This is a genomic window from Paenibacillus lutimineralis, assembly GCF_003991425.1.
GTDB classification, from domain to species: Bacteria; Bacillota; Bacilli; order Paenibacillales; family Paenibacillaceae; genus Fontibacillus; species Fontibacillus lutimineralis.
Window position 1 is genome coordinate 4,094,434 of record NZ_CP034346.1, and the last position, 57,671, is coordinate 4,152,104.

General features: G+C 46.3%; 40 protein-coding genes (2 of these 40 only partly in view). 13 read left to right on the top strand and 27 right to left on the bottom strand.

Annotation, left to right across the window (positions count from 1 at the left end; all coding sequences use genetic code 11):
• On the bottom strand, nucleotides 1-686 hold the 5' portion of the coding sequence (gene gpmA / locus EI981_RS18090) for a 2,3-diphosphoglycerate-dependent phosphoglycerate mutase (RefSeq protein ID WP_127000493.1). The gene continues 64 nt to the left of window position 1, outside the view; 686 of the gene's 750 nt are visible here — the first part of the coding sequence; its start codon is at nucleotides 684-686; its stop codon lies off the left edge, out of view.
• A gap of 62 nt (nucleotides 687-748) precedes the next feature.
• Nucleotides 749-1,345, bottom strand: a complete 597-nt coding sequence (locus EI981_RS18095) for an HD domain-containing protein (protein WP_127000495.1) — start codon at nucleotides 1,343-1,345, stop codon at nucleotides 749-751.
• Between the two features lie 101 nt (nucleotides 1,346-1,446).
• Here EI981_RS18095 and EI981_RS18100 point away from each other — a divergent pair, with 101 nt between their 5' ends.
• A complete protein-coding gene (locus EI981_RS18100) occupies nucleotides 1,447-2,127 on the top strand; it encodes a tetratricopeptide repeat protein (RefSeq protein WP_127000497.1) in 681 nt (226 codons plus the stop codon).
• Nucleotides 2,128-2,227: 100 nt separating this feature from the next.
• Here the strand turns inward: EI981_RS18100 and EI981_RS18105 are convergent, their stop codons facing one another.
• The 10 genes from EI981_RS18105 to EI981_RS18150 form a co-directional block, all read right to left on the bottom strand.
• On the bottom strand, nucleotides 2,228-5,383 hold the full coding sequence (locus EI981_RS18105) for an MMPL family transporter (RefSeq protein WP_127000499.1): 3,156 nt from the start codon (nucleotides 5,381-5,383) through the stop codon (nucleotides 2,228-2,230).
• Nucleotides 5,380-5,838 carry a MarR family winged helix-turn-helix transcriptional regulator gene (locus EI981_RS18110; protein ID WP_127000501.1) on the bottom strand — a complete coding sequence of 153 codons (459 nt, stop codon included), beginning with the start codon at nucleotides 5,836-5,838 and terminating at the stop codon, nucleotides 5,380-5,382. The genes EI981_RS18105 and EI981_RS18110 overlap by 4 nt, the downstream gene beginning before the upstream one ends.
• Nucleotides 5,839-6,068: 230 nt before the next feature.
• A complete protein-coding gene (locus EI981_RS18115) occupies nucleotides 6,069-6,506 on the bottom strand; it encodes a GNAT family N-acetyltransferase (protein ID WP_127000503.1) in 438 nt (145 codons plus the stop codon).
• Nucleotides 6,507-6,523: 17 nt separating this feature from the next.
• Nucleotides 6,524-7,198: a ribose-5-phosphate isomerase RpiA gene (rpiA, locus tag EI981_RS18120; RefSeq protein ID WP_127000505.1), complete on the bottom strand. Its 675-nt coding sequence runs from the start codon at nucleotides 7,196-7,198 to the stop codon at nucleotides 6,524-6,526.
• 457 nt (nucleotides 7,199-7,655) lie between these two features.
• Nucleotides 7,656-8,333: a DsbA family protein gene (locus tag EI981_RS18125; protein ID WP_127000507.1), complete on the bottom strand. Its 678-nt coding sequence runs from the start codon at nucleotides 8,331-8,333 to the stop codon at nucleotides 7,656-7,658.
• 121 nt (nucleotides 8,334-8,454) lie between these two features.
• The gene (locus tag EI981_RS18130; protein WP_127000509.1) at nucleotides 8,455-9,693 is read right to left on the bottom strand and encodes a bacillibactin exporter BcbE; all 1,239 of its coding nucleotides are present in this window, start codon (nucleotides 9,691-9,693) and stop codon (nucleotides 8,455-8,457) included.
• An 88-nt stretch (nucleotides 9,694-9,781) separates the two neighbouring features.
• Entirely contained in the window at nucleotides 9,782-12,124 is a 2,343-nt protein-coding gene (gene helD, locus EI981_RS18135; RefSeq protein ID WP_127000511.1) for an RNA polymerase recycling motor HelD, read from the bottom strand.
• 369 nt (nucleotides 12,125-12,493) lie between these two features.
• On the bottom strand, nucleotides 12,494-19,336 hold the full coding sequence (locus tag EI981_RS18140) for a stalk domain-containing protein (protein ID WP_127000513.1): 6,843 nt from the start codon (nucleotides 19,334-19,336) through the stop codon (nucleotides 12,494-12,496).
• Between the two features lie 104 nt (nucleotides 19,337-19,440).
• The gene (locus EI981_RS18145; RefSeq protein WP_127000517.1) at nucleotides 19,441-20,391 is read right to left on the bottom strand and encodes a hypothetical protein; all 951 of its coding nucleotides are present in this window, start codon (nucleotides 20,389-20,391) and stop codon (nucleotides 19,441-19,443) included.
• A gap of 243 nt (nucleotides 20,392-20,634) precedes the next feature.
• Nucleotides 20,635-21,666 (bottom strand): FUSC family protein, encoded by a 1,032-nt coding sequence (locus EI981_RS18150; protein ID WP_127000519.1) that lies wholly within the window; start codon nucleotides 21,664-21,666, stop codon nucleotides 20,635-20,637.
• Nucleotides 21,667-21,861: 195 nt separating this feature from the next.
• Here EI981_RS18150 and EI981_RS18155 point away from each other — a divergent pair, with 195 nt between their 5' ends.
• Nucleotides 21,862-22,371 carry a hypothetical protein gene (locus tag EI981_RS18155; protein WP_127000521.1) on the top strand — a complete coding sequence of 170 codons (510 nt, stop codon included), beginning with the start codon at nucleotides 21,862-21,864 and terminating at the stop codon, nucleotides 22,369-22,371.
• A 66-nt stretch (nucleotides 22,372-22,437) separates the two neighbouring features.
• Here the strand turns inward: EI981_RS18155 and EI981_RS18160 are convergent, their stop codons facing one another.
• A complete protein-coding gene (locus EI981_RS18160; protein ID WP_127000523.1) occupies nucleotides 22,438-23,505 on the bottom strand; it encodes an AI-2E family transporter in 1,068 nt (355 codons plus the stop codon).
• Nucleotides 23,506-24,051: 546 nt separating this feature from the next.
• Here EI981_RS18160 and EI981_RS18165 point away from each other — a divergent pair.
• Nucleotides 24,052-25,125 (top strand): bifunctional 3-deoxy-7-phosphoheptulonate synthase/chorismate mutase, encoded by a 1,074-nt coding sequence (locus EI981_RS18165; RefSeq protein ID WP_127000525.1) that lies wholly within the window; start codon nucleotides 24,052-24,054, stop codon nucleotides 25,123-25,125.
• A 349-nt stretch (nucleotides 25,126-25,474) separates the two neighbouring features.
• Here the strand turns inward: EI981_RS18165 and EI981_RS18170 are convergent, their stop codons facing one another.
• Entirely contained in the window at nucleotides 25,475-26,548 is a 1,074-nt protein-coding gene (locus EI981_RS18170; protein ID WP_127000527.1) for a lactonase family protein, read from the bottom strand.
• A 271-nt stretch (nucleotides 26,549-26,819) separates the two neighbouring features.
• Between EI981_RS18170 and EI981_RS18175 the strand changes: the two genes are divergently transcribed.
• Nucleotides 26,820-27,185, top strand: a complete 366-nt coding sequence (locus tag EI981_RS18175) for a LytTR family transcriptional regulator DNA-binding domain-containing protein (protein WP_127000529.1) — start codon at nucleotides 26,820-26,822, stop codon at nucleotides 27,183-27,185.
• 118 nt (nucleotides 27,186-27,303) lie between these two features.
• Here EI981_RS18175 and EI981_RS18180 read toward each other — a convergent pair whose 3' ends face one another.
• Nucleotides 27,304-28,305, bottom strand: a complete 1,002-nt coding sequence (locus tag EI981_RS18180; protein ID WP_127004815.1) for an aldose 1-epimerase — start codon at nucleotides 28,303-28,305, stop codon at nucleotides 27,304-27,306.
• 196 nt (nucleotides 28,306-28,501) lie between these two features.
• Here EI981_RS18180 and EI981_RS18185 point away from each other — a divergent pair, with 196 nt between their 5' ends.
• The 5 genes from EI981_RS18185 to EI981_RS18205 all read left to right on the top strand — a co-directional run bounded on the left by EI981_RS18185 (nucleotide 28,502) and on the right by EI981_RS18205 (nucleotide 38,991).
• A complete protein-coding gene (locus EI981_RS18185; protein WP_127000531.1) occupies nucleotides 28,502-29,419 on the top strand; it encodes a C40 family peptidase in 918 nt (305 codons plus the stop codon).
• Between the two features lie 187 nt (nucleotides 29,420-29,606).
• The gene (locus EI981_RS18190) at nucleotides 29,607-30,500 is read left to right on the top strand and encodes a molecular chaperone DnaJ (RefSeq protein WP_127000533.1); all 894 of its coding nucleotides are present in this window, start codon (nucleotides 29,607-29,609) and stop codon (nucleotides 30,498-30,500) included.
• Nucleotides 30,501-30,642: 142 nt separating this feature from the next.
• Nucleotides 30,643-31,695, top strand: a complete 1,053-nt coding sequence (locus tag EI981_RS18195; RefSeq protein WP_127000535.1) for a LacI family DNA-binding transcriptional regulator — start codon at nucleotides 30,643-30,645, stop codon at nucleotides 31,693-31,695.
• Between the two features lie 133 nt (nucleotides 31,696-31,828).
• A complete protein-coding gene (locus tag EI981_RS18200; protein WP_127000537.1) occupies nucleotides 31,829-34,282 on the top strand; it encodes a glycoside hydrolase family 94 protein in 2,454 nt (817 codons plus the stop codon).
• A gap of 314 nt (nucleotides 34,283-34,596) precedes the next feature.
• On the top strand, nucleotides 34,597-38,991 hold the full coding sequence (locus tag EI981_RS18205; RefSeq protein ID WP_127000539.1) for a family 10 glycosylhydrolase: 4,395 nt from the start codon (nucleotides 34,597-34,599) through the stop codon (nucleotides 38,989-38,991).
• Nucleotides 38,992-39,059: 68 nt separating this feature from the next.
• Here EI981_RS18205 and EI981_RS18210 read toward each other — a convergent pair whose 3' ends face one another.
• Entirely contained in the window at nucleotides 39,060-40,571 is a 1,512-nt protein-coding gene (locus EI981_RS18210; protein WP_127000541.1) for a DHA2 family efflux MFS transporter permease subunit, read from the bottom strand.
• A gap of 321 nt (nucleotides 40,572-40,892) precedes the next feature.
• Here EI981_RS18210 and EI981_RS18215 point away from each other — a divergent pair, with 321 nt between their 5' ends.
• On the top strand, nucleotides 40,893-42,143 hold the full coding sequence (locus EI981_RS18215; protein ID WP_127000543.1) for a methyl-accepting chemotaxis protein: 1,251 nt from the start codon (nucleotides 40,893-40,895) through the stop codon (nucleotides 42,141-42,143).
• 48 nt (nucleotides 42,144-42,191) lie between these two features.
• On the opposite strand, the gene EI981_RS18220 is transcribed toward EI981_RS18215, so the two are convergent.
• From EI981_RS18220 to EI981_RS18250, 7 genes are all read right to left on the bottom strand, one after another.
• Entirely contained in the window at nucleotides 42,192-44,375 is a 2,184-nt protein-coding gene (locus tag EI981_RS18220) for an alpha-galactosidase (RefSeq protein WP_127000545.1), read from the bottom strand.
• 182 nt (nucleotides 44,376-44,557) lie between these two features.
• On the bottom strand, nucleotides 44,558-45,220 hold the full coding sequence (locus EI981_RS18225) for a GGDEF domain-containing protein (RefSeq protein WP_127000547.1): 663 nt from the start codon (nucleotides 45,218-45,220) through the stop codon (nucleotides 44,558-44,560).
• Between the two features lie 432 nt (nucleotides 45,221-45,652).
• Complete coding sequence (locus tag EI981_RS18230; RefSeq protein WP_127000549.1) at nucleotides 45,653-46,294, bottom strand: hypothetical protein; 642 nt, start codon at nucleotides 46,292-46,294, stop codon at nucleotides 45,653-45,655.
• Nucleotides 46,295-46,471: 177 nt separating this feature from the next.
• Nucleotides 46,472-47,608 (bottom strand): response regulator, encoded by a 1,137-nt coding sequence (locus tag EI981_RS18235; protein WP_127000551.1) that lies wholly within the window; start codon nucleotides 47,606-47,608, stop codon nucleotides 46,472-46,474.
• Between the two features lie 184 nt (nucleotides 47,609-47,792).
• On the bottom strand, nucleotides 47,793-48,428 hold the full coding sequence (locus EI981_RS18240; RefSeq protein ID WP_127000553.1) for a class D sortase: 636 nt from the start codon (nucleotides 48,426-48,428) through the stop codon (nucleotides 47,793-47,795).
• 430 nt (nucleotides 48,429-48,858) lie between these two features.
• Nucleotides 48,859-49,887, bottom strand: a complete 1,029-nt coding sequence (locus tag EI981_RS18245; protein WP_227011489.1) for a DUF4349 domain-containing protein — start codon at nucleotides 49,885-49,887, stop codon at nucleotides 48,859-48,861.
• A 295-nt stretch (nucleotides 49,888-50,182) separates the two neighbouring features.
• Nucleotides 50,183-51,961 carry an ABC transporter ATP-binding protein gene (locus EI981_RS18250; protein ID WP_127000557.1) on the bottom strand — a complete coding sequence of 593 codons (1,779 nt, stop codon included), beginning with the start codon at nucleotides 51,959-51,961 and terminating at the stop codon, nucleotides 50,183-50,185.
• Between the two features lie 171 nt (nucleotides 51,962-52,132).
• Between EI981_RS18250 and EI981_RS18255 the strand changes: the two genes are divergently transcribed.
• From EI981_RS18255 to EI981_RS18265, 3 genes are all read left to right on the top strand, one after another.
• Entirely contained in the window at nucleotides 52,133-53,080 is a 948-nt protein-coding gene (locus EI981_RS18255) for an AraC family transcriptional regulator (RefSeq protein ID WP_127000559.1), read from the top strand.
• Nucleotides 53,061-53,306 carry a cysteine-rich CWC family protein gene (locus EI981_RS18260; protein ID WP_127000561.1) on the top strand — a complete coding sequence of 82 codons (246 nt, stop codon included), beginning with the start codon at nucleotides 53,061-53,063 and terminating at the stop codon, nucleotides 53,304-53,306. Before EI981_RS18255 ends, EI981_RS18260 begins: the two co-directional genes overlap by 20 nt.
• Nucleotides 53,307-53,479: 173 nt before the next feature.
• Nucleotides 53,480-54,931, top strand: a complete 1,452-nt coding sequence (locus tag EI981_RS18265) for an IS1182 family transposase (RefSeq protein WP_127000564.1) — start codon at nucleotides 53,480-53,482, stop codon at nucleotides 54,929-54,931.
• Nucleotides 54,932-55,149: 218 nt separating this feature from the next.
• On the opposite strand, the gene EI981_RS18270 is transcribed toward EI981_RS18265, so the two are convergent.
• The 4 genes from EI981_RS18270 to EI981_RS18285 all read right to left on the bottom strand — a co-directional run.
• Complete coding sequence (locus tag EI981_RS18270) at nucleotides 55,150-55,686, bottom strand: GNAT family N-acetyltransferase (protein ID WP_127000566.1); 537 nt, start codon at nucleotides 55,684-55,686, stop codon at nucleotides 55,150-55,152.
• A gap of 30 nt (nucleotides 55,687-55,716) precedes the next feature.
• Nucleotides 55,717-56,367, bottom strand: a complete 651-nt coding sequence (locus EI981_RS18275; protein ID WP_127000568.1) for an HAD family hydrolase — start codon at nucleotides 56,365-56,367, stop codon at nucleotides 55,717-55,719.
• Between the two features lie 104 nt (nucleotides 56,368-56,471).
• Nucleotides 56,472-57,263 (bottom strand): lipid II flippase Amj family protein, encoded by a 792-nt coding sequence (locus EI981_RS18280; RefSeq protein ID WP_127000570.1) that lies wholly within the window; start codon nucleotides 57,261-57,263, stop codon nucleotides 56,472-56,474.
• Nucleotides 57,253-57,671, bottom strand: the 3' portion of a protein-coding gene (locus EI981_RS18285; RefSeq protein WP_127000572.1) for a class I SAM-dependent methyltransferase. It continues 397 nt past the right edge of the window; 419 of the gene's 816 nt are visible here — the last part of the coding sequence; its start codon lies beyond the right edge, outside the window — the gene reads right to left on this strand; its stop codon occupies nucleotides 57,253-57,255. Before EI981_RS18285 ends, EI981_RS18280 begins: the two co-directional genes overlap by 11 nt.

The following is a 57,671-nucleotide window of genomic DNA, read 5'->3' on the forward strand; positions in this document are numbered from 1 at the left end:
CCCAGATAATATTTCTCTATCGGCTTGAATTGCTCATCCAGCGTGTACACGAGCGGTGTACCCGTCGGGATGTTCACATCCACAATCTGCTCGCTGCTAAGATGCTCCAAATATTTGATCAGAGCACGCAGACTGTTGCCGTGCGCTGCAATGATGACCTGCTTGCCCTGGATGATCTGCGGCTTGATCTCCCGTTCCCAATAGTCCTCAACTCGAACGACTGTCTCCTTGAGACTCTCTGTCAGCGGAAGCTCGTCATCGGTGAGCTCACTATATTTAGAGTCATGGCGAGGATAACGATCATCTTCCTTAGTTAGTGCAGGCGGCAGAACATCATAGCTTCTTCTCCAGAGCAGCACCTGTTCATCCCCGTATTTCTCCGCCGTATCCGATTTACTTAAGCCTTGTAGCGCCCCATAATGGCGTTCATTTAACTGCCATGTCTTATGCACCGGAATCCACAATAGCTCCATCTCATCTAAAATATGATAAAGCGTCTTAATCGCCCGTTTTAAGTAAGAAGTATAAGCGATATCGAATTTGAAATTAGCTGCTTTGAGCAATTTCCCTGCTTCTTCCGCTTCCTGCACTCCCTTCTCAGACAGCTCCACATCTGTCCATCCAGTAAACAGGTTGAACTTGTTCCACTCACTCTCTCCGTGTCTGACCAATACTAATTGATACATCGTTAACACTCCTTCCAAATATAATCTTTCAGCTAAACTGCCGATCCGTCCGCTTCTACCATCTATTCCTGTAAATAACCTTTCTGGACCGCATCCTGGATCAGCCCGGTTACCAACTCATATAGAGAAGGTGCAATATCTGCCACACCAGAAATACGATTCAACACCTGGGAGCTTCTAACGCCATGTTTCTTCCAGGATAAACCGCCTGTATAGTAATTATGCAACAATGGCTGAATACGATCAATTGCCGCTGCATACTTCGCCTCCAGGCTCTGACGCTCCTCAAACTCAAGCCATAAAGATATGAGCTCTTGCTTCTGATCTTCTGGCAGTAGGCCAAATACCCGCTCAGCTGCCTTCATCTCCCGCTCCTGTTTATCCTCATACCCGGCAGTATCATAAGCAAATGTGTCGCCTGCATCGATTTCAACGATATCGTGAACGAGCAGCATTTTCAGTACTTTTGACAAATTCGGGCGAGGTTCTGGCGTATGCTCTAGCAGGACCATGGCCATCATAGCCAAATGCCAGGTATGCTCCGCATCATTCTCTTGTCTCGATCCATCCATCAGTACCGTCTGCCGCAGGATATGCTTCAGCTTATCTATTTCCTTAATAAATTCAATCTGCTTCTGAAGTCTCTCACCTTGATTCATAGGTTTTCCCTCCTCTTCGCTCTAAATTTCTGCCTATCTACATTAATATCATGAATATGATATAATTGGTAATCATTATTAACGGATGGTGGGCCTACAAAATGAGTAAATTGTCTATATTACTGTTCCTATTATTATCTTGGGTTACCGGAAATCCTCTAATTGCCATCATAATCATCCTCGCTGTTGTCTACTTTCTGGATCGACGTTATGTCGGCGTCATGCCTAGCATTGCCAAGCCATTCCGGCGCTCCAGCAAAATTAGAAAACTGCGAACACAGCTCGCATCCAGTCCGTTTGATGTCTCTTCCAAACGTGAACTAGCCAGACTCCTGATCGAGTCGAAGAAATATGCCGAAGCTTATAAACTGCTTGAAGAGGCCAAGGAAGCCTCCGAGGATTCCGCAGAGTACTGGAGTGATCTTGGGGCCGCATCCATCGGATTACAGCAACTCCAGGACGGAGAGCAGCAAATGCTGCAAGCACTCCGTCTGAATGAACGCGTTAAATACGGACAGCCCTATTTGCAGCTGGCCACCGCCTTCAAAGATGAGGAGCCGCAAAAAGCGCTGGACTATGCCTCGAAGTTCGGTGAAATTCAATCTTCCTCCAGTGAAGCTTATTATTTACTTGGTTCCCTGTACCAGTCGCTGGGTCGTAAGGACGAAGCAAGGCAAGCACTTGGGGAATCCATCTCCATTTACCGTTCGCTCCCGAAATATAAGAAACGGCATGAACGTGGATGGGCGCTGCGAAGCGCTATTAAACGAAACTTCCTCTAATTCATTTAAGCCTCTAGCAAAAGGACGACCACTTCCCACTAAAACAGCGGGACTGGCCGTCCTTTTTATTAATGAACAACTCTAACGAAACTGGCTATCGCTAAGCATCAATGCTATGATCAGTTGATTTTCCACGTCCTCGCATAAAAGGCCACCAATTCGCCTTGCCGAATATTCTTACAAACACCGGTATCAGGAATGGCAGTACAACAACCGCATACAAGAACAGTCCTGTCAGAACGAGTGTTGAAATCTGCAGCATCGACAGCACCCCTGACGGATACATCGATGCCATCGTTCCACCTAGAATAACGGCTGCCGATAAGATCACTGTCCCCATCTTCCTCATTGAATGCACGATCGCCTCTCTGACATTCAGCTCACCATGCTCATTGAAGCGGTCCATTAGGAAGATGCTGTAGTCTACGCCGAGAGCCACCAGAATGACAAAGCCAAAGAATGGCGTCGCCCAGCTCACGCCAGAGTACCCGAGAATATGAACAAAGATGATCTCGGTTAAGCCGACCGATGCGAAGAAGGTTAATACTAATGAAGCGATAATATAGATCGGCATCACAACAGAGCGAAGTAACAAAAGCAGTACGATGAAGATGCCCGCAAGCATGAAAATGACAGTTCGGGCGTAGTCCGCATCGGAGATCGTCTTCAAGTCATTAAATGTGCTGGATACACCGCCAATCGCAATCTCCGCATTCGCAAGCTTCGTGCCTACAACAACCTTGTCTACTGCAGCCTGCACCTGGCCAACCTGGTCGATCGCATCACGCCCATATGGATTACTGGAGAAGACGACGTCCAGAGTCATCATTTTGCGGTCTGCCGATAGATAAGTATCAAAGAGTTGATCAATCGCTTGATTATTCATCGCTTCCTGCGGTACATAATAACCGCCCAGACCGTTATCGCTACCGCCAACCTCGTTCAGATATTGCTTAGCTGTATCTAGTCCGCCGGACACTTGACCCAATCCCTCGACACTCTGGTCCAGTCCGTCTGTAAGCTGAGTAATTTGACCAGAGAATTGCGAGAAGCCAGTTTGAATTTGCTCCTGACCCTGCTGGATTTGTGTTAGACCGTTTACGATTTCAGGCAGCTTCTTTACAATTTGCCCTTGACCATTACCTGCTTGATTAAGCCCCTGTTCTAGCTGCGATAGTCCAGAGATAAATTGATCCAATCCACCTGCCAGCTGATGACTTCCCTTGGCGGCTTCGGCATAACCCGAATTTGCCAGTTCCAATCCTGCTTTCACTTGTTCAAGCTGCCCTGTAGCCGTTCCAAGACCACTGGCGATCTGTTCCAGACCTTGGCCGGATGCTGTAACCGTTCCGCGTATCGTCAAGTAATCCTTATCTCCAGCCAGCTCTGGATATTTCTGCTCCAGACTGACGAAGGAGGCGTCCAGCTGTGAGAAGCCCTTCGCGATATCGCTCAATTGCTGCTGAATTTGCTGATATCCATCGCCTAGCGAACCAAGTCCTCCAGCGATCGATTGATAGGATTGTAGCAGCTTGTCGTTAGCCCCAGCCAGCTCTTCTACGCTCTGTTTGAGCTGCTTCAACCCCTGCTTCAAGCCGCCAGCCCCTTTGGAGCTGTCCGTGATCCCCTTCTGGATCTCCGACAAGCCGTTCGACAGAGCGGAGATGCCTTCCTTCAATTCCCCGGTTCCCTCGACAAGCTTGCCCGTGCTCTCCGCCGCTTCCGCCAGCTTAGGTTCATTCTCATTCAACGCCTGACTTGCTTCTGCCAGCCCGTTCTTGATTTGAGATAGGCCTTCATTGCCTTCTCCCAGTCCCTCACCAACGGTTTTTACTTGATTTGTAATTTCAAAATCCTTCTGGATCTCACCCGTCGGACGACTGAGGCTGCGTACACTAGCAACTCCGTCAACCTCCATCACTGCACGACTGATCTTCTCAGCCAGCACGATATCCTCCGAATGATCCATCGTCTGATCGCTCTTGATGACGATCGTCGTTGGCAATGATTCTCCGGGTTCGAAGCTGTCTGCAATTAGATTGTACGCCTTCACAGACTCATACTGTTCTCCGATCTCCTCCATACTGTTGAAAGAGACGTTGTTACTGTAGGAGATGACCAGAGGAACTGTAATGACAGCCACAAGCAATGCTGAGGCCCAAGGTTTCTTAACGGAGAAGGTACCGATGGCTCCCCAGAACCTATTATCCTTATGCTCAATGGCCCCCTTCATCGGCCAGAACAGCCATTTGCCAAGTACGGCCATAAAGAACGGTACAATCGTTACGAGTGCAAGCAGCATGACGGCGATGCCAACAGCAACTGCTACGGCTGAACGATAGAGCACAAATTGGGAGAGACCGATCGTTGTGAACCCGACCAATACAGCGAGACCGGAGAAGAATACGGTCTTTCCTGCTTTTCGATAGGTCTGGATAATCGCCTCTTGGATGTTATCTGTTAACTGAAGCTCTTCCTTAAAGCGGCTGATCAGAAGAATACAATAGTCTGTACCGATGCCGAACATCACCGCGACCATAAAGATCTGTGTGTATGTAGAGACAGGGAAGTTATAGTGATCGATGAGAAATGCTACAATCGATTGGGAGATCAAATAACTAATCCCGACCGTAAGTAGCGGTATAAATGGAGCCACGGCTGAACGGAAGACGATGAATAGAATCACTAGAATAAAGATCACTGTGAAATACTCTGATTTCTTTAGACCTTGCTCCGAGCTTAGAATGACATCTTGATTAATCTGCTGAGCGCCTGTCATGTAATGATCCACCTTAAGCGACGAGAGCACATTACGAATATCCTGCTCCATTTCCTCCAATGGACGCTTATCCATTTGCAAGCTTAAAGAAGCTAGAATCGTCTTGCCGTCTGCGGCAATCATTTTATCCTTGGCCTCTGGCGTATCAAACGGATCAATCATCGAACCAATTCCGAGCTGATCCATGGATGAACGAAGTCTGGATAAGGCTTGCTCAATCTCCTTCTTATCATCAGAAGTAATACCGCTATCCTGATGGAAGACAAGGGCTACACTGCTTGATTTCCCTTCCCCTTCCTCTTCAGCTGCAGTATTCAATATGCGGGTGGCGACTTCCGAAGAATACCCTTTAGGAACGGCTATTTCACCTTTCTCCCGCACGAGTTCCGTCATAGATGGGGCAGTAATAACGAACAGTACTGCTGCAGCAATCCATAATAACAGCAGCCCCCATTTTGCCTTCAGTATATACTTCATGTCCCCAGATTTCCCTCCTCAACTAGTTTCGCCAATTTCTCAAAAGGTCGGATAAAGCCTTCAATTTCCTCTTTCGTAAAATGAACCATATAAGAAGATAGCATATCCATGATCGATCCCTGCATCTTGGAAAATATAGTTCTCCCCCGCTCAGTCAAAGATAAATAGACGACGCGCCGGTCCTGAACGTCCCTAGTCCGCTCTACAATCCCCCTGTCTACCAGCCTGGTAATGATAGCAGTAATCGAGCTTTTGCCAACCGAGAAAGCCTCAGCAAGCTCCGTCGATGTTCCGTTCTCATGCGTTGCGATGTAAGCGATAATTTGATACTGGTCTAGTGTTGCATCATCCTGAATCACCTCGTCGATCTGCGCATTCAACCTTTTGAATAATATAAAATAAGCGGCCATGTAACGCTCAACCAATTGCCACGACTTGCGGTCTAACTCGTTCATCTTATCCTCCGTTATCAAGTGTTTTGTCCTAGTTGTTCTTAAATAGAACTGTTCAATAATCGAATAGTTCTATAATCGAACTATTCGATATAAGAACTATATCTCAAGGTATTGGAAAAATCAACTTCCGATATTTCCTTTTGTGAAAGCCTGCAGCTCCGCCTTAATACAAAAAAAGCACAGCCGACAGATCATTCTGTCGTCTATGCTTATTCTCGCAAGGATTTCTTTTATTCCTCTTCAGCATCAATTTCCACTTCATAAGTACAGCGGAATTGTTCCATACCCTCTTCGTTTGCGGGCAGGCCCGTAATCTGGAAGCCGATATTGCGGAAGAAATCTGCACCGTCCTCATCTGTAATCGTGATGATACGGCTAGGATTTTTCAACACAATCGTCTCTAAAATAATTCCGCGTCCATATCCCTTCAGGCGTTCCCGTGGATGAATGACTAGCTCTGTAATCACAAGCTGATTCTGCTCATCCATCGTAAAGCCGATGATCCCGATGAACTCCTCCTGGTCTTCAAACACGTACAACTCTTGTGATCCTGAAGCTCGATACTGATCCATCACCTTGTCCACCTCGGACGGATCATAATAGAACGTATCTTCCAGTAGCTCGCGAACTTCATGATCCCAATGGCTGTCTGTCATATTTATAAGCATCCTTCGGTCCTCCTCAACTACTTCTTCTCGATAACCTCGGTGCGTCCGTCCTCATATCCGACCACAACCGTATGGGCAATATCAACAAATAAACCATGCTCGACAACCCCAGTCATGGCCTTCAACTCATGGCTAAGTTTACCTGGATCAGAGATCACGCCAAACGAAGCATCGGCAATGTAATTGCCATTATCGGTTATATAGAGTTCTCCGTCACGAGTTCGCATCTCAATAGGCACATTGTAGATTCGTTGCAACTGCCCGAAGGCCCACTCATAGCAGAACGGGACAATTTCAATCGGCAGCTTGAAGTTGCCAAGATGCGGTACCATTTTACTATGATCGGCAATAACGATGAAGCGTTCACTGTTGATGGCAACCAGCTTCTCACGCAGCAAAGCGCCGCCACCGCCTTTAGTCAGTGCCATGTTAGCGTCCACCTCATCTGCCCCATCGATAGCCAGATCAAGGTGCTCTACTTCCGCAGCACGAATCAGCGGAATATTATATTTCTTCGCTAGTTCCTCTGAAGCGTTCGAAGTGGCAATCGCTTTTATTTTCAAACCTTGAGCTACGCGCTGTCCGATCTTCTCTATCGCATAATACGCCGTCGATCCAGTTCCCAGTCCGACGATCATTCCATCTTCTACCCATTCTGCTGCTCGATACCCTGCTGCTTGCTTCGCGTTCATTGCGTATCCCTCCTAAATGGTATGAATCTCTAATTCAATATTTCACTTACATTCTCAAGCTCGGTTTCTTACTGCTTTCTTATCCATGATATAATCAAGCCGAGCGGTAAATATCATATGTAGCCTTGTCCTGTCAGGCGAATCAGCTTATATCATATCAAAAAAACGACAAGAAAAACACTTCAGTATCCATAAAAGTGCGTGTTTAAAAAGTCAGACTTTCAGCACCGAGAAGGTTGGATGAAGCTAGGGTCTGAGGAGCGGAGCGTACGTAGTGGGTACGTGAGCACCGGAAGGCCGGCTGAATTCAAGATTCGATGTCGATTAAGCTACCCGTGCTACTTCGTGATCAAAGGCGGACTCTTTAAACAACCTCTAAAAAACTGCACAAAACAAAGAACGGGCAGCCTTCGCTTTGCCGTTCCGCAAGCCATAGGCCAACCGTTCTCATATGTCGCTATTGCCCGATTGCCGCCTGCATTCCTTCCCAGGAGACATCATCTACAGCCTGTCCATTCACAAATACGAATGGCGTTCCATCGACGCCTTGCTTCTCTCCGATGAGAAGGTCACGCTTAATGTTGGCGATATATTTCCGGTCATCCAAATCCTGCTCAAATTTCTTCATATCAACTCCAGGAATATTCTCCTTGATCAAATTCATAATAAACTTCTTGTTGGCCCAGGCCGTCTCTTTACTGCCCTGATTCTCCATCATGAGATCATAATAGGCCCAGAAATATTTCTGATCCTGTTGATATAGAGTCTCTCCAGCGAGTGCGGCCAAGGTCGAATCAGGAGCTAGGAACGGGAAATCGACGTAATAATATACCGCCTTGCCTGTGTCCAGATATTCGCTCTTAATCTTCGGGAAAATCTCTTGTGTCCATTGTTTGCAAGCTGGGCATTTGTAATCCGCGAATTCCACGATCTTCACAGCCGCTTCAGGATTCCCCATATAGGGCTGATTAGCCTCGTCAAAGCCATCAGGGACTTGTCCCGCCTCCACCTGCTCCAGATCCGGGAATTCGGCTTTTTGCGAGTTCTTCTCATTGACGCGAATGAACACGAGTACAGCAACTAGCAGCACTGCTACACCGATTAATGCCCACAATCCCCATTTCTTATTTCTCATATTCTTCCTCCCAGGACACAAAATAGTAATATTTTGTGCTGATTGTATGAGTTTTGGAGGTAAATAACTAGGAGAAATGTCACATTCCTTCAGTATCTCTTACATTTTTTTGAAAACAGGACTAATGCTGTGGACGCAATGCTTCAGACAGCCCCCCCTTGCCTTCCTTCGATTCTGGTTTGACCATCACTAAGAGCAGGATCATAGCCACCAGAGAGATACCAGCAATGACGAAAAACAAGGTCATATGACCTGACTTGACGAGCAAGGACACCACCGGAGGCCCCAACGACACCCCGATAAATCGCATACTGCTGTAGATGGAAGTAATCGTGCCACGCAGCTCCTTCTCAATCCCTTCGGTAATGAGCGCATCCGAGCTAGGCAGGACCATCCCAATCCCCGCCCCGCAAACGATGAGACAAGCGAGAACAAAATAGATATTGTTGAAAAAACCGACCCCGAATAACGCCCCTGTAGACAGAAGTAGTCCGATTACACCGCACCATTTCATCAGTACTTTGTTCTTGCCGATCTTCTTGCCTGTGAAGTAAGACGCGAGGCATAAGGATGCAAGCGGGATCGCCAGCACAAAGCCCTTAAGGACACCGTCCAGGCCATGCCTCTTCTCTAATTGCTCCGACAAATAAAAAAGCACGGCAAATAGCAGAAACATCGAAATCCCGCCAATGATAAATATGGCATACAACCATCGTCCCTGCGAAGCAAAGACGCCCTTAACCGACTTCCAAAACTGCTTCAATGGCTTCGGTTTGCTCTTGCGCTCAGGCTCCTTGACCAGGAAGATCACGAGGAGTAAGGAACATAAGCTTAGCACAGGAATGGCCAGAAAAGGCATATACCAAATCCAGGCGCCCAGCAGTGCGCCAAGAATCGGACTAAGCACCTTGCCAAATGTGTTGGAGGTCTCGATAATGCCCAGGCTTTTGCTGACCTCCTTGTCATCATCAAACATATCCCCAACCAGCGGCAGAACGGTCGGAAATGCCCCCGCTGCCCCGATCCCCTGCAGGAATCTGCCGGCAATAATAATCCAGTACAGCATCATTCCATTAGCAAACCAGGGGGCTGCGCCGCAGACCCCTCCGCCAATCCCTGCTATGATGAGACTCGGAATAATCACTGCCTTGCGCCCGACCTTATCCGACAAGTAACCTGCAATCGGAATCAATAAGATGGCAACTACGGCATATACCGTGATCAACATACTGACTTGAAGTGAAGAAATGTGCAGTTCTCGCGAAATCAGTGGCAATATCGGGATTAGCATGGAGTTGCCCAAAGTCATGATTAGCGGAATGGACGCCAACGCCGCCAGATCCCCCTTCTTCTTACCCATCATTCGGACACCCTTTCCATTCATATAAACAACAATCATGGTTAGTGTGGAGTATATTTCGCAAAATATTCCGAATGCATTTGTTACCTTATTTTCTTACAAAGGATTGTGAATCCGTCTCCGTAATAAATCGACTTGGCTCACCTGCCGAATAAACATGCAGCAAATGCATTGCCCTCGTACAAGCTGTGTAGAACAGCTTGCGCTCCGATTCGCGGGTATACTTATCATTCGAGCCATCAAAAATAAGCACGGCGTCGAATTCCACTCCCTTAGCCAGATAAGCCGGGATAATGTGAACCCCCTTCTCGAAAGATAGCGTCGTTTTCTTAATTAGTCTGGCCTCCAGATCCTTGGCGAGATGTTCGTGAACTTCTTTGCTCTCCTCTGCAGTCTTGCAAATGACAGCAATCGATTCATAGCCCTCATTCCGCAGTGCTGTAACATCCTGCTTGATCTGTGCGTACAAATCATCCTGACCTTGTACAACAATCACTTCCGGCTTCTCGCCAGCACGATTGAACGGAAGGATCGCCTCTCCCCCCGGCAGCATACCACGCGTAAACTCAACGATCTCCCGGGTCGAGCGGTAGCTCTGCTGCAATACGATCTGCTCGCTGTTATCCGATCCATATAAATCGATCAGCACAGACGACTGCTGTAGTACAGAGGAATGAGCATAAATCGCCTGATTGAGATCGCCGAGAGCTGTCATCCGTGCACGCGGGAACAATCTCTTCAGGAAAAATAATTGAAATGGTGAGTAATCCTGTGCCTCGTCAATAATGACATGACGGATCGCATGGTTGGAGTGGAAGCCTAGGATCATCTCTTTTAGATAGAGGAATGGCGTAATGTCCTCATAGAATAGCTCTCCGGCCTTGATCTTAGAAATGGTGCTCCCGCAAATGAGAGACCAGTCCTCTGGCAAAGCGTCCATATGGACCTCCCCTGCGATCTCCGACTGCTCGAATAATTGACAATACAGCTTCGTTACGTCGACAAAGCGCAGCGATTTGATCCATTTACGTAGCGGCTTCAGACGCTCGCTGACAACCATTCTCCCCAGAATGGTTCTCTCTTCTTCATATTCGCTGAATTGACTATTGCTTTTCTGTTGTTGACGACGCATCCGCTGGTAAGCGCGCTGATAATCCTCGGTATCAAGAAGCTGGATTTGATCTTCAACCCAAGGCTGGTTAACCTCCTCCTTAGCGAAGGCAGCAATCTCCTTAAGCATCCATTCCTTAAGCAGTTCACAACGATTGGCCAGGGTTATCGCCGGGTCATAAGCATAGAAGCGTTCCGAGATAGCTTCGGCCCCAACGACTTCCCGTCCCATAAAGCGCAGCGGTTTGAATTTCATGCCTTTCTGCTCAAGCAGCGCTTTGTATCTGCCGATCGCTTCGAAGAACAGTAGTGAGGACTTGTAGCGAATTCCGTTCATACGGGCCTGATAAGAATCATCCTCTTCGCCGGATAATACATATTCAATCTGGACGAATGGGTCCTCCAGCTGGAATTCCCGGCCAAGACGTCGCTCCAGATACTCCTGAAATGTCGTCTGCAGCATATTCTCTTCCCCGAGTTCCGGCAATACCGTGGATACATAGCTATTGAACATCGGGTTCGGAGAGAATAGGATCATCTGATCGGCACGAAGCGTGTCACGATGCTTGTATAGCAAATAAGCCACACGCTGCAGCGCAGCTGAAGTCTTACCGCTGCCTGCTGCACCTTGGACAATCAGCATACGTGAAGTATCATTACGGATAATGCGGTTCTGCTCCTTCTGGATCGTTGCCACAATGCTCTTCATCTGCGCATCTGAGCTTCGCCCAAGCACTTGCTGCAGCAATTCATCCCCAATCGTCACACCCGTATCGAACATCACCTTCAGGTCCCGCCCGCGGATGACGAACTGCCGTTTGAGTGTCATCTCTCCTTCAATCGTGCCGGAAGGCGTCTCGTATGAGGCTGGACCAGGGACGCTATCATAATATAAATTCGATATCGGTGCACGCCAGTCATAAATCAGAAATGTCTCATCATCTTCTTCAAGCAATGAAGCTATCCCTAGATAAATTGCTTCGCCATTTTCTCCTTGTTCTGCGAAGTCGATGCGGCCAAAATAAGGTGACTGCTGCAATCGTTTCAGTTTCACGAGTGAATTATAAGCGAGCTGATGGCGCTTCTCACGTTCAGACAACACTTCGGATTGTTGTCTTAAACTTGTTGAAGTCTCCCCTACATCATCCGCCTCGCTGAAGTTAACCGTAACCTCATCCCAGAAGTCCTTTCGCATAGATACGACATCACCACGAATCGCTCCAACTTCTGATTCCAGGCGAGAGATACGCGTTCCAATCAGATCCTCAACATATTCTACCCGGTTCTGCTCCGCCTGCCGCTCCTTGTCATGATTACTCAAAATAGTCGCCCCTTTGTGAAATAATACAAAGCTATAACTTACTCAAGACACACCCAAAAAAATCTATTGACAAACACAATTTAATGTGATAAGATTAAATTGCTTAAACTTTGGTCTCTTACTTTGAATTAGGACCGCTCTTTATTGTAACACTGATATGTCGCAAATTCAATCTTATGTTCTTTTTTAAATAGGAGTCCTGTCTATTTGCATTACCGTTTACCGGTTCAAGCAAATAACAGGACTCTTTTTAGTTTGGTTCGACTCTCTTCTTACTAATCCAAAACAAGAAGCCCTCTAACACACCACTTGACTACAGTGTATGTTAGGGGGCTTCATTCCTAGTTAGTGATGTTAGTTATACGAATACTACTTCATGATACTAATGGTTTTTGTAGTATTATCGAAGATTACATCTGCGCCAAAATACTCCGCAATGAAACGTAGTGGCAGCATTGTTCGTCCCTTAACTAGCACGGCTGCTGCATCCATTTCCGGCGCAAGTTCTCCGATCTTAATGGACAGAATCTGACCGTCCAAGGTAATCGTTACGGTTTTTGTGACGTTATCCCATCCTACATCAGCGCCTAAGCTATCAGCAACAAAACGTAGCGGCACCAAAGTTCTGCCCTTAACTACCATCGGTGCAACGTTCATACTCGATTGGATTCCGTTCAGCGTATAGTCTGTCATACCAAGGGCAAGTTTCAATTCAACAGGTTCAGATTTGATTGTGACGAAGAAATAGCCTAACCCTTTTGCTGTGAAGGTGAATTTACCAGACTCACGATCATAGTTGCCGCCTAAGCGTTCCTTGTTACCGTCTGCTAGAAGCATGATGCCGCAAAGCTTGCTAATATCGCTAGATTGCAGCTGCTCCTGTGACAGGTCGAAGGTTATTGGAATAAACCCTGGATAATCCGTTATTACCTGGTCATCGACAAAGATTTTCATCTCGTATCCCCATTCTAGGCTACCATCTCCCTCATCTACTGGCTTAATGGCAATCCTCATCGTCTTGCCTGTATTCAACTGCTTCAATAAATCAGAAGACAATTCGATTGAAACGGTGCCATTCGAAACGGTTAGCGGCCTATTTGCTTTAATAATGGAGCCAACCGTATCGCTATAAAGCTCAAGCTCATCAGTTCCAGGTGACATTGTAAGTTGAATAGAATTCCCTTGCTTCAACTGCTCTTTGATTGCGTCATCAATACGATCCACGATCAGTTTCTCGTTACCTCTGTCCCCTGAACTTCCGCCATTGCCATTATCACCATTATTGTTGTCATTACCGTTATTGTTATTATTGCCATTATTGTTTTCATTGCCATTATTCCCACCATTGTCATTGGCCACAATAACGATAGTTAACTCTCTTAAATCCATACCAATATGATTGGAGGCCATAACAGTGAATTTGTACGTCCCCGCTTGAGTTGGAGTACCAGAAATAACACCCGTAGTTTCTGCTAAATTCAATCCAAATGGTAGATAGCCATCGTTCACTGTCCAAGTAACTGGAGCATCGCCACTTGCTATAAGCGCCGCTTGATAACTCTGATTTACTTTGCCATTTTTCAAAGTCATGGTTGTAATCGTTGGCGCAGTACCGACTGGCTCATCCTCTGCAATCTCAATACCTAATAATTGTTCATCGGTATCATAATCATTCGTTGCCGCAACAGTGAATTCGTAATTTCCCGTCTCTTGAGGCGTGCCCGCGATAATGCCTGTTGCTTCATCTAGGTTCAAACCTACTGGCAAGTCTCCCTCACGGACCTCCCAAGTGATCGGATCACTACCATATACCGCCAGTGTGACCGTATATTCTTGGCCAACTTTACCACTTGGCAGATTCTTGGTAATAATCTCTGGGGCTGTGCTCTCGGGTACATCTTGAGTGATTATTATACTCAATGTCTTCGCATCGCTGCCTGCATCATTGTTCGCTTGAACTTTGAATGTAAATTGGCCCCTCTGTTCCGGTGTACCAGAAATAACACCTGTCTCCTCGTCCAAGCTCAAGCCCGTTGGCAATTCACCATTTATAACTGCCCATTTGACTGGCGTATCACCATCAGCGATCAGAGCTGCTGAATAGGTTTGTCCAACATGACCATTCTCAAGAGAATCCGTCATAATCATTGGGGCTGTACCTTCTTCACCTTCAATCCATTTTGCATATAACACGATATCGCTTGTCACAGGGTTTGTGGCGAAATTCCACGCATCGTTCAACTCCGCATCTTGGTACCAACCGCCGAACGCAGCGTCACCTTTTGTTGGGGCTATTGGTTCGGTAATTGTACCGCCCCTATCAGCGAACATCATCGCCACTTCACTGCCCCCGCCCGAATCAAAAGCTACCGAATAAGGGTTGTGTGCACCGATCGAAGGCATCCTGCCGCTTAGTGGATTGCCGAAGAAGTCTGTTCTCTCTGTCATATGAGGCAGAGCGTTCACACGATCCACATATGGGCTTACTACTTCGACACCCGAACCATAGGCCAGGTTATTGCCGTCAGCAAGACGGAATCCGCTCATTGCGTTGTAATCAAGCGTTGCAGCAGCGGTTCCGCTGTTGGCAATCCAATGCTCTGGTGCTGACTTATAATCATTTAATATGGAATTTAGTTCCTCTTCCGTTACATAGTGGTTGTCTGTTGCTGTTACACCTGCACCAAGATACCCGCCGCCACCTGCATTCATGCTGCCAAACAGATTCGCTGGATAAACAATGTTGTTCGTAAACCGTCCAGCAATAAATGGAGCAGAGGTTCCTCCGCCTTTCAGACCAATGCTGCTGTTAGTCCCGGTATAGACAAATATGTTATTTTGGAAATAAATATGCAAGTTCGTCGCTGTTGGATCAAATACTAACGAGCTGCTATTCTTCAATGGTGACACGATGACATTGTTATAGAATAATCCACTTGACTCTTCACTAGTTGAAGAACCTCCCGCAAGTAATAGAAGACTGTTGTAGCTTTTGTTAAAATCCGGGCTGCGTCCGTCGTTCACGCTGACATTATAACGAATAATGTTGCCCTTCGCAGCATTCATCTGCAGATACCAACCACCGTAGTTGTTTCGGCTGTAGTTGTATTCATAGACATTATCTTGGCAGTAATTATCAATATCCCAAGCCATACCATCATTACTTGCATGATAAGGATTATCTACAGATTCGTTATAGCGGAAGATCGTACCTTTACTTGCCATAATCCACGCTGCGGCATAGTTCTGCGAACCAAGATATGTTGGTGAAGTATTATTGGGTCCCCAGTTCGATACCAAATTACCACTCTTATCGCTTAAATAGCTGTAACCGCTGTCTGTGACCACATTTCGTTCCACAAGGGAGTTGTTCCCGCCGGACATGACAATGCCATCTCCAACTGAACTAGAAACCCAGTTGTTTCTAAACACAGCGTTTGATGCCCAAGGATAGCTTGAGTTACTCCAAGTGATGCCTGTGTTATTAGTCCCTGGACTACTTGGTCCATAGGCATTGTTGCGAATGCCTTCGTTATCGCAGCGAAGGGTTTTGTTGCCTTCAACCAATATATCTACATAACCATTAATAATGATGCCGCCGGATACCTTACTTGCTCCATTTGCTTGGTGCAGCCCATTCACATCATGAACATAGTTATCTCGAACAACGATTCCTTGCATGCGAGCATCAGCATAATCTTGAATATTAAACTGACCTTGTCCCAACTTGGAAATGCGTGACATTACAGCGATACCGGAACGGCCGTCACCTGCTTTATTGCCGATGTTCGTTACTTCAATACCGCTGACTACCCAATAATTAACGTCATACAACTCAATGGCACCGTTGACGGTAATCCCTGATGGGCTTGACGCTGTTCCTCCACCATTAATAATCGGCCGTTGGTTAGGATCGGTCGTATTATATTTAGTAAGTGTAATCGGATTTCCTTCTTCACCATTGCCGCGCAGCCTGATTTGTTCATTCCATACACTGTGTGCATCCAAATAAATGGTAGAACCTGGTAAAAACACATATTCATTTATTTTGGAGATTGATTTCCATGCTGTCTCCGGTGTTCGTCCATCAGCATGATCATCACCGTTATTGGAGAAATAAAAATCACGAACTTCACGAGGTGTAATGCTCAACTCGAATGTGATTTCAGCAGGGTTTAGGTCAAGTCTAATGATATATTTTCCTGGCACAATGTTGTTTCTTGCAAATGCATCTTTTTTAATCGTCAAAACATTGTCATTGACCATATAATCCACTGCTTGCTCAAGGGTCACATCTCCGATTTTCACACCAGCTAGATCTGCTAAATCAGGATTTACAGTAACTTTATAGTCATCCAGACCAATAACATAGGTGCTGTCTTCCGAGTGAGTGTATACTTTAGGCAAGAGCTTTAATGTAACAGATGCGTTTGCCGTTTGGGTGGTTACTTCACTATCCATAACATATACGTCATCGATAAAATGCTTGTTCTGTATATCTTTGATCGTTCCGGCTTTATTGCCCCAATTCGTAGCAAGTTGCAAAGCATTTATATTTTTTATACTGCTCGCTACACTTGTATCGAATGGGCCGCTTTCTGCGGTTTGTCTATGAATTACTTTTCCATCAATTTTATAAGTTGTTCCTGTTGATGTTACGAACCACTGGAATTTATGCCAGCCTTTACTACGCTTGGCGTCTACGGGATAGAACCTTCCGCCTGATCCGAACCTGACGGAATAATTCGTCACGTTTTCCGCCCAATTACCATCCGCATTACCATAATTGATTACGATATGCTCATTGGCCGACGGTGTTAAGCCAAATACCGCGTGATCACCGGAGGCCACTCCTCCATCATCGTAGTACCAGGCAGTAACGACCGTTGTCTTACCTCCAGAAGGGGCATAATTATAGGTACCCGGGACAGTAGCCACGTCGCCAGTACCACTCGTTGTCGCAGCCTTTGCTCCGGTGCGTGACATCACGCCACTTTGAACGTACCCATTCGCACCAGTTGTAAATTTCTTATCCCCTTCAAATCCATCGTAAAACATCATGTCAGCCTTATGGAAGTAATCAACGCTGACATTAACGGTGACCTCTTCGTTCTCTGTCGGAACATAGCCTTTCTTTACCGTTACGAATCCGGCATCGTCTACTTCAATTTTACCTTTGTCTTGATTTGCCGGACTGAAGCTGATGTTATCAGCAACGAAGACATCAGCCGTGTCGACGATTAGCCGCGCACTCTCCCCTGCCCGCAAAGTTTCATTTTGACGTACTAGCGCAATATTGGCTGAATAAGCTGCACTCTCCTCTGATTCAACAGAATCCAGGAAGCGTGTAGTTGCGCTGCCAATCGCCTTAACTTCAAACGTGTCATTTAAGCTCGGAGATAGAGCCACATCATTTCCTGTTGCAGCAATAGGGCTCCCATTAGCCACTCCGTTGCTGACGAGCTGAACCGTATACGCAGATGCGTTAGCGACGCTATCCCAAGTTGCATAGGTACCGTTCCATCTAACATTTACCGGTGCAGATAAGTTCTCGATCGTTAATATTCCGGATGCCGCAACTTCTTCACTGATATTTCCTTCCGCATTTATGACAATAGCTGTGACGGTGTAATTGCCCGCCCCCATTGCCCTTGCATAGGGTAGAACATGATGCCTTTCATGATTGTTAAGCTGGTCAGGCCCCCCATTTTTAGATAAATAATATCCAATGGGTCTACCGTCTTTGAACAGTGTTACAAGAGTATCACCGTAATTGGATCCTCCTGTATAAATACCTGTGTCCGGGTCAAGTGTCGGATGAATTGGCGCATTCACCTGTGTATTTGTGTTAATCAACAACGGTGCAGCGTGGGACTTCACCACAATTCCCTCTGGCGAAGATACTTGGCAATAATAAAACTTACCTTGCTGTACAGTTGAGTTAACATTCGGGAGCGTTAATACCGCATCATTGCCTCCCATAACTTCTGTCCCGTTCAAACCTGTCTCGTCATTAGACACATACCATTGGTAGGATGCAGCAGCAGCGGTTGCGGTAACACTAAAGGTTGCCGTCTCGCCTTGATTAACTTTTGCCGCTGTTGGCTGAGAGATAACTTCCAAATCTGACAATCCACCTGGAGGTATTAAATTCAATGTAAGCGTCCTTGTACCTGTAACTGTGGCAACGTCTTTGACAACATAAAAATCGTCAATAAGATGCTTGTTATTAATATAAGAATTGTTACCTGATTGGTTATTCCATCCTCCAGCTATTTTAGGTTGAATGGTTGTACCGCTCTTCATCGCTTTGTAAATATCATCCTTTGCTGATTCGGATATTATATTACCGTCAATTTCCAAGGTCGCACCATTCGGTGTAATAAGCCACTCAAATTTATGCCAGCCTGTGGATCGTTCGACTCCGCTATCTTTCCAACGTTTCGCTGCTGATCCGGCTGTTGATGGTGCATATGCCCAAGTATATTTCGTCGGGTTATGAATAACGTCAGCCTGTGAACTTTGATAGAATGTCCCGGCATAGGTGGCATTTTTGCCATCCAAAATTCCAAATTGGGTTCTGGCAGTCGCTGTCTTCTCCTCATCCGGATAAGGGTCGTAATACCATGCCGTCATTTTATAATTACTTCCAGCAGGTAAGGCCACGTCTTGGTTCACATTTTCAGTATTGGTTATACTCGCTGGTGTAATCGCTTTCAATCCGGAACGAGACTGAGCATCGGACAATGCAAATGACGATCCTAGCTTACTCGTTGACGTCAGCGGACCATTGTTGTTCTCGAAGTCCTCCATGAACAACACATCTGAGTCATGGTAATAACTCGTTGTGGCTGTTATCGTTACAGGAATGCCCGGATCACCCGGCGCCGCTAATGTATAACCGCTAGCTAATGTCACGTTTCCGTTATCATCAACAGTTAGCAAGTTCGAATTGCTTGAGTTATAACTAAACTCATCAATAACAGGTCCCTTGACAAGACTGCTTAATGGCGAACCTTTATAAGTAAGGTTCACTCTGCCTGCAAGATCTGATGCTTGTGTCAGTTCTAGTACAACAGAGTCAAATGATTCTACTGATCCCTCTGCAGCTGAAACTTCAGCTGTAGGCACCAAGCCAGGTAGACCAGAGAATGTCAAAGTTACTGCAGTAACCATGGATAGCGCTTTTTGCATCCATTTTGATCGTCTCATTTGGCAATCTCCCTTTCTTAAATTTAATATTTATATAATCAATCCGCATCTATGAACAGAAAATAATAGACACAGAATTATATAAAGATAAGAACATAAGGATTCTATTTCATAGCAAATTCTCTGAAATGATTGCCGTTATACACGATCTTTGCCTTATCAGCTCTTGTTGCAATTAGCGTTCGCAAGTCAGATTCTGCCCGTCCGTAAATCATGGAGTCTTTCACTTCTTCTGGTGTAAGCATGGTTATTTCCGGCTTTGTGAGCAAAGTGGCAATGGCATCCTCGCCCATATATTTACCGGTTACCGTCTCACCTACAGAAACCGCCGCCAATGACTCCCAGAAACTAAGAGATTCAATATCCTCTTTGGATATATCCAATCGATTTAATGTTTTCTGCTCCATGGCCTGTCCATTAGTTGCGAACATGACCGTTAATTCATCTGCTGTGTGAACATATTCTCTGCTCCTTGAAGCATATTCATCTTGCAACCCAGTATCGCTCATTTTTGTTTTTTTGACCTGGGTTTCAACCAAATCCGGCCAACGGGCGCTGCTTAAATATTGCATGTATTGGTATTGATCAAATTCAGGCAAACCGTAGTATGTCTCCTCTGTGTCTTCCATGCCAGCCCGCTTTTTGTTTTCGTCTTCCATGTCGGACTTCAGTTCATCGAAACTTTTGTACTGGGCAATATTCCGTTCGTCAGCTATAATTTGCTCCTCTTTGGTCCTTATTAATGCGGTCATTGCAGCTTTTTTGGCGTGCTCAGATGGCGTTTCGTTATTTTCGCCGTATTGACGTCCCCAGAAGCCTTCGTCTACTTCGGCACCATAGCTTCTGTAGAAATAATCTGCAGTTACAGCCCTCTGTTCGTTGATATAAAATTGAAATTCTTCATCTGTCACAGCGTATCCATCCACCGTAAACAACCAATTTTCTGGCAATACATCTTTTTTGTTCGTTAAAATCATCATCAAGATTGCAAGAAGTATTAGAAATACAGCGGTAAACCAAATAATCACGATTGGTCTTCGTCTTATAAAACCCATATCACCCCACCTTTCCAATATTCTACTTCTCTGTACAAGATTAAATATCCAACTAGCTAAAGTGTAAACATAAGAAAGCCTATGATATTAAGTTCGTATGACCATATTGATTGGATATTATAGATTTGGTGATCCTCTAATGTAAGCGCTTATTTTGACTGAAGAAAAACATATTTGACTAAAAAAAACACCCCCTAGTTCGCAATTATGCGAATAACTAGAGGGTAAGCTTAAATAAGTTGGCTACTCTTCCCCTTGAACCTCAGGGGAACCAGAATGATCGGCAAGACGGTTCAGCCTCTCCAATTGGTAACCATATTCGTAAATTTCGGCAGATACAATCGATAACCGCAGTGCCCCATCAATTCGCTCCGCATATCTCTCTAACATCTCTGATAGGAATCGATCGTTATTCTCAGCGAATTCCTTCGCTTCCAGCGCATTAGGCTTCAATTTGTTATCAAACTTCAGCATGATATGCTCATGGAATTTAATCATTTGCTCCAGGTGTGCATCGAACGCCTTGTTCAACTCGGCAGAGCGAACAGCCTGGAAGTAATGCTGCTCAATCGCATCCAGCACTTCATAACCTTTATGGAGTGTCCTCAGCATTTGCTTGTAAATAACCATTTGTCGACTCTCACTAAATTTGGGCTTTCGCAGCCTCTTCTGGTCTTCTTCCATCAGCTTATATTTCTCGCTCAGTGAGTTGATCGCATCCTCTAGGGAGCGCTTCTCCTGATGAATCACAGTCTCCTTGATCTCATCCGAGACCGCTGTTCGAAGCAGTAGAGAGAGCTGTTCGAATGCCTTCCTAATCAGCCCTTCATATTGGACCTGAGGCTTCGGCGGAATAATAATGATATTGATAATAAAAGCCGATAAGATACCAATCAAGCTGAGCGACAGACGATTAAGTGCAAACACCCATTGTCCCGAGGCCTCCATCACGGATATTACTGTTACCAAGGTAACACCGATGGTCTCACCCATTTTCAGCTTGAGACAGATCATGATCACGATAATACATACGAGCCCAACCGCAATCGGTTCATTGGAGAACAGCATCCCACCCAGCATCGCTAATACTGCGCCGAGCACGTTCGTCTGCAGTTGATCGATTAGATACCGCCAGGAGCGGTAAATCGACGGCTGCATCGCAAAAATAGCCGCGATCCCAGCCATCAAAGGCGGAGATAAATTCAGCCACATTACAGCGTATAGCGCGAGCGTGACTGCAAGTCCTGTCTTGAGCATTCTTGCGCCAAATGTCATTTACATTCCTCCCAACGATTGCAGTATCTTCTTTCATCATAAACGTTTAATTCGACAAATTTCATCGTTGTTATTTAGTTTGCGGCAATTTTTTAGCTGATATTAAGCTTTCCTTCAGATATCATTCAGATTTTTTGTCAAGACTGAACAATAGTAAGGCCCAAAATATTCTATACGAAGGGATGAGAAAAGTCTATGAAACAACTGCTTACCTTAGTGTTAAGCGGACTGACAAGCATGCTGCTGTTATTCAGCGCTTCTGTACCTCCGGCATCCGCTGCATCCGCGGAAGGCACGGCCGAACCGAGTACGACGCAGAACTCGCAGGATCACGGCAAGCATGGCCATCGCCACGGCTGCCATGGCGGACATATTCTTGGCGACTCCGCCAAACTGCTTGGTATAGAGCCTAAAAGCCTTGTCCAACAATTAAAGCAGGGCAAGACATTGCTCCAAATTGCCCAGGCGAACAAAGGCTGGAATGAACAGGAATTCATCAAGAAACTGACGGAATCCGCGACGCTTCATATCGATCAGGCCCTTGCACAAGGCAAGATAGATCAGGCTAAAGCGGATAAACTGAAAGCCGGTCTTCCAGAACGATTGAAGAAGGCCGTAAACCGTACTTGGAAAGATAAGCCTCGCAGCCAGCCAACTACAGATTATCAGAATAACAAAATTAACTGGATACCGCCACAGGCTTAAGCAAAAAAAAGGAGTGTCGATCTTCTCATCGGCACTCCTTTTATAATGCTGTATTTCATTTCTTATTTATTCTGTCTTGGCAACCTTGCTTCTGAGCCTCTTCGGCGAAATATCCTCTACAGGAACCTCCAACACATCCAGCAAGAACATGAAGACCGGTACACCAACGATGAGTCCCCAGACTCCAAAGAAGTGCTCGGATACAAGCAGAATTAAAAATGTGTAGAAAATCGGTAAATGCGTCTTATTGGACATAAACTTCGGATTCAATACATAAGTCTCCGCCGCATGTACGATAGCAATCATGATCAGTACATATATGATCTTGACCAGTCCGCCAATTTTGAAGGCAATCGCACATAGCGGAATCAAAGAAATAATAACCCCCAAGACCGGAATAAGACCGAGCAAGAAGATCATAATGCCGAGGGCGAACAAATTCGGGAAACCGAAAATCCATAGAAATATTGTAGAAATCAGTGAGTTAACTAACGCAATCAGAAATTGCACTTCAATAACTTTACCGAAGGAATGAACAAACTTCTTCCCGAAAAACTCCAATTCCACGAAAAGTCCAGACAAGCGACTCTCTTTGAATTTGGACGTAAAATTCGTCACCTTTTCTTTTTCAAGCAGGAAGAACAAGCTTAAGATGATCGCGATGAACAAATTCAGGCTCCATTGGCCGATATCCGTAGCGGTCTTGAGCAGGAAGTCAAAGCCCTGACCGAGATACTTCGTAATGTCGATGTCCTGGATCGATTCCACCAGGAAATTAAGAATAATATTGTCCGGTAGATTAGTTGGAGGGTTACTGTAAAAAGAAAGCACCTGATTGACAAGATCGGTAAGCTCCTCAACAAAGACAGGCAAGTAATAATAGATCGTAGTTGCCAGCCCGCCGACCATTAGCACGTATATTAATAATACGGTTATTTTTCGATTAATCTTGAACAATTTGTCCACATGTTTCGTTATGAACCGATGCAGGCGATTAATCAAATAGGTGAGAATAAAGGTAATTAGAATCATGTTAAGCATACTGCGGGATACGTAGAGCACGAAAATGGCGACCAGCAGTGCCAGTACCCTGCGGAATCCAGGCATTTGAAACAACTCTTTAAAGAATGTCATTATAAGCGACCTGCTCCTTCATCAATGGACTAAAGCAAAATATAGATTTATCTTAAGCTAGCGCCTGCTACAAAGCAAGAACCAAGCTGTAATTTTACATATTGTTAGTATAGCACATTATCACATTAAAGTTATAACGCATCTCCGTGAAGACTTGCCATTTTATAATCTCCGGCATATAATTTCGTAAATAACTTTTGAAAATATTGTTAACCATGACAATGATGGAGAAAAGTAAGTGGATGCGTCCTGACAGGGACGGCGGTGCCGAAGATTGAGAGCACCCCGCGGGAGCCGCGCTGCTGAAGTTCACTCCGGAGTTGGTTCCTGAGCGCCGCAATGGCAGGTAGGGAATTCCGGTCGCACACCGTTATCTGTGTCTAGAGCTGAGAAACAAGAAGGTTGTCTAACAAGGGTGGTACCGCGGAGAAATCCGTCCCTTGATGGACTGCCTTTTTTTGTTTAGAGAAGTGTTTCAATAGCTCATCAGAGTACTCGCAAGTAAAAAAACAAATTTTAATAATAAGAAAATGAGGAGTGTTGGAAATGAACGCTAATTTAGAGGAATTGCGCACTAAACTGGATACTGTCAACAAGGAACTGTTGAGATTGCTCAACGAACGTGCGGAAGTCGTTCAAGCCATTGGAGAGATCAAGGAGAAACAAGGCGTGCCTAAATTCGATCCGGTACGCGAAAGAAAAATGCTAGACGAACTAACCGCTCTTAACCCTGGACCTTTTAGAGATGCTTCGATCAAGCATATTTTCAAGGAAATATTCAAAGCTTCTCTGAATTTACAAGAGGAAGACCACAAGCGCCAATTGCTTGTCAGCCGTAAGAAACAGCCCGAGAACACCATTATCGATGTTAAAGGCAATCTGATCGGCGGCTCAGCACAGGTGATGATCGCCGGTCCTTGCTCCGTAGAATCTTACGAGCAATTGCGTACTGTTGCCGCAGCATTAAAAGAAGCTGGCATCAAAGTGATGCGGGGCGGCGCGTTTAAACCAAGAACTTCCCCTTACGACTTCCAAGGCTTAGGCGTTGAAGGCTTGAAGATGCTGAAAGAGGTTGCCGATGAGTTCGGTCTGGCGACGATCAGCGAAATTGTTCATCCTGGACACATCGAGCTCGCTGAACAATACATCGACGTGATTCAGATCGGCGCCCGCAATATGCAAAACTTCGAACTGCTGAAGGCAGCTGGCGAAGCTAAAATCCCGGTTCTGCTCAAAAGAGGTATCGCGGCCACGCTGGAAGAATTCGTACATGCAGCCGAATATATCGTTGTTAAGGGCAACACCCAGGTTATGCTGATTGAGCGCGGTATCCGTACTTACGAGAAATGGACTCGCAACACCCTGGACATTTCCGCTGTTCCGCTTCTTAAGCAAGAGACTCACCTGCCGGTGCTCGTCGATGTAACTCACTCCACAGGACGTAAGGATATTCTGCTTCCATGCGCCAAAGCAGCACTAGCGGCCGGTGCAGACGGTATCATGGTCGAGGTACACCCCGATCCGCAAACCGCTCTGTCCGATGCCGCTCAGCAGCTTGACATTCCACAATTCCAACAGCTGTGGGAAGGAATGCGTAATTCCGGTTTATTTACGGAATAAGTATATAAAATAAGTGTTCAAAATGTCCGCTTTTCAACACCGAGAAGGTTGGATGAAGCTAGGGCCTGAGGAGCGGAGCTACACGTTTTCGTAGAAAACGACCTCGGAAGCAAATGCTTGTAGTGGGTACGTGAGCACCTGAGATGTTTCAAGAGGAAACTTCACTTCGTAAGCATCTGCTTAGGCCCTGCTGAATTCAAAATTCGATGCCGAATAAACTTTCAGTGAACCGCGTGTTAGATATAGAATTTATTCGTTATCAGCGTAGCTGATGAAATTCTATATCGCAAGAAAACCTACCTCTGGATCGCGGTCGCTCATCTTTGAATGACTTCGATCGGTTTTCTTATCAAAAGTGGACTGGTTTTACGCAGACGGGCTTGGATACTTCAGCCGTATGCCCGGTGAACGAGAGCTTGCCGCTGCTTCGATCGATTCTGAACAGAACCAGATTGTTAGAATCACGATTAGCGGCAAGCAAATGCTCGCCGTCTGGCGTAATAGCAAAGTGACGTGGATGTCCTCCCTCTGAGGAGACGAATTCAACCAACGTTAGCTTCCCGCTCTCCGCATCAATAGCAAATTGAACGATGCTGTCATGACCGCGGTTAGAACCATACAAGAAGCGGCCATCCTGTGAAATTGCTACTTCAGCCGTCGTATTCTCTCCTTGGAAGTCGGCTGGCAATGTCGATACTGTCTCCAGTTCAGTTAAGCTTCCGCTCTCCGCCTCAAAGTTAAACACCGTGAGAGAGGATCCTACCTCATTAATAGAATAAAGCCACTTCCCAATCGGATGGAACGCCATATGACGCGGACCACTAGCGGGCTGCATCATGGCTTCACTTCGGTACACCAGCTTGTCTTGCGCTTGATCTAGCTCATATACTTTAATTCGATCAAGTCCCAGGTCGGCAACCAGTGCAAAGCGATTATTCGGGCTGAATTGAACGGAATGCGGATGCGGACGATCCTGCCGTTCTGGATCTGCTCCATGACCTGTATGCTGCTGTACATCGGACAATCCGTCCACTGTGCCATCCGCTGCTATTTTGACCAAGCCTACATTACCACCATGATAGCCTGATACAGCCAAATAGCTGCTTCTATGATCGATCTGAATATGAGAACTGGATGGCTGGATCGTAAATCCACGATTAAGCTCTGTCAGCTTGCCCTGCATTGGATCAATGGAGTAAGAGACCACTTCCCCTATTCTCTCTTCATTCTCATTCTTCGTCTCAGCAATCGCATAGAGCTTTTTCCCTTGCTTGTCCACACTTACAAAGGTCGGATTCTTCAATCCAGCCGCACTGTCCAGACACTTCATCTCCCCAGTGGCCAAATCCAGCTCATACATATATATTCCAGGGTCGGTTGACTCGGCATAAGAACCGACGAATAACATTAATTTCTCTGACATAAGATACACTCCTTCTTCAATCAATAACGTCATCACATACGTCTTCTTATTTTTTCTCACTTTTGTCAAAAAGTCCAGCCCTATTCCCGGTTTGCTCCAAGATCGCTCAATAAGTCCACTTTCAATGTTCATATCGTTGCAACTTCATTAGGATGAAACCCAAAAAAATTAGAGCTAAAATCGTATAAAAGCAAAAAATCCCCTGTTCAAAATTCTTATAATATGATATACTGTAAGCGCTTCCACAACATCTTCTGAAGGGGGTTTTAGAATGATGACTGTCGGACTAGAGGAACGGGATGTTTATGAGGATCTTGATCCACATGACACGTATTTCTTCAAAATTGGAGGTCATGGCTTAGTTTGTTTTCATGGCAGAAATTACAGTATAAAAAAGAGACTCTCTGCCGAGCAAACCTCAACAATGATCTCGGATACTTCATTTTATCGGATTAGTACGAACTGCTATGTGAACCTGTTTAAAATTTCTGAAATTCGGGACAACATGCTCTTATTCCGGGATGAAATCCATGGAATTAAGACCATCACTGTTCCACGCAGGAATTTGGAACAAATCCGGCGCTTGCTTCCTCACAACAGAGACGCCCAAATCGACCAGATCCATCGGGTTGGATAGTGAATCTTGTTCTAAGGCACCGAGAAGCGAAGCGCAAAATAACAAACAGCCGGAAGGCGTCGCAATGACGCTCCGGCTGTTTGTTATTTTGCCGCTAATATTGCCAATAATAAAGTACTTATATGTCAGCAGCCTTCAAATAGATTCTTGCCGTCTCTTCCCAAATCTCACCTGGGGCCAGACTGAACAGACCGACTTCATCAGCAGGAAGATCCATATTCGGAGCGTTCACCAGATTGATCTGCGGTTCAGGACAAAAGAACTTGCCAGAGGCTCCATTATTCCAAATCATCCATTGCTTATAGGATGCGCCTACATCATATACCAGCGTAGCACCCAGCTTCGTATCGGTAAGTTCCATCCGGTTCCTTCCGTTTTGCGGCACAGCTGTGTAGTGGTTATCCATGGACGTGAAAAAAGGCGATACGCCGCTGCTCTTCATCTTCAGCTCGCCTTCTGAGAGTGCCTGATAATTGCCGGTTGGCAATTGACGTTCATTCAGTTCCCAGCGCTCTCCAATCGTCAGCTGCAAATAGCAATCATCCTCGGTGCTGTCCGGCGCAAATGGCGCGTTCACGGCAGTATGGAAGGCGAACAGACAAGGCATCTCCGTCTCCCCGTTATTCTTTACAAACAACTGCTGCGACAGCCCTTCCCCACTCAAAGAATATCTCAGTTTCACCGTAAATTTAAACGGCAAATATTGATACATCATATGCTGTTCATCGATCGTTGCCTTAACAACAACGTAGCTCTCCTCGGAGGTCTGACCCAGGTCCACAACTTCCCAAGCGCTAGTATGTAAATATCCATGCAGATGATTGCCTGTTGCCGGCTCATTGATTGGAAGCTGGTGTACCTTCCCTTTCCAAGGAAACTTGCCATCCTCATAGCGATTCGGTGGATAGAGCACCGGAATTCCGTGAACACCCGGATTGCTCTTGAACTCCCCCATCTGAGCTTCCTCAGGCTCGCGCAAGAAACGGTAACCGTTTTCTAAATCTCGAAAAGCAATTAAGTTGCCGCCGATTTCCGGCAATACAGCCGCTTCATAGTTGCCATATCTAAGCCATACTGCAGGCTCTCCATGAAATTCCCCTTTAAAGGCTTGATTATTCATCATTTATACGAAATCTCCCTTCCCTGCCAACTTGTCTGACTTGGTAAGGATTATACAGAATCGGACCATAAAAGTCACCCTCAATGCGCATAAAAGTCACTAATAATTACATACTTCAAATGACAGAAATATCACCTTGCTCTAATGACGGTTCTGTTACAAACAATACTATCAGAAATGGAGTGTTACACAGCTAATGATCAGACCTGCAAGTCAAAAAGCTCTTCTCTGTGCAGTGGCATTGCTTCTGCTTACTGCCTGTATAGGCTGCTCTAGACAGCCTGTGGGACCTAAGGTCTCCTCTGTGCCGAACCAAGCTACCCATGAACATCTGATTCGGGCCGATCTGGTCAAGGATACGAACGGAATCAATTGGATCCCACTGCAATCCGTTGCCAAGGATCTTGGCCTGCGTATCAAGGAGAAGGATGGAAAGGTCAAGCTTGGATATACGGATGCCATGTATGAACTGATGCCAGATCACTCTAAGGCCCTCTCTTACGGTAAAGAGATCATCCTCCCTGATGCGCCTATACGCCAGAACGGGAATATTTACGTTACGGCAAATTCACTATCCAAGCTGCTTGGAACAAAGGTACAGACCGATGGGCGAGATGGTCGTCACGTCAGGCTCGGACCTTTAAGCAGCGTCACTCCGGTCCCTCGTTCAACGGGTACGGGAGAGTCACAGAAAATAAACCGTTTTAATATTTTTAGCGTCAACGGAAACAGAGATGAACTCGTCACATATGCCAAGAAATTTATGGGGGTTCCTTATGAATTTGGGGCGAAGCCCTATGAACAATCGAAGAAATTCGACTGCTCCTCCTTCACTCAGCACATATTCAAGCAATTTGGTGAATCATTGCCAAGGTTAGCCAGAGACCAAGCTCAGCTCGGCATGTCTGTCACTCGCAACGAATTACAGAAGGGCGATCTTATCTTCTTCAGCGTACCTGGGCGATTCGCGAATGATAAAATCGTCGGACATGTGGGTATATATATTGGCAATGGCGAGATGATTCACACATGGGGAGATCCCGGTGTGCAGATCAGCTCCGTCGATAGTGGATACTGGAAAGAGCATTTGCTGTCGATGCGCAGAGTTTCTTAGATCATAATTTCATCATTATTTTGCATACGCCGGGGGTCTTATGGATAATAGACCCCTGGCTCTTCTATCGATGGGGAATGAATAAATTATGACCGGCATTTCCATTCATGCACAATTCACAGTATAATAATTAATAGAGTTAATCTCGTATTTACATAATCATAGTTCATAATTAGAGGAGATAATCATGAGTGATTTGAAGAAAGCCTATGAATTGCTGGGTCTCCCCGAAAATGCCTCACGGGAAGAAGTTGAGCGGGTCTTTGATATCGAATTAAAGAAATCGCGTTCCAAATCTGCTGAGCAAGACTTCGAGATGAAATTGAAGGCTTATAAGCTGATTACCGGTGCAGATGACCGCCAGAAGATTGAGGAGAAGAGTCGCGAACGATATCAGAAATGGGGCAGATTTGCCGGAACTGCAGAGAAGGTCGAAGAATTCTTCCGGATCTACAGAACCCATGTTATCGTTGGAATTATAGCTGTCATTGTTCTTACAGTTGCCACTGTCACCTTTGTCAACCATCGTCAGGAGCAGAAACGCCTGGCTGCGCTGCCTCCGATCGACCTGTCGATCATGTATCTTGGCAACTTTATGAGTGATATGGATAACGGCGGCGATGAAGGTCTGGAACAGGCTATGCTGGAGCAATTCCCGGAATGGAAGCGTCTTAAGCTGACGATGACTTACTTGCCTCCATCCGATCAGGCTATGGGCGGAGCAGATCTGGCTTACCAGCAAAAAGCGATGGCTATTCTGGCTACGGAGAAGCCAGATATCTACATTCTCGATCAGGCCTCCTATGACTGGATCGGCGGCAGCGGTGTTCTAGAAAAGCTGGATGAAGAGGCTAACGGCATTCTAAAACCGTTATTAAATGAAAATAACAAAATTATCGGCCGTGGTGAGGAAGATACCGAGGACCATGTGTATGCGATTGACATTACACAAAGCAAGCTTGCCGACCAACTTCCGCTCGGCAAACTGCAGATGATCGTAGGTCTCCGGGGAGGGTCGGAAAATCATGATAAAGCGATTCATTTCATAGAGCGTTATTTACAGGAATCTTCAACTAAATAATTACTTGCTAATATCCCGAAGTCACAAAAATTTCCGACTTCGGGATATTTTTATGCTAAGGTAAAATACGAGATTGATTTGCAGCCATTCTTCAACTAAAATAATGGTATAAACGCGCGTTTATAGAAAGTAGGGATCACTAATGCGCAGCGAAGATATCGCTAAATTAGCTGGGGTTTCCCGCAGTACTGTATCACGGGTGATCAACAACTATCCCAACGTTCCAGAAACAACCAAAGCCAAGGTACTCAGAGTGATTGAGCAGTATCAATATGAGCCTAATAGCTTCGCCCGCGCGCTAGCCGGTAAACGGACGGACACCATTGGACTGTTTGCGATCAGTATGAACGAGAAGGAGAATGCAACCCGCATTTATCAGAATAGTTATTTTGCTCCGATTGTCGATCTGGTTGTCGATACCGCCAACGCACGCGGCTTCTACGTACTCATTCATACGGTATACTCACCTGGGGACTTCCAAAAGATCAAGCAGGCCTTCTTGCAAAAGCGTATTGACGGCGGGATCCTGGTAGGAACCCAGAAGGATATCGAGCTTGTGCGCGAGCTGGTAAGTCAAGACTCCCCCCTTGTTCTGATTGACTATGACGTCTCAGAGATTATAGCTGAACGGTTGAACAAGAACCATTTGGCGATTATTAACTCGATGGACTATGAGGGGACAGCCGAAGCGATCGAGTATCTTATTGGCCTGGGACACCAAGAGATTGGAATCCTCAAAGGAAGGATGAGTACCTTCTCGGGACGGGAGCGCTATACAGCGTTTGAGAGTACACTGCTCAACCATGGCCTAACACTACGGCAGGATTACGTTCTCGAAGGCGAATTTCTGAAGGAAACTGCTTATGCTGAAACCGAGAAACTCATCAAGCGTGGCAAACTGCCAACCGCACTGTTCTGTTCCAATGATGATATGGCCATCGCCGCTATGGAAGCGTTCGCAAAACATGGGATTCATGTTCCCAACGATATCTCGATCATCGGTTTCGACGACACGCAACTCGCTTCCACGATTAGTCCTAAGCTGACCTCAGTCCGGCTGCCTATCGATGATATGGCTAAAAGTGCCGTGGAGAAGGTCATCGGACTCTGCAATAACGAAGAAGCTGGCTTCAGCAATGTAAGCTTTCCGACCAGGCTCGTCATTCGGGATTCCTGCAAGCTTACCGCTAGATAAAAAGGGCTAGTTCGTTGTTTATGCGGACTTCTTCCTCTTCCCTATTGAAGACAATAGGCATCTTGCAATGAAGAGGAAGATATTTTTTATGTGTTATTAACGCGCGTTCACACATTGAAGGGAGAGCATTGTTATGAAATTTGGACATTTCGACGATACCCGCAAAGAATACGTAATCAACACGCCGCAAACCCCTTACCCATGGATTAACTACTTGGGCAATGAGCAGTTCTTCGGGCTTATCTCCAATACGGCTGGAGGCTATACATTCTATCGCGATGCCCGTCTGCGCAGAATTACACGTTATCGCTATAATAACGTCCCTGTCGATATTGGCGGACGTTACTACTATCTACGTGATCATGACAATGAGGACTTTTGGACGCCTGGGTGGATGCCGGTCAAGCGGGAGCTAGATTTCTACGAATGCCGTCATGGTCTTGGCTATACGTCGATCACGGGTGAACGCGGCGGCATCTCCGTCAATCAACTTGCTTTCGTGCCGCTCGGATATAACGGCGAGGTTCATCGCTTGACTGTCAGCAACACCAGCGATAGTACCAAGACCGTCTCCCTCTTCTCTTTTGCCGAATTCTGTCTCTGGAATGCACAGGATGATATGACGAACTTCCAGCGCAATTTCAGTACGGGTGAAGTCGAGGTGAAGGATTCCGTTATTTACCACAAGACAGAATATCGCGAACGCCGCGACCACTATGCTTTCTACTCAGTCAATCGCAGTATCGATGGCTTCGATACGGACCGCGAATCGTTTGTCGGCCTGTACAATGGGCTTCATGAACCACAAGCAGTTATCGCAGGTAAATCGAATAACTCGATAGCAAGCGGCTGGTCTCCGGTCGGCTCCCATCAAATCAAGCTGACGCTAGCTGCCGGCGAAGAGCAGAGCCTGATCTTCATTCTTGGCTATGTTGAGGTTCCTGAAGATGAGAAATGGGAAGCCCCGAGTGTGATTAACAAGAAGCCAGCTGAGGCCATGATCACCCAATTCTCTACCAATGCCGCTGTCGATCAGGCGATGGATGATCTGGCTGCATACTGGGATGGGCTGCTCAGCAAGTACCAAATCGAGAGCCATGATGATAAGCTGAATCGGATGGTCAACATTTGGAACCCGTATCAATGTATGGTGACTTTCAATATGTCAAGGTCCGCATCTTACTTTGAATCTGGCATAGGCCGCGGCATGGGCTTCCGTGACTCGAACCAGGATCTGCTTGGCTTCGTGCACCAGATTCCGGAGAGAGCCAGAGAACGGATTCTTGATATCGTCGCGACTCAGTTCGAAGATGGCAGTGCCTATCACCAGTATCAGCCGCTGACCAAGAAAGGCAACAATGAGATCGGCAGCGGATTTAATGACGACCCGCTCTGGTTGATCTCAGGAACATCTGCTTATATTAAGGAGACCGGCGATTTCAGTATTCTCGATGAACAAGTGCCGTTCGATTCCAATCCGGATAATACGGCTACGTTGTTCGAGCATTTAAAGCGCTCCTTCTATCATGTCGTTAACAATCTTGGCCCGCACCAATTGCCGCTCATTGGCCGCGCAGACTGGAATGATTGTCTTAACCTGAACTGCTTCTCCAAAGAACCAGGTGAATCATTCCAGACAACAGCCAACATTGAAGGCCGTGTCGCGGAATCCGTCTTTATCGCTGGTCTATTCGTATTCGTAGGTCCGGATTTCGTGGAATTATGCCGCAGTCGTGGTCTGACTGAAGAAGCGACTGAAGCCGTGAAGCATATCGACACAATGCGCGCTTTTACGCTGGAGCATGGGTTTGATGGCGACTGGTTCCTGCGTGCCTATGATCACTACGGCGACAAAGTCGGCAGCAAAGATAATGAGGAAGGCCAAATCTTTATCGAGCCGCAAGGCATGTGCGTCATGGCCAGAATTGGTGTTGAAGGCGGTCAGGCGGAGAAGGCGCTACGTTCGGTGGAACAACGACTCGATACGAATTATGGTATCGTGTTGCAGCAGCCGCCTTATTCCAAGTACTACATCAATCTTGGAGAAATCTCCAGCTATCCTCCTGGCTATAAGGAGAATGCCGGTATTTTCTGCCATAACAATCCATGGATTATGATCGCAGAGACCGTGCTGGGCCACGGGGATCGGGCCTTCAAGCTCTATTCCAAGATCGCTCCGGCATATCTGGAGGACATCAGCGATATACATCGGACCGAGCCTTATGTCTATTCGCAAATGATCGCTGGCAAAGATGCCGTCCGCCACGGTGAAGCGAAGAACTCCTGGCTAACAGGTACAGCTGCCTGGAACTACGTGGCGATTACACAAGCGATTCTCGGGATTCAGGCTGACTTCACTGGCTTGAAGATCGACCCTTGCATTCCTGCTGACTGGGACAGCTTCAAGATCACTCGCGCGTTCCGCGGTGACACTTATGAGATCGAGATCCTCAACCCTGAGCATGTATCCAAAGGTGTGAAGAGTATTTCTATAGACGGTCAGTCTATTGAAGGAAATATCATCCCCCCTGCTGGAGATGGCGCTGTTCATAGAGTCAGTGTCGTGATGGGTAGTCATAACGATTAATTATATTTGTAACTCGTCACTCTTTGACGAAGTAGACAACCTGCAGAAATGCAGGTTTGTCTATTTTTCCATAAAATTTGAAATTCATATTGAAGAGAAATAATCCATCTGCTATAATCTGAAATGAAATTTCATTATACAATATATTTTTGGCATAATATTTCTAAGTGAAATTAACTTACACAACTTTGACACACCTATCAATTTGCTTCTCCTCTGCATTTGGATTGAACATCTATCACTATGGCAAGGGGGTGATCTCTAGCTTACAGTGCTCGGTTTCAGTTATCTGATCATTTGAAGGAGAGAGTTAATTGATCAATTATTCACGTGTGAAACGTAAGTTGACTATGGTCATCGTTCTTTTGCTGCTGCTGAGTTTATGCACTAATATTTTTGTAAGCGCTTCACAAAATGAGTCGAATTCTGCTGCACCAACCTATGCCCCCATTGTATATAAAAGTGAACCTTCCGATCTAGATCGAACAGAGCCCGCTGATCAAGTGACACCCCCTAGAGACACGAATATTGGGCCTCCCGCAACAGAGGAGCCCGACACAGGAACAAGTCCTGATGACTCAGACTCCGGCATAGATAGCCCTGCTCCAGAGACAGAAACACCGGAGGACCCCTCCCTGCCCACAGAAACCGAGGCCGCTGAGGATGGGAACAAACTAGATGAGCCTGCTGAACTCCTGGCCGAAGTTAGCAGCCTGGAAATCCAGTCCGATCGTCTCACGATGGAATCAGGAACAAGCCAGCAATTTACTGTAAGTTTCTATGACGAGAACGGTCAGGAAGTAAATGTAACTGATGGACTCGAATGGTCTGCTGATCCGACTATCGGCCGGATCGACAGCAACGGTCTATTTACCGCGAGTAGCATTATTGGCGAGGTCAAATACGGTTATGTGACAGTAAGCTATGGCGATTTGTCTGCACAAGCCCTCGTCCTCGTTGGGAAGATCGCTGTCGTTATTGAGGAATTCGAGTCCATGAAGCATAACGGAACCCCTGTATTGTCAGCGGGCCTGATTAATAGTACGTCGTCCAAGGTCGAATTGTCCAGCCGCCCTGAGCCCGTTATGTATGGTGAGCATGCAGCGAAGTTTACATACGACATGTCAGGCACCTCGGGAACTTCCGCCGCCTATGTCAACCTGCACAATCTGGATTCCGGAGACTTTTATAGGCCGCTCGAAGGCTATCCGACCAAGCTGGGGGTCTGGGTATATGGAGATCAGAGTGCCCATTGGTTCCGGGCCAGGCTCCGTGATGGAGCGAACGTCTTAAAAACGATCGATTTCACCACATCTGCCAACTTTACTTGGTCGGGGTGGAAGTATGTTACGGCGCCAATGCTGGCGGACCTTACTGGTCCGCTCAAGATCAGTGATCTGTACCTCGTTGAGACGAAGAATGAGAATAAGAATGCAGGTGTTCTCTATTTTGACCGACTCAGTGTCTTCTATTCGAATACAGATATACTAGGCATTGATCTGGAGGGTCTAACACCTATGAAAGTACATGAATCCAAGCAAGCCGAAGTCTATATCACAAAAAATAACAGCACAGCACCGGAACTTGTTCAGAACGGACTAAACTTCCTGAGCAGTCATCCGGAGGTAGCCTCCGTTGACAGCAATGGAATAGTTCAGGCCCACCGTACGGGTCAGACCACTATCGTTGCGCTGTATGGTACCGGACAACCGGCACTGTTCGAGCTCACTGTCACCGAAGATGAACCGCCGCTGGAATCGATCGCGATTTACGGACCCGAAAGCATTGAGCAAGGTCGAACAGATTACGTCAAAGTCCTAGCCCGGTACGCCAACTATCCTGACACGATCGATGTGACAAATACAGCGACGTTCACCAGTTCAGATTCTTCCATTGCCAGCATTGTAGGTGGCGGAGAAATTACAGGACATGACACAGGTACGGTAACCATTACCGCCGAGTATAACGGACAACAAGCGCATTATTCCTTGGAAATTATGGAGGCAAGGTCTGTGCTTGACAAAATCGTATTGTCCGAACTGAATGCGATGAAATTGGGCGAGCAGCAACAGGCTAAGGTAACAGCCAAGTACAATGTTCTTGGCCAATATCGCGAGGACTTAGACAAGGATGTAACTACAGACTCCACCTATAAAATCAGTAAACCGGCGGTTGCAGACATTAATGCCGAAGGAATCGTTACGGCGAAAAGTATAGGAGCGACAATGATAACAGCAACCTATCAAGGAAAATCACATAGTTATGTTCTCGTAGTTAATGGAGAGGAAATGATACCTAAGCGGGAGCTTCGGGCTGCCTGGATTGCCACAGTGGAAAATATCGACTGGCCGGCAAAAGGACCATTCAATGCGGAACAACAAAAAGCCGATTTCATTGCTATTCTTGATGAATTGAAAGAGGCTGGAATGAACGCAATCGTTATGCAGGTTAAGCCGACGGCTGATGCTTTCTATCCTTCAAAATTCGCCCCATGGTCCAAATGGCTGACTGGAGAACAAGGCAAAGATCCGGGTTACGATCCTCTCGCCTTCATGATTGAGGAGGCGCATAAGCGGAATCTGGAGTTCCATGCCTGGTTTAATCCTTATCGCGCAAGTATGGAGCCGGATGTCAACAGCTTGATTCCAGAGCATCCGCTGCGCCAACACGAGGATTGGCTGCTCACCTATGGTGGCAGGCTGATCATGGACCCGGGTATCCCTGATACCCAACAATATATTATCGACAGCATTATGGAGGTCGTACAAAATTATGACATTGATGCGGTACACTTCGACGACTATTTCTATCCATATCCGGTCGCAGGAGTGAATTTCCCTGACGATGCCTCCTATAGTAAATATGGAAATGGGATGAACCGGGAGGATTGGCGCAGACACAACGTGAATACATTGATTCAAAATCTATCAAAAGCAATCAAAGACAAGAAGCCTTATGTTCAATTCGGCATCAGCCCATTTGGCATCTGGAAGAACATCGATTCCGACCCGGAAGGTTCGAATACTAGAGGAACCGAGAGCTACACCGCGATCTATGCGGATACCCGTAAATGGGTACAGGAAGAATGGATTGATTATATCGCCCCGCAGATTTACTGGTACTTTAATTATGGTCCGGCCGCTTACGAGAATCTGATTGATTGGTGGGCGAAGCAAGTGGATGGCAAGAAGGTTCACTTGTACATCGGACATGGCGCGTATCGAATCGGATCGGATGATCCGAACTGGCTTGATCCTGATCAGATGCCCAACCAGATTCTGTTTAACCGGAATTTTGACAACGTTAAGGGGAGCATTTTCTTCTCAACCCAGAGTCTTCGTGACAATCCATTAGGCTTCAATGACAGGCTGCAGCAAGATTTGTACGCCTATCCTGCTCTCGTTCCAGAGATGAACTGGCTTGAGCAGAGCAAGCCCGCTGCGCCCACTGATATGACAGGTGCTGCTGGGGCATCAGGAATTCAACTCGATTGGCAGGATCCACAGGATGTAGTCGTATATTATGTAATCTACCGGAGTGTTGGTGATCAGGCTCCAGACATCAGTAATCCGGCTAATATTTATGATGAAGTACGAAAGATCTCCGGCAATCATCAACAATTTATCGATCATTCTGTAGAACCAGGTAAGACCTACACCTATACGATTACATCATTCAACCGGGCACATCAGGAAAGCGATTCAACTCAGCATGTTACTGTCGAAGCGAAGGAACTGGAACCGATTCAAGCCATCGAATTTGATAAAATACCAGCGCTATACACAGGCAAAAGCCATCAAGTGTCAATTAAAGCGATATATAAGGACAGAACAGAACATTTGACGATCAATGATCAGATGGAATTCTCAAGCAGCAATCCGGGAATAGCAACGATTGATGATCACGGACTCGTCAAAGCCGTTGCTGCGGGCAAAACAACACTTACTATAAAATATCAATCATTCTCCGCTTTACATGAACTGACGGTCTTAAGCAGCAGCACAGGTGGCGGCGACAATCCTGGCGGCGGTACTGGAGGCGGCGGATCGGGTGGGGGTTCAGGCAGCACTCCGTCAACACCACCATCCACGAATCCACCCACAGATCCGCTTGTTGAGGATACGGACAATAACCAAGATCCAGGCAGGGATAGCTCTGAGGAGTCCTTAAACGTAACCTTATCTGATATTTCCGGTCACTGGGCTGAGATATCCATTCAACAGGCTGTTCAGCAAAAATGGATTAATGGTTATAACGATGGGACGTTCAGGCCAAATCAACCCGTGAATCGCGAACAATTTGCTGTGATGCTCAGCCGGGCACTGAAGCTGGAAGGCAGCGGAACGGATATCTCCTTTGCAGATGCCGACAAAATCGCTGCCTGGGCAAGACCTCACATCGCCAGAGTGCTAGAATCCAGCATCATCAACGGATATCAGGATCATACCTTCAGACCGAATCAACAGATTAACCGGGCGGAGATGGCCGCTATGATCGTTAGGTCATTAGGCATAGAACCTGATTCAAAGGCAGATCTGCCCTTCTCCGATGCGAACACGATTCCAGCATGGGCCAGTCCGTATGTGGCCGCAGCCTATCATGCAGGCATCATCCAAGGTAGGAGTAATCAAGCATTTGCTCCAAGGGAAAATGCTACCCGTGCGGAAGCCGTCATTATGATCTTGAGAATGCTGCAGTATACGGAGTAATGCGGGTGAAAAGCTGAAAAAAGCCCCTGGTTGTTCAAATAACCAGGGGCTAAGCTTAGCCTGATAGTTCATGCTCTTACCGGCTTGGCAGCAATCTCCTCAGCGCCCTTCTCTCCGCGATCGATCTTCACCTTGCGAATGAAGAAAGACAGAATGAAAGCAACGGCTGTAATCCCTGTAGCAATGACAAAGGCATAATCGATACCATTAATCGTCGCTTCCTTCGTTATATGCGCCAGTTGCTGAGCATTGGCCGGATCCTTCGGATTAATGCCGGCAGCGATGATTTGCGCCGTCACCTGGCTCTTCGTTCGTGTCGTCATTACCGATACGAGCAGTGCTGTACCCAAGGCCCCCGCAATCGTCCGCAATGTGTTGGACATCGCCGTACCATGCGCGTTAAGCTTGGCAGGAAGCTGATTCAAGCCAGCTGTCTGAATCGGCATCATCAGGAGCGACATCCCGAACATCCGCACAGTATACATCAGCAGCAGATGAACATAGCTTGTACTGTCCGTCAAATAACTGAATTCCCAGGTTGTTACGATCGTGATTCCTAAACCGACGACTGCTAGCAACCTAGCTCCAATCTTGTCAAAGATTATACCCGTGATCGGTGACATGATCCCCATCAGCAAAGCTCCTGGCATTAGCAACAGACCTGCCTGTAGCGGGGTAAAGCCGCGAATGTTCTGCAGGTATATCGGCAGCAATATCATCGCGGCATATAGCGCCATCGTCACCACCACATTAATAACTGTCGTCAAGGCGAACATATCGTATTTAAACACTCTGAATTCAAGCATAGGATGCTCGCTCCGAAGTTGACGTATCATAAACAGTGTCAGAGCAACAACTCCAACGGCCAAAGTGGTAATAACTACACTGGAACCCCAGCCCTTGCTGCCCGCTTCACTGAAGCCATACAATACCCCACCGAAGCCGATCGTAGACAGAATTACCGACAGCTTATCCAGCTTAGGCCGTGAGACCTCCGTCACATTTTTCATAAATATAATACCCAAAAGAATGGACAATAGCGCAAACGGTAAAATGATCCAGAACAACGTATGCCAGGATTGGTGCTGAATCACCCACCCGGACAGCGTCGGTCCAAAGGCCGGAGCGAAGTTCATCGCGATCCCCATCGTCCCCATGGCCTGTCCACGCTTCTCAATCGGGAATATTGTCAAGAACACGACGACCATCATTGGCATTAAAATACCTGCACCGGCAGCCTGAATAAGACGTCCGACTAATACCATGGCAAAACTTGAACCTATTCCGCACACGACCGTTCCTAGTGCAAATAAACTCATCGCCGAAATAAACAGTGATCGTGTAGTGAAACGCTCCATTAAATAGGCACTCACCGGAATTAATACCCCGTTAACTAACATAAATCCTGTCGTCAACCATTGAATTGTCGTCGTCGTTACATTAAGATCGGCCATCATTTTCGGCAAGGCCACATTCATCAAGGTTTGATTTAAAATAGCAACAAACGCCCCGATCATCAGCGCCATCACAATCGGCCATCTTTTGAATGGCAGTCCTGCTGTCTGTTCTTTATTGCTCATCAGTAGCTCCTTCTCTCATGTTGTCAGAAATTCAATAGTTCTTCGTTGGGTATCAAACATCTGATTCAAGTCATTCTCGCCTAATATATCTATAATGCCTGAAACAGGCCTTGTATATTTCAATTCCGTTAAACGCTCCACTTCCTTTCCTTTCTCAACAATACATAATATGACGGATCTGCGGTGAAACAGCGATATTCCATAATAACCCGAAGGTTTCAAAGATTAGGAGAAATCATATAATTCGTTGTATCCCCTTTCACAACTCGATGATATAATTGTGGTAGGATTATCCTAATTTACAAGGAGGTCATTATCCCTATGTCATGGTTCAACAGACTACCCCTTAATCAGAAGATTACAGCAGCATGTTATCTTGTGGCCGCACTTTTTGCCGTTCCAACGCTTATAGCCTTTATCTTGGTTGGCAAAATAGTAGTCGGAATTTGTGTAATCGCTGTCTTAGCGGGACTTACTTATCCATTTACTCGCTATCTGCAGACCGCGCTTACTAGTTCCTTCGACGATATCTCGAATGCTTCGGCGAGGATTGCCAAAGGAGATTTCACAAGCCGAATCATGGAATCGGGGGGAATGGAGAACCTTAATCGTTCCTTTAACAGTATGGTGGACAAGCTGCGCAAGATCCTCCAGGAAACTTCGGACATCACCCGCAAGGTTATGGACTCCAGTCGATCCATCTCGGACCGTAATGAGGAACTCGTTGAGGTAATGAGCCAGGTCGCTCTTTCGTCCAATGAACTTGCCCTTGGAGCGAACGAAATATCCGAAGACGTAGGCGGTATGAAGGACTCTATTGGTGAAATCGAGACGAAGGTGAGCAATTACGCGGAGTCGACCCACGTAATGAACGAACGTTCCTCTGAGATGCTGAAGCTTGTGGAGAAAGGCCGGGATTCCGTCGCCATGCAGGCCGTGGGGATGAAGAAGAACATCAATGCTACCGAGAAGGTTGCTGAATCCATCGATGCGCTGGCCCGCAATGCCAAAGGTATCACCAAAATTACGGCAACGATCTCCGAGATCGCCGAGCAGACGAACCTGCTCTCACTCAATGCTTCTATCGAAGCAGCGAGAGCCGGGGAACATGGTGCAGGCTTTGCCGTAGTTGCACAGGAAGTACGCAAACTAGCGGAAGAATCGACTACTTCTACGAAGGAAGTATTCAACCTCGTTAGAAGCATTGAGCAGGACGTTCAGCACGCAAGCCAGAATATCAAGATTAATGAGGAAGTCGTACATCAACAGAGCGAGATGATCCGGGAAGCAGAGCAGATCTTCCAGCAGATCGTGCAAAGTGTTCAATACATTTCTGAACAGATCGCTGCCTTCACGCAAGAGAGCGAATCCATGCTGGAAAGTGCTCACAATATCTCATCTTCGATTCAGAACATCTCGGCTATTACCCAGCAGTCTGCCGCAGGAACGGAACAAGTATCTGCCTCGATGAACGAACAGATCAATTCCGTTCAAGCACTGGCGAAGGACATTGAGGAAATGAAAAATTCCGTATTCCAGCTTCAGAAGACAATACATATTTTCAAATTTTAATAACAATAAGGGCCTCACTCCCGATGGGAATGAGGCCCTTTCTAATTGTTAACATCCGTGCAAATGGATAACTCTACTCGAGAAATCCCCTTCCAGTAACATGGGGAGTCCCGCTGACATCAATCGATCTCCCCCATAAACTTCCTCGCTTCCCTCCAGGTGATAATCACGCTGCGGATCAAGCCCCTCGAGCTTTGTATAATGAATCGGACCATTAGGCTCTGCCAATACTTGATAATAGAATAGCAGCGCTTCCGATTGATCTTCGCTCACGAACATCCATGCTGTCATTTGACCTTCAAAGGGACTTTTTAACCGGAACATATCACCTGTCTGAACAAGAGAACGCCTACGCTTATAGTCAGCGATCTGCGCTTTTGCGATCTCCTTCTCTTCAGCTGTGAATTTGCTCAGATCCAGCTCATACCCGAAGTTCCCTGACATAGCGACATCCCCGCGGAAAGCCAGTGAGGTGATCCGGCCGACCTGATGATTTGGCACAGCCGACACATGGGCACCCATCGTAGATACCGGGTATACGATGCTGGTACCATACTGGATCTTCAAACGTTCGACGGCATCCGTATCATCACTGGTCCAGGTCTGAGGCATATAGTAGAGCATACCGGGGTCAAAGCGTCCTCCACCGCCTGAACAGCTCTCGAACAAAACATGCGGGAATTGGCTCGTAATCCGCTCCAGCAATGCATAGAGTCCCAGCATATATCGATGAGCGGTCTCCGCTTGCTGCTCCGGCAAAAGCGCCGCGGAGCCAATCTCGGTCATATTGCGATTCATATCCCATTTAACGTAGGAGATGGGTACATTCGATAATAGATCGCTTAGCCTTTCATACAGGTAGTCCTGGACATCTATTCTAGACATATCAAGGATAAGCTGCTGTCTAGCCTCGGTGCGGCGACGGCCGGGAACATGCAGACACCAGTCAGGGTGGGCCCGGTATAGCTCGCTGTCTGGCGATACCATCTCAGGCTCGAACCATAGGCCGAATTGCAGGCCGTAGCTCTGAACACGTGACGCCAGGTCCCCTAGACCTTGCGGCAGCTTACGACGGTCCTCATACCAGTCTCCTAATGAACTATTATCCGAATCTCGATGCCCAAACCAGCCATCGTCCAGCACGAACAGCTCAATACCGAGCTCCGCACCTGCCTTGGCGATATCCTCAATTTTATCAGCATTGAAGTTGAAATAGGTAGCCTCCCAATTGTTGACGAGTACAGGACGCTCCGCATCGCGATGCTGTCCCCGGCAAAGTCGGGTCCGGTACAATCTGTGATACGTCCGTGACATTCCACCGATCCCATCCGCCGAATAGACCATGACCACTTCAGGAGACTGGAAGCTCTCGCCCTGCTGCAATCTCCAGCCAAAATCAAACGGCTGAATTCCCATAGAGAATCGTGTAGTTCCATATTGATCTACTTCTGCCTGAGCCAGAAAACTTCCGCTATATACCAGACTGAATCCGTATACCTCACCTTGATGTTCATTCGCATCAGGTCGAAGTAAAGCAAAGAATGGATTCATATTGTGTGAGCTGGCCCCTCTGCGGCTGCCGATCGCCGTAATTCCTTGGGCAATTGGCTTCCTCACGATATGACGTTCTCTCGCCCAGGAACCATGCAAATACAAGCTATCGAATTGATGATCCGGGAAATCAAGCGATACGCTCATCGTCTGCCCCAGGTTGATCTCTCCCTGTCCTGCATTTTCAAATTTGACGGATCTTGTAATCGCATCGATATTTGCAAATACGCTGTAACTTAGTGTGACAACAAGACCTGAGTAATTGTCATGCAGATCAAGCTCAAGCGTCTCCGCCTCATCCTGCTGTTCCACATAGACGGCAGGCAGCCCCTCCAGAGCAGGCTTGCCTTGGATAATCCGATGTGTTCTGTACAACAGCTCAGTAATACGCGTGCCATCGGACAGTGTAACCTGGTAAGCAGGATAGCGGAAATCCCCGGTCCCATACTGAGGGTATTCCTGGGGGAGAGCATCCAGTGACAACGAAGGATCACCCGGCAGGCTCGGACTGAAGGAAGCCCGTCCAGTATGTACTAGCATTCCGTCCAGATTACTGTTCTGACGCAGCTTTTTCCCATAGTAGACATGTGCTGCATATCCCCGTACCAATTGAATCACATAACTTGAACCCAGCGTCTGTAAATGAAAGATTCCCTTCACTTCATCAAAAAAAACAGGCATGTCGGCTCCTCCTAAGTATCGTTCAATACTGTGCGCACTCCCTTTATTCTACTATGCAACCCTGCCGCCGTAACGATAATAAAGTGATCTGGTATATGGACTTTTGTGTTATTTTACAAAAATAAAGACAGAACCTGGAAAGTCCCGCCTTGTTTTAGAGCCTATTATTCAATGTCATAAGTTCAATTCGCGCTGCTCTTCTTCTTAGACAACCGGATCGTCTCTACTTTGCTTACCTCTCTGATCTTACCGCTCTTATAGACAGTATAACGATTCTTGCCCATTCGCTTGGCCCTATACATAGCAATATCCGCTTCCTCCTGCATGCGGCGCTGCTCAGCATGCTGTCCGTCCGCCATGCTGATACCGATACTTCCGGTAATTGCGATATCCCGCCCTTCGATATAGTAAGGTCGGCATATTTTGCCTAATATTAACCCAGCGAGAATTTCGACCGTATCTTGATCACAATTTTTGAGAATGATGAGAAATTCATCGCCGCCGACTCGATAAGCTTGTTGATGCTTGTTCGTTACCCTCCTCAAATCTTTGCCAACTGCGCGAAGCAGCATATCCCCCGTATGATGGCCGTATGTATCATTCACTTCCTTGAAATAATCGAGATCAAGGCTCATGACCACCAAGTTTCCCTTGCCATTATACTTCTTCCAGAAGCGATCCAACCCATTGCGATTATATAGACCGGTGACCGTATCCCGATAAGCAAGACGCTTCAATCTGGAACGTTCGCTGAAGGTAGCATGTAGGCCGATGCTTATTAGGACTAAGACGATAGCGATAGTGACGTACGCCCAGTCTGGAATATTATCAAATAATGTACTCATTCGTATCACCAACCAAATCTATTTTCCACTCAGGGTATGTAATGTCCGTATTTCCAACTGCACTTTCTAAATATACAAGTAAGAACGATCCAACTCAAGCAATTGTTGCAAAAGATGTTACTTTGTCCGTATATCGAGGGTGAATTGCAACAAATTCTACAATTTTTCGTTAACTCCATAGGATAATAACTTTTCCGTGTAGTTATATTAGCATGGTTCATACTCTTAAAGACTTAAGACATCAGTAGGATAAACCATAATCTTAAGCGTACACAACAAGGCTCTACAATTTCTCTACGAATAGAAAAGACGCCTGTTCCATACCTTGACCCTTCAGACCGCCAAGCAGTCTGATCTTCGATCAAAGCCCGGAAAAAGCGTCCACTTTGCCCTTCAACCCCTACACCTTTTTACGAACTTACATCATACAACTTAAACTTTTTCCTTATCCAAGCTGACAATCTCTTTACAGATGGCTGCCAACTGCTTGCACACTTCTTCAATCTGCTGATTTGTCGCCTCATCCAGATTGTCGAGGATTTCATCCGCTCTTTTGATCGCATCATCAAGGCTAACTGAATCTAGAGAGTTGTGTTCAGAAATAGACATACTCATTCCCCCGCGGTCAGCCAAGCTGCAAGCCAGCGGCTGATCATTATTTAAGGTGTAGAACCCATAGAATTTGCGATTATTTACCGCCCTGATTAACCAGTGGAAGAAGTCATGCAGTTCCTCATCGACCCAGTCTCCTCCCTGCAGGTAGAGCTCCCGCATATAAGTAATTTGCATCTTTTGCTGCCCGTCACTCGAGAAATGTACAGTGTTGTTGAATTGATCGGACTCCAGGGTAAATCGAAATGGCCTTTCACGTAAAAAATAAATATCCAGATTATAAAAAAAGGCTGGCCCTCCTGGAGTGGCAACCACGCCAACCAGATTGCCTTGACAGTTGATATAGAACCCTCTGCAGTAATGAATGGTAGTTCTGCTCATGCTTTTGTACAATTTAATTTCTGTCAGAGAGTCAAGATCAAGGCCTATAGACTCATCTCTGAAATTTCTGATGATATTCATACTCGTGGACTCTCCTCCTCAAACATGCAATTGTTCACTCCTGCGAGCCCCACTGTCAGAAGTATATAATTTACGCCTATACAATTTCTGAACACATATGGAACAGATAAAAAAAACAGCGAGGCTCACTCCTCTAATATTAGGAACCTCGCTGTTGTTCTGGCAGCCTTGACCCGCCTAGTGTTTCAATATTTGATTGCTCTCCTGCCACACCTTATACCATTCCGTTATGTAATCGCTCGGCGCCTCACCAAGCTCTTCCTCCAGCACCGATTCCAACAATTGATATTGACGATGCACCATGGCCGGTTGCTGCTCGGAATAGATGACCATCAGTTGGTAATATGCCCTCTCTTCAAGAGAGTCATGGAAGATAATATTCAGATAGCTGGCAGCCGCTTGTTCCAAAGCACCATTCCGATAGTGCCAGTCCCCCATATCATAGCTAAGTTTAAGCCACTGGCTTTTGTAGCGTTGCCGTTCACTCTCCGCCCACCAATAATCGTATTCTTGCAAGTAATCTCCGGTATACAGCTTTGTCAGCTCTTGATATAAATCTATCGAATCCGCGGTTAATGGAGGAAGAGTACCTATTCTACGATCCCATTCATTAATGTCCAGAACGATCTGATTCAAATGCAGGACATAACCCTCGGTGGTATTCGCAATTTGAAAACGATCTTTATAGGGCTCTAGCGCTTTGCGTATATGATATACCGTAGTATACAACTGGGAATAGATTTTCTCAGAATCGTGATCCTGCCACAAAAGATCAATCAGTACGGACTTGCGGACCAGTTGTTCACGATGCTGCAATAAATAAAGAAATAATTCCTGCGCTTTGGAGGTACGCCATTGCAACAATGACATATTGCCGATCTCACCCACACTAACCTGACGGAAGACATTCAAATGAATATCTCCACTATGTATCACGTGTGATTTCGCCCGGAGGTTTATCCGTTGCCTGATTCTGTCCAGCGTCTTGATCAATCGCTCCGTCTGTACCGGCTTCACGATGTAGTCAAGCGCATTCAAGTCAAAGGCTTGTACGGCATATTCATTATATGCGGTTACAAAAATAATATTTAAATTTGGTTTCTTCTCTAGCAGCTGGTCAGCCAATCGAATCCCATCGAGCTCTGGAAGACTAATATCCAAAAATACGGCATCAACATCCCGATGCAAAATCTCGTCGCGGGCGATCAATGGATCCGTGTATTTGCCGACGATTTCGATATCGCCAACTTTAGATAATTGCCGCTCGAGAAATTCCAGGGCCAGCTTCTCATCATCCACGAGGATCATTCTCATGGTAGGATCATGCTCCTTACTGGTTGAATTAACGGTATTCTACTAAAAAGTATATCATATGAAGCTTAATCGCTAATATCGAGATGGACGGATATACTTCATATTAACGCTAAATGTGTCTGAAAGTTGCACAAAAAAGACAAAAAACGCCTGAATAGGCGTTTCCCCTAGCAACAATTTCACTTCATGACATCAATTTAGCCTGTATGATAAGCCGATGGGTCGATACATTCAACGGAGTGCATGTGATCAGAGTTAATAAGCTCTCATTCCCATCGCTGCTTAACACAGATACATCGGTTGGCTCAACAACTAAAATATTATTAACCTCATAAGTATATACCTTGTCCCTGGTATGAATAATGACCTGATCTCCAAGCTGAACCTCATCAAGCCGGTTGAACAGTCGACCGGTCGTCCTGGCGCGATGGGCCGCGATCGCAGCATTGCCGAGTGAACCGAGCGAAGCCGTGTCGGATAAATGTACGGAAGAAGCCCGCATATTCTCCATCGTCGCTCCTTCCAAAATCGGCAGCTTCACATCGATTGACGTAATCTCAATAATTCCAAGCAATCCTTCCTCATCAGGAACAGAAAGCGCACTTACTTCAGTCCCATCGTCCTCCGATGCTGATCCTTCCTCTAAGAAGCCTGACAGCTGTTCATAGCTGGAAATTAGACTCGGATCGAGCCGGGCTTCCCGGTGCTCCGCGGCCTGCAGCAGTCGCTCCTGTTCGCGGTCAGCATACCACTCTATAACTCTCGGCGCCGCAATCACCATTACGCCAAGTACAATAAACAACCACCATAGCTTGCGCATTCCCCTTCACTCCTCTGCTCGAATCTGGTTGGTGGAATGGTTATACCTTCTCATCTACCTTGGGAGAAAATAGAAGAAAAGGTATAACGCTGAGGTCAAATATCCAATTGCCCCTGTGTTCGCTTGGATCAGCAGGACTATTCGCTTAGTTGACTCCACCTAAGGCGATCCCCAAATTCCAATGCTGAAAACCAGCCGCCTTAACGAAGCAACTAACCCTACAGTCCTCCCATCAGATTTGTTCGCAGCATGAGTGCTCTGGCATCCGCTTGCCGAGTCCATAGTTCTAACCTTTTTCTAGCAATGGAACCCTTGACAATACGTTTCTATGTTCTCAATAGCTGCACTACTTCTGGGGTACCACGCTGATCATACGGCGACAACATTATATTACTTAGAGCAGCTATACAAATTCTCAACACAGATATATTTACTTCGTATCTTCGTCTTCATCAGGCTCGGAGATCCGCTTAACAGAATGATTCTTTTCAGTAACTGAAGATTGTTGATTTTCCGGCAGAGACCCCACTGCTTCCGGTTGATGTGCATGGGCTTCCTGCTCATCTGAAGTTGGAATCGCTCGATGAACGTAGTTTCTGCTGTGCCTTGCTCTGGTTCTTATCGCTCTTTGTAACAACCATACGATGGCAAAAATAATCCCTGCGATCACGATTACAGGAACCGCTCCAGCAAGAACAACAACTAGCCATTCGAACATGGCCGAGACCACTTGAATGCTGCCGTTTAGCGATTTTCCCGCTCTTTCCAGCAATGAGGGCTTCTCTTGGCTAGCATTTTGCAAAAGTTTTACATCGGGCTGGTACAAACGGATTTCAACGGTGGAGAAAGAGACATTGCTGTCGAGATATCGCATCCGCCCTTTGATCTGTTCAATCTCAGTCTGAATCCGCTCAAGTTCATTGACATACTCTACAAGCTGGCTGGTCTTCGTTGCCTCATCTATGAACTTGAGATACCTGGCTTCCATCGCTTCCTTTACCTTCAGGCGGGATTCCAGGTCTACATATTCTTCGGATACATCCTGCCCTTGAATGCTGCGCTGCAAAGATTTATGGTCTAGCTTCTCAAGTTGTTCCAAGAAGGAGGAGAAGCCCGTGGAAGGAACCTTGATCGTAATGGTTCCCCCCTGCTCTTCAAGAGAGCGATTCTCTGAAAAATCAACGATATATCCGCCAGCCAAAGTAACCTGATCTCGGATTTCCGATTGCGCCTTGTTATAGTCATCTACCTGCATTACGACATTCGCCGTGTAAATCAATTTTTTATTCATGCCCGCTAACATATCTACAGCTTGAAACCCGGAGCTTCCTGTATCCCCGGGACCTTTCGGGATAGACTGCAGGTCTCCGCCTTCACTTTGCGGGACTGACTCAGCGGCCATAGTGTTCATGCTGGTCGCCTTATCCGCTACAGCAAAGTTGTCATCACTCCGCGCCATTGAATCGTTTTGTGATACCTTGGCGCTCCCGCATCCGCTTAATAACAATAACGATAACAGAAGCAATACTGCCGCTTTCCAATTCCCCCATTTGTGCATAACCATGCCCCCATACTCTTTTAATAGTTCGGTTCAGTCAAATCTCTATATCAACTTCATTAAGACCGACCTTATCAATCTTGACGGAGGGATAATATGGAATGTTGCGCAAATACTCCCTGATCAATTTAAGTTTTCCTTGGATAGAATAAGCCCCAGTCCAATGAATGAACTGAGGCTAGAGGAATGATAAATCTTACATATTTTTCAGCTTAAAGAATTCGCCTTTCATATCCAGCAATTGCTCGTAAGTGCCTGTTTCGACAATCTTGCCTTTCTTAAGCACGATAATGCGATCAGCGTTCTTAACGGTAGAGAGACGGTGAGCCACGATGAACGTTGTTCTTCCTTGCATCAACTGCTCCATCGCATTCTGGACATGTCGTTCAGATGCATTATCAAGCGCAGAAGTAGCCTCATCGAGAATAATAATCTTCGGATCACGAACCAACGCACGGGCAATGGCGATCCTCTGTCTCTGCCCACCAGATAGTCTGCCGCCATGTTCTCCAACCGACGTATCCAGACCTTCCGGCAAACTGTCAATCACATCTTGCAAATTAGCCATCCATACAGCTCGCTGTAATATCTCTTCGGAAATATGAGGCAAACCGTAAGTGATGTTCTCCCGAATCGATCCGGAGAATAGGATATTGTTCTGTAGTACGATGGCTAGTGATTGACGATAGCGCGACATGCTGAGCTCACTCATCGGCATTCCATCGATCAGAATGCTGCCGGATTGCGGCTTATAGAAACCGATAATCAAGTTCAGAATGGTAGATTTACCTGAACCTGACTCGCCAACAAAGGCAATCGTCTCCCCCGGCTTCACATCCAGGCTGAAATCATCCAGCACATGCCGGTCCGAATCCTTATAGTTGAAGCTGACTCCTTTGAACTGGTAGCCGCCGCTGAATTTATCAGGTTTAACCTTCCCTTTGTACTCCTCCGTCTCATCAGACAACAGAACTTCGGTGACAGAATGGAGCGACTCGAAGCCCTTGACCAGGTTCGGATATACGTTAAGAATCGATGTTACCGAACCGATCATCATATTGAAGAAGCTCTGGTACATCACGATGTCGCCAATTTCCATATAGCCTTGGTAGGAAAGATAGGCTGTAAAGAACAAGCAGCCCACCTGGAACAGTTGGAAAATAACCCAGCTGGAGGAGCCAAAGTAGGCTTCCAGTACGTCCAGTCGATGTCCACGGTCACGGATATTCTCCAGAGCGGCATCTACCTTACGGATTTCCACTTCTTCGAGGCCGTGGGCCCGTGTTACCGGAATCATCTCTACGGTCTCGGATACTTTCCCTGACATCTCCTCAATATTCTTGCGGACTTCGCGGTTACGCTGCGACATTTTGGTATTGAAGAAGCGAACCAGATAGATCGCCGTTGGCCCCATGAGTAGGAAGAATAGAGCAACGATCCAGCTGTTATATAGCGTGAGTACGACGACAATCGCCAGATTAATCGCGGCGGGAATGATCGTCATGAGCATTTGCCGCGACAGGAAATCGACCGCCTCAACGTCACGCAGTACCTTGGACTGCAGTTTCCCCGCATTCATATCCCCGTGATAGCTTAATGAGAGCTGTTGCATCTTACGAACGAGCGTACTACGCAACCCCGCTTCCACATGACGAACCGCCTTACTGATATAACTGACATGAAGCGTATGTGTCGGGATATTCTGCGCAACGACGATAATGACCAGAATCATATTGATCCAGAATTCATTCATCGAGTGGCGTTCGGGATAACTTACGATGTTAATGATGTTCGCTGTGACGATTGACAGTATCCAGGTGGGTGAATTTTTAATCGTATAGAAAAATGCCGATAAAGCAACTTTCCCCATATGATTACGATATAGACGCGCAAGTAAACTAAACGGTTTGACTTTAGTTCCTTGTTCATTTTCAAATACTTTAGAATAATCCAGAGAGATCTCTGGTCTTGCCATAGGATTCACCTGCTTTTTAGATTATGATAGTTAGTAATGGATTCAGACCATTTGAACCAGGAATAACATCAGTGACTAGTATAGAACTCCTGCTATCTGATCTCTATAACATGATCGGTCTGTTTTTCATGGATTGTTTAACTAAATCGGACATCAAGGAGTGGATCTAACATGACCCCCGATTACCCGGAAATATATTTTCCCCATTACCGTTCGGAGGCCTGCTTATTCTCCCCTCATACGAGAACTGTTGAGAACGGCTGGGTCTGCGGACGGCATGTTCACCATACTATGCTTGAAATACTACTCGTCGTGGAAGGAACTCTGACTACGATTCTCGGCTGCAACGAATTCAGCCAGCATGTCGGAGATATCATCATTGTCTCGCCTATGATGGTTCATGATTTTCAGGTAAGGCTGTCGGAGAGAGTATCCTTCTTTACCATGCATATTCATATCGAGGACACAGAAATTCTCCATCTCATTGGCTCCAACAACCATGGCTTCTATCCGTCAGATCATCCGTTGAACCAACAGATTAAGTCTTCCGTTGAGCGTATGATCGACACCCTATTCCATCGCGGCTGGGCTAAGATGTCTTTGATGCGCGAGGTTTATACCATTCTCGACGAGATGCAGCAATATTTCTCTATAACACACGATATAGGCCCGCTGTCCTTCGATGCGGAATTGTCTAATCAGGTGGCGAGGGAAATTCAAGCGCTCGTTCTAAGGAATAGCGAGGAGGCTGTAGCAGGGGTAACGACAGATAAGGATGCAAATAGTGACTGGCTTGAAGAGATATCGCGCAAGCTTGGGGTGAGCAGGCGGCATTGCCACCGGTTGTTCAGGCAAGCCTTTGGAATTCCCCCACGCGAATATTTGATGGTGCTGAAGCAGCAGGAAGCGATGCAGATGCTTGTGACTAGCAGCGATTCGATCGAACGTATTGCCCACAAAATCGGATACGAGAATGTACAGAGTTTCAGTCGGCAGTTCACAGCCTGGGCGGGCTGTACTCCTAGCACATTTCGCAAGAATAATCTGAACGAGCGCCATCATTTGGTCCCAATCAACTTACAAGAGGTAGGTGCATTGAATGAGTACAAACAATTCTGACCCCAAAATCCCAGAGATTGACCCTTTGCGCTGTCCGTTATGCGGGCAGCCTAATCATTGTGCCTATGCTGCCGGACAACCACATACGACCTGCTGGTGTAATAACTTATCCGTTCCCAAGCCACTGCTTGAGCAGATTCCCGATCAGTTCCGCCGCAAAGCCTGTGTCTGTGAGAATTGCGTCAGAACGTATATTGCTGAGCACGGTGTGCACCAATCTGTATGAACTATATAGAAGCTATAAGCCAGATAGACTAACCCAGATAAAAAGAGCCTGCATTTTTTTCAGGCCACTGAAAAAGTCCATTTCATGTTAAAGGTACAGCCTCTCAAGAAAATTGAGGAAGCTGTACCTTTTTTCGCTTATAATGTAAGCATCATGGAGAGCAGGTGAGCGAGATGATTCGTCAACAACAAACCTTGGTTCTGAGTCCTTATGCGGCATTGTATGATATCGTCGTGCCGAAGGACAACATGCTCCGTCAAATTAATGAACTGGTGGACTTCACCTTCATATACGAGGATCTAGAAGCAAAATATTGTTTGGATAATGGACGCAACGCCATCAACCCCATTCGCATGTTTAAATACTTACTGTTGAAAGCTATCTTTGAACTGTCTGACGTAGATATTGTCGAGCGTTCGAAGTACGACATGTCATTTAAATATTTCCTCGGCATGGCGCCGGAAGACCCGGTAATCGACCCGAGTTCCCTGACGAAATTCCGCAAATTGCGATTAAAAGACATGAATCTGCTCGACATGCTCATCGGTCAGACCGTAGCCCTTGCAATCGAGCAGGATATCTTAAAGAGTACCTCTATCATCGTAGATGCTACACATACGAAAGCGCGTTACAACCAGAAATCACCGCAAGAAATCCTGCAAGACCGTGCTCGAAAATTGCGTAAGGTTGTTTACAGCATGGATGAGTCGGTCAAAACAAAGATGCCCGTGAAGAACATGAACAACGTGCTTGAAGACGAAATTGCATACTGCCAAAAACTTATCGCCTTTATTGAAGAGGAATCTGGAATCGCACAGGTGCCAAAAGTTCTGGAGCCACTTAATCTTCTGAAAGAAACAATTCAGGATGATGTGGAGCAACTGCAGCTTGCGGCAGATCCAGATGCACGCGTAGGACACAAGAGCGCAGATAGTGCCTTTTTCGGCTACAAGACACATCTAGCGATGACCGAGGAGCGACTCATAACAGCAGCCGTAATTACGACAGGCGAGAAAAATGATGGTAAGCAATTACAAGCACTGATCGAAAAAAGCCAAGCTGCCGGATTGCGGGTCAAAACGGTGATTGGGGATACAGCGTATTCGGAGAAAGATAACCTAATCTACACGAAACAGAACGAGATTGAACTCGTAGCGAAGCTTAATCCACTAATTACCCAAGGCACTCGCAAGAAAGAGAACGAATTTCTGTTTAACAAAGATGCTGGAATGTACGTTTGTCCAGCCGGACATATGGCGATTCGGAAAGCACGACAGGGCAAGAAGGGTGTCAGTAACAACCAACAGAGAACCTATTTTTTCGATGTGGAAATTTGCAAACGCTGCCCGTTGAAGGAAGGTTGTTACAAAGAAGGAGCTAAGAGCAAAACGTACTCAGTGACGATAAAGTCTGATGAACACGTGGAGCAGATAGCGTTCCAGGAAACAGAATATTTCAAGGCAAAATCTATGGAACGCTACAAAATTGAAGCCAAAAACAGCGAACTCAAACATGGACACGGGTATGATGTAGCCACATCCTCGGGTCTGCTTGGCATGCAATTACAAGGTGCGATGGCAATATTCGCTGTAAATCTCAAGCGGATATTGAAGCTAGTGGATTGAGGTTTACTAGAAAACACAGCTAAGCTAGACCCACAAAAAGAAGACATTCGTCCCGAAATGCGGTAACGAATGTCTTCTTTTTTGTTATCTAAATAGCATCTGAAGAAAATGGCTAGTTCTTCAGTGGCCTACAAAAATGCAGGCTCTTTTTACGTTTACCCTTTTAAGAGTGAATTACTTTTGCAGTTTTCTTCACAAAAGCGGCTCATTTCGCTAACTTAATTTTCATCAGCCAATACGCTCATAATAATGATATCGTGATAGCTGCCATTTTTGAATATTTTCTTCCGCAGCCTGCCTTCTTCCTGGAAGCCGCAGCTGCGATAGCAGCGATAGGCTCTCTCGTTATAATCGTATACTTCTAGCTCTAACCGATTCAAATTCAAGGACTTGAATACAAATTGCTTGAGCAAATGAATAGCTTCTCGGCCAATTCCTTGCCCTAGCAGATCTTTGCGACCTATCACGATACCCAGCGAGGCAGTACGGTTCTGCCAATCGATTCTGATCAGATCAATCTGGCCAATATAGTCCTGCGTATTTTTATCCGCAATCACGAACCCTCGCATACTATCAGATTTGCTTTCGATCATCATATTTAAAAAAGATTCACTATCATATTCGGACTGCGGAAATGTAAAGATCGTACTCAGTGTCCCTGTAATATCCGGATCATTCACCCAATTACGAATGCTGGGCAAATCCCCCTTCCGATATTCTCGTAACACAATACGATCCCCAATAAGATGCGGCATAATAGATTGGCCCCCTATTCCCTATCTAAACTATGTAAAAAAATCATCCAATTGAATAACTCCAACGTAATCAACGATTAGATCTGCCTGTGATAGATCCTGTGCTCCGGAGTTCGGATTCAGAAAGCCAATACATTTCATCCCCGCCGCTTTTGCTGCTGCAACGCCATGTCTCGCATCCTCAAGGACAACGCAGCATTCGGGTTCGACTCCCAATTGCCTGGCCGCCTCCAGATAGACGTCGGGGGCCGGCTTGCCCTGAGGGACCTCTTCACCGCTTACGATACTACCGAAGTCATTTAGCATCTCAAATCGGGATAGAACGGCCTCGATAAACACTCTTGGCGAGGAAGAGGCAAGTCCAATCGCAATTCCACGACGCTTGAGTTCGGCAAAGAATGGCCTGATTCCGTCGATCGGCTCAGCATCCATATTTCGAATCGCCTGAATCTTCTGTGCCAACTGATACTCGATCAATTCTTCCACAGTCTGACCAATCCCGTATTCCCGCTTGATATCCGCCCACATTTCAGGATTGGTCATGCCTACATACCTCTCAAATTGTTCCTTGCTAAGAGGATATCCAAAATGCTCCATCGTCTCTATATCTACGGCAAAATGAAGCGGCTCACTGTCAATAATGACCCCATCCATGTCGAATATAAAGGCTTGCTTGTTCATCGTTCTCCCTCCTGATAGCTAGGTTTCAAGCGCCATTATATACAATTCTGATCATGCCCGGTTATATCTGATCTCCTACAATCTCTCGATCTGCTTGGATTCTATTAGATCACCTGCACTAGCCAAGCTATGAGATAAGCCGCCGGAACAATGAATAGCTGTGCCAATAATGTACCTAGAAACCGTGATAACATCAGCATAACATATATTTTGCCAAGCTGGTGCTTGGAACCTTCATCATGGATAGCTCGATCAGTAATTAAACCAAGCTGCGGATCAATGAATATGGTCAAGATGATCGTCGCTACCCCGTTGATGATTCCTGAAGCCTGAGAGGCCGTCGTACTAAATGCTGGCGAGAGATAAGCCGCGTAGAGCGATGACAATACTCCAACCGTATAAATTCCCGTGACAATGGTATTAAGCAGCATGAAGCGTTTCGGGATACCTAGAATTCGAAAATGACGAAAATGGAACCGCGGCTTTTGCAAATAATGCCGGGAATTTTTGATCTGCCCGATCGTTACGCTGGCAATTAATCGGGGCAGTGATCCTACGACCTCAAATTTAGCGATAATCCGCTCAAAGACGTTCACAAAAGTCGGGAACAAAAATAAGGCTACCAGCGTACCGGCAGAAGCCGCGAACAGAATAATCCGCAGACACCACAATACATCAAATGAAGCATCCACTCTCGCATAATCGATAAATTTAGCAGTAAGCGGAGCCTGAATCATGTTCGCCGTTCTCGATACAAGTACAATCATACCAGTTAGCGAGAGGGCAACCGCGATTTTGTTCAGCTTCACCCCAGCATAGCGAATCGAATAGGACAACGTCTCAGACGCATGGATAATCATCGTCAACACGAATACAATCGTTAAATTAATCGCCATGCCGCTTAACCGCCACAATCACAAGATGTTCTGTCGCATCGCGATATTGAGGAGATTCACACGTATCGCTAGCTGCTTGAAGCAGATTATCGTATACTGTTCTATCTTCTCGATACAGCCTTGTGACATCTGTCCTCATCCCGGCCAAAAAACCTTCAGCGCCGGCATAAGTCACGATCTCAAAGCCGCCCTGAAGAACCTCTGCTCTGGCCTCCACAGGCGTTGCGAAATAACACTCTGTAAAGCCGCGGTTCTCATCCAGTTCAATCTCTTGTAAATAATCATAGATATACTCAATATCCCTATAGGCTTCGCTAAATTCACTGACTCCGGCCTTCAGGACGCCCCAAGCATTAATATAAGAGAAAATAGCTACTCCGCCCGGCTTCAGAACTCTAAAAGCTTCTT

Coding starts and splice junctions, on each gene's coding strand:
- EI981_RS18280 (WP_127000570.1), bottom strand. CDS start 57,263: ATGGCGATTAATTTAACGATTGTATTCGTGTTGACGATGATTATCCAT.
- EI981_RS18210 (WP_127000541.1), bottom strand. CDS start 40,571: ATGAGCAATAAAGAACAGACAGCAGGACTGCCATTCAAAAGATGGCCG.
- EI981_RS18155 (WP_127000521.1), top strand. CDS start 21,862: ATGAAACAACTGCTTACCTTAGTGTTAAGCGGACTGACAAGCATGCTG.
- EI981_RS18140 (WP_127000513.1), bottom strand. CDS start 19,336: ATGAGACGATCAAAATGGATGCAAAAAGCGCTATCCATGGTTACTGCA.
- EI981_RS18255 (WP_127000559.1), top strand. CDS start 52,133: ATGACCCCCGATTACCCGGAAATATATTTTCCCCATTACCGTTCGGAG.
- EI981_RS18235 (WP_127000551.1), bottom strand. CDS start 47,608: ATGAGAATGATCCTCGTGGATGATGAGAAGCTGGCCCTGGAATTTCTC.
- EI981_RS18105 (WP_127000499.1), bottom strand. CDS start 5,383: ATGAAGTATATACTGAAGGCAAAATGGGGGCTGCTGTTATTATGGATT.
- EI981_RS18215 (WP_127000543.1), top strand. CDS start 40,893: ATGTCATGGTTCAACAGACTACCCCTTAATCAGAAGATTACAGCAGCA.
- EI981_RS18275 (WP_127000568.1), bottom strand. CDS start 56,367: ATGAACAAGCAAGCCTTTATATTCGACATGGATGGGGTCATTATTGAC.
- EI981_RS18270 (WP_127000566.1), bottom strand. CDS start 55,686: ATGCCGCATCTTATTGGGGATCGTATTGTGTTACGAGAATATCGGAAG.
- EI981_RS18100 (WP_127000497.1), top strand. CDS start 1,447: ATGAGTAAATTGTCTATATTACTGTTCCTATTATTATCTTGGGTTACC.
- EI981_RS18220 (WP_127000545.1), bottom strand. CDS start 44,375: ATGCCTGTTTTTTTTGATGAAGTGAAGGGAATCTTTCATTTACAGACG.
- EI981_RS18230 (WP_127000549.1), bottom strand. CDS start 46,294: ATGAATATCATCAGAAATTTCAGAGATGAGTCTATAGGCCTTGATCTT.
- EI981_RS18130 (WP_127000509.1), bottom strand. CDS start 9,693: ATGGGTAAGAAGAAGGGGGATCTGGCGGCGTTGGCGTCCATTCCGCTA.
- EI981_RS18170 (WP_127000527.1), bottom strand. CDS start 26,548: ATGTCAGAGAAATTAATGTTATTCGTCGGTTCTTATGCCGAGTCAACC.
- EI981_RS18265 (WP_127000564.1), top strand. CDS start 53,480: ATGATTCGTCAACAACAAACCTTGGTTCTGAGTCCTTATGCGGCATTG.
- EI981_RS18160 (WP_127000523.1), bottom strand. CDS start 23,505: ATGACATTCTTTAAAGAGTTGTTTCAAATGCCTGGATTCCGCAGGGTA.
- EI981_RS18180 (WP_127004815.1), bottom strand. CDS start 28,305: ATGAATAATCAAGCCTTTAAAGGGGAATTTCATGGAGAGCCTGCAGTA.
- EI981_RS18185 (WP_127000531.1), top strand. CDS start 28,502: ATGATCAGACCTGCAAGTCAAAAAGCTCTTCTCTGTGCAGTGGCATTG.
- EI981_RS18245 (WP_227011489.1), bottom strand. CDS start 49,887: ATGGCGCGGAGTGATGACAACTTTGCTGTAGCGGATAAGGCGACCAGC.
- EI981_RS18250 (WP_127000557.1), bottom strand. CDS start 51,961: ATGGCAAGACCAGAGATCTCTCTGGATTATTCTAAAGTATTTGAAAAT.
- rpiA (WP_127000505.1), bottom strand. CDS start 7,198: ATGAACGCGAAGCAAGCAGCAGGGTATCGAGCAGCAGAATGGGTAGAA.
- EI981_RS18125 (WP_127000507.1), bottom strand. CDS start 8,333: ATGAGAAATAAGAAATGGGGATTGTGGGCATTAATCGGTGTAGCAGTG.
- EI981_RS18115 (WP_127000503.1), bottom strand. CDS start 6,506: ATGCTTATAAATATGACAGACAGCCATTGGGATCATGAAGTTCGCGAG.
- EI981_RS18095 (WP_127000495.1), bottom strand. CDS start 1,345: ATGAATCAAGGTGAGAGACTTCAGAAGCAGATTGAATTTATTAAGGAA.
- EI981_RS18165 (WP_127000525.1), top strand. CDS start 24,052: ATGAACGCTAATTTAGAGGAATTGCGCACTAAACTGGATACTGTCAAC.
- EI981_RS18110 (WP_127000501.1), bottom strand. CDS start 5,838: ATGAACGAGTTAGACCGCAAGTCGTGGCAATTGGTTGAGCGTTACATG.
- EI981_RS18240 (WP_127000553.1), bottom strand. CDS start 48,428: ATGCGCAAGCTATGGTGGTTGTTTATTGTACTTGGCGTAATGGTGATT.
- EI981_RS18225 (WP_127000547.1), bottom strand. CDS start 45,220: ATGAGTACATTATTTGATAATATTCCAGACTGGGCGTACGTCACTATC.
- EI981_RS18200 (WP_127000537.1), top strand. CDS start 31,829: ATGAAATTTGGACATTTCGACGATACCCGCAAAGAATACGTAATCAAC.
- EI981_RS18195 (WP_127000535.1), top strand. CDS start 30,643: ATGCGCAGCGAAGATATCGCTAAATTAGCTGGGGTTTCCCGCAGTACT.
- EI981_RS18260 (WP_127000561.1), top strand. CDS start 53,061: ATGAGTACAAACAATTCTGACCCCAAAATCCCAGAGATTGACCCTTTG.
- EI981_RS18175 (WP_127000529.1), top strand. CDS start 26,820: ATGATGACTGTCGGACTAGAGGAACGGGATGTTTATGAGGATCTTGAT.
- EI981_RS18190 (WP_127000533.1), top strand. CDS start 29,607: ATGAGTGATTTGAAGAAAGCCTATGAATTGCTGGGTCTCCCCGAAAAT.
- EI981_RS18145 (WP_127000517.1), bottom strand. CDS start 20,391: ATGGGTTTTATAAGACGAAGACCAATCGTGATTATTTGGTTTACCGCT.
- EI981_RS18150 (WP_127000519.1), bottom strand. CDS start 21,666: ATGACATTTGGCGCAAGAATGCTCAAGACAGGACTTGCAGTCACGCTC.